The following is a 57,671-nucleotide window of genomic DNA, read 5'->3' on the forward strand; positions in this document are numbered from 1 at the left end:
CCGCCGAGGCGGCGATGTTCATCTCCAGGTGCACCTGGTCGCGCGTGCTGGGGACCGGCACGATGTGCTCCTCGCGCGACAGCAGCCAGGCCAGCGCCAGCCGTCCCGAGCCCAGGTCGAGCCGCGCCGCCACGGCTTCGAGCCGCTGCAGCGGCCCGGCGTGCGACCGGAGCCGCTCGGGCCGGAACCTGGGGTCGGCGCGCCGCCAGTCGCCCGGGTCCAGGCGGTCGTCGGACCTGATGCGGCCGGTGAGGAAGCCGCGGCCGAGCGGGCGGGCGGCCACGACGGACACGCCCAGCTCGCGCGCCGTGGCGAGCAGCGCGGAGTCGACGCAGGTGCCCCAGAGGGAGTACTCGATGGCGAGCGCCGTGACCGGATGCACGGCGTGCGCCCGCCGGAGCTGGTCGGGAGTGCCGTTGGACAGCCCGATGTAGCGGATCTTGCCGGCCCGCACCAGGGCGGCCAGGCGGGTCATGCTGTGCTCGATCGGGACGCGGGAGTCCTGGCAGTAGAGGTAGTAGATCCCGACGTGGTCGGCGCCGAGGCGCTTGAGCGAGGACTCGCAGGCCTGTTCGAGATAGTCGGGCCTGCCGTCGAACTCCACCGGCTCCTCCGGCCCGCGCACGCGGGCCCCGCCGCGGGTGGCCACCACGACGTCGTCGGACCGCCCGGCGACGGCCCGGCCGATCAGGCGCTCCACCTCGCCGGCGGCGTAGAAGTCGGCCGTGTCGAGGAGGGTCACACCGGCGTCGAGCGCCCGGCGGACCACCCGTTCGGCCTCGGCGGGGTCGACGCTGCCGTAGGCGCCGCTCAGAGCCAGCGAGCCGAGCCCGATGTTCGAGATGAGAGGCCCCATCCGGCCTAGCCTCGTGTAACGCACCGAATTCCCTTCATGCGTCCATTATCGGGAACAGTTCCCGGTGAATCGCCGGTATTTTACGACCACTCGGGTGGAGCAGGTGCCGTGATTTGCCCGAGATGTGTTAAGCCACAGACTCCCCCTGCGGCAGTAGGGGTTTCAAGGGCGGGCCCGGCAGAGACCCCCCTATCAGCCCCCTAATTCTGGTGACAGAGGCGGAGGTCCTTCTTTCGGGGCCGCAGGAAATCGTGGTATTTCGTTACTGTGCGGGGGTTTCCCGCGGCGACGGGCGCGAGGAGGGAGATGCGGGTGATCGAAGCGATTCTGCCCGCGACGATCCACTCCTACGACGCCTTCGGCGACCCGCCCGACGCCGTGCTCCTGCCCGCCGAGGAAGAACTCGTCCGTCAGGTGGCCGACAAACGGCGCCAGGAGTTCACCACGGCCCGCCACTGCGTGCGCAAGGCCATGGAACGACTGAACCTGCCGCCGGTGCCCGTCCTCACCGGCACCTACGGCGAGCCCCGCTGGCCGGCCGGCCTCATCGGCAGCATCACCCACTGCGACGGCTACCGTGCCGCGGCCGTCGGCGCCGTCGGCGGGACCGTCGGCATCGACGCCGAGCCCGACGCCCCGCTGCCGTCCGGCGTGGAGGAGGCGGTGACCCTGCCCAGGGAACGCGAGATGCTGCGCCGCCTGGCCGCCGAGCACCCGGGCCTCAACTGGGACCGCCTGCTGTTCAGCACCAAGGAGTCGGTCTACAAGGCGTGGTTCCCGCTGGCCAGGCGCTGGCTGGACTTCCAGGACGCGGCGATCGTGCTGGACCCGGAGCGCGGCACGTTCCACGCGCGCCTGATGGTGCCGGGGCCGCGCTGGCAGGGCCGGCCGCTGACCGGTTTCCACGGCCGGTGGACGGCCGGGCGCGGTCTCCTCCTCACCGCCATCGCCATGATCGAGCCCCGGGCCGCCGCCGTGCCCCGGCAGGCCCGCCGCTCCGAAGGAGCCGCCCGATGACCCCTCTGCGGTTCGGCGTCGTCCTGATCACCGAGGACTGCTCGGGGGCCGGATGGGCGGCCAAGTGCCGGCGCGCCGAGGCGCTGGGCTACGACGTCATCGCGGTGCCCGACCACCTGAACCTGCTCTCGCCCTTCCCCAGCGCGACGCTGGCCGCCGAGGCCACCGAACGGGCGGTCATCGGGACGTACGTGCTCAACGCCGCGTTCCACCACCCCGTCCTGCTGGCCAGGGACGTCACCACCACCGACCGGCTCATCGGCGGACGGCTGGAGCTGGGGGTCGGCACCGGCTACGTCAGGTCCGAGTTCGCGGCCCTGGGCCTGCCCGACGACCCGGCCTCGCGCGTCCGCCGCCTGGAAGAGCTGGTCGGCACGCTCGACACGCTGCTGCGGCACAAGGGGCCGCCGCTGATGATCGGCGGCCACGGCGACCGGGTGCTGCGGCTGGCCGCCCGCAGGGCCGAGATCGTCAGCTTCACCGGCGCCCCCTACCGGGCGGAGTACGGCAGGACGGCGCTGGTCGACGCGGAGACGCTGCTGCGGCGGGTCGAGTTCGTCCTGGCCGAGGCGGGGGCGCGCGCTCCGCGGATCGAGCTGAACGTGCTGTCCAAGGCCACGGTGCTGACCCGCGACCGGCGGGCCGGCGCGGAGACCGTCCGCCGCTACGCCCCGGACCTGCCGCCCGAGCGGCTGCTGGAGCTGCCGACGCTGTTCGTGGGGACGCCCGCGCAGATCGCGGAGCAGGTGCGCGAGCACCGGGAGAGGTTCCGCCTGTCCTACTTCACCGTGATGGAGCCGGCCATGGAGGACTTCGGCAAGGTCATCGAGCTGCTGCGGTGAGCCGCTCGTCGCGCGTCAGGCCGTGCAGGCAGGCGACGAGGGTGCGGGCCTCCACGTTGAGGTAGTAGCTGTGCCGCAGCAGCTCGTCCAGCTGGTGCAGGGCCAGCCAGCGGAAGTCCGGGTGGCCGGGCAGCGGGTCCTCGTCGGTCTCCACCACGAGGTAGCGGTTGCGCGCCCGGTAGAAGCGGCCGCCCTCCTCCGACAGCACCGTGTCGAAGCGCACGCTGTCCGGCCGGGCCGCCAGCACCTCCGTCAGCAGCGGCGGCCGGGCGCGCGGCGGCAGGTGGTCGTAGTTGCCGGGGGTGCACTGCACGGTCGGGGCCAGTTCCACCACGTCGGTGTAGCCGGGGTCGGCGCGCGCGTGCGCGAGAGCGTGCAGCACCCCGCCGATCCGCATGACCAGGAACGCGACGACCCCGGTGCCGACGGGCGCGATCATCGGCTGGTCCCAGCCGCCGACCTCGCGCCCGTGCGCCCGCACGCGCACCCCGATGACCTCGAAGAACCTGCCGGTGTCGTGCGCGATGCGGCCGCCGGCCCGCCGCCACCCGCGCAGCCGCCCGAGCGCCAGCGGCCTGGCCTGGATGTCGGTCGTGGAACGCAGGCCGCTCAGCCAGCTCAGGATCTCGCCCATGCCGTGCGCGGCCCGCCGCCCCGGCACGCGGGAGCGCGCCACGAGCGCGCCGAAGCCCTCGTCCCCGTCCCGCGCGCCGCCCTGGGGCGGCAGGCAGGCCAGGACCGTACGGGCGTCCATGTTCACCAGGTCGGGCACGGCCAGCAGCTCGTGCACGTGCCGCAGCGGCATCCAGCGGAAGCCCTCGGCCGCCGGCACGTCCGCGGCGACCTCGACCACCATGTTGCGGTTGCGCTTGCGGTAGAACCACGCGCCCTGTTCGGACTGGCGCACGTCGACGAGCACCCGGCCGCGCGGCTCGCGGAAGAAGCCGAGGTACGGCACCCGCCGCCCCTCGTGCACCCGCGTGTAGTTGCTCCTGGTGGCCTGCACGGTGGGCGAGAGCTGCGGTCCGCCGACGTTCCCCGGCTCGTTCTTGGCCTGCATCAGCAGGTGCGGCACCCCGTCCACGCGCTTGAGCAGGATGCCGAGTATGCCCGCCTCGGGCTGGTTGATGATCGGCTGCGTCCAGGAGGTCACCGGCCCCGCGGGATGCCGGACGTCGAGGCCCTCCACGGTGAAGAACCGCCCGCTCCGGTGGCGGATGTCGCCCGTCTCCGGGTCCTCCCGCCAGCCGGTCAGCTCGTCCAGGGGCACCCGCGTCGCCTGCATGAAGGTGTGACCGGCGATCTCCGCCAGCCAGCCGCGAACGTCGATGATGGCAGCCTCCTCACCCCTGGCCCCCGTCACGGCCGAACCTGTCACGGCGCGGCGACGCCGCTCAACCCCTACCGGCCCGGCCTCGGTCCCCTGTCGGGTCGGCCTCGGGGAAATAGGGGTTATGCGCCGGTGAGACCCTTCATAGCCTTCTAGGGTGGACGCCATGACCGAGCAGCCGGACATGCGAGCAAGCGACCAGGATCGTGAGAGAGTGGCCGAGATGCTCCGCGTCGCGGTCGGCGAGGGACGCATCACCCTCGAAGAGCTCAACGAGCGGGTCGACCGCGCCTACACCGCCATCACCCGTGGACAGCTGGAAGCGCTGGTGGCGGACCTGCCGCAGATCGGCCTGCCGGTCCCGGTCAGTCCCACGATGCCGCTGTCCGTCCCCACCACCGGCGGGCTGGAGTTGCACACCCGCAGCGGCAAGGTCGTGCGCCATGGACGCTGGTCGGTGCCCCCGTACATCAGCGCCAAGGCGGGCCGCTTCGGCACCGTGAAGATCGACTTCACCATGGCCGACTGCCCGCACCGGGAGATCGTGCTCGACGTGGAGATCACCTCCTGGTTCGGCGACGTGGTCGTCATCCTGCCGCGCGGCTGGCTGGTCCGTGAGGAAGGAGTCGTACGGCGCTGGATGGGCGCGGTCTTCAACCGCCCGCCCGTGCCGCTCGCCCACGACGGTGTCCTGATCCGGCTCACCGGATACGTGCAGACCGGGGACGTGTGGGTGCGCTACCGCCATCCCGAGGGCTGAACGATCATGGAGGAGCGCATGGAGTGCCGCGTCTGTTCAGGAAAGCTGCACGGGTTCGCCGACTTCGGGAGGCAGCCGCTCTCCGACCACTTCGTCCTCCCCGGCGACCCGGCGCCCGAGTTCTTCTTCCACCTGGCCGTCGGGGTCTGTGAGGACTGCTCGATGGCCCAGCTCCTCGAAGAGGTGCCGAGGGAACGGATGTTCCACGAGAGCTATCCGTACCTCTCCTCGGGGTCGGCGGTGATGCGCGAGCACTTCGAGGGCGTGGCGAAGCGGCTGCTCGCCACCGAGCTGACCGGTCCTGACCCGTTCGTGGTCGAGCTGGGCTGCAACGACGGGACCATGCTCAAGACCGTCGCCGACGCCGGGGTCCGGCATCTCGGCGTCGAGCCGTCCGGCGGGGTGGCCGACCTGGCGGCGGCCCGGGGCGTGCGCGTGCGCAAGGACTTCTTCGAGGCCGGCGTCGCCGCCGCCGTCCGCGCCGCGGACGGGCCCGCCGACGTGATCTACGCGGCCAACACGCTCTGCCACATCCCGTACGTGGACTCCATTCTGAGCGGGGCCGACGCGCTGCTGCCCCCCGGGGGCGTGCTGGTCTTCGAGGACCCCTACCTCGGCGACATCGTGACGCGCCGCTCCTTCGACCAGATCTACGACGAGCACTTCTACTTCTTCTGCGCCGCCTCCGTCCGCGCCATGGCCCGCCGCCACGGGTTCGAGCTGGTGGACGTGGAACGGCTGCCGGTGCACGGCGGCGAGGTCCGGTACACGCTGGCCAGACGCGGCGCGCGGACCCCCACCCCGGCGGTGGCCGCCCTGCTGGCGGAGGAGGAGGCCCGGGGGCTGACCGAACCGGCGACGCTGCGCGACTTCGCGGCCCGGGTCGCCGCCAACCGCGACGACCTGGTCGCGCTGCTGACGGGCCTGCGCGATCAGGGCGCCCGCGTCTACGGGTACGGCGCGACCGCCAAGAGCGCCACCGTGCTCAACTACTGCGGCATCGGCCCGGACCTGGTGTCGTTCGTCTGCGACACGACGCCCGCGAAGCAGGGCAGGCTCACGCCCGGCTCCCACATCCCGGTGCGCGGGCCCGAGGCGTTCGCCGACCCGTACCCCGACTACGCGCTGCTGCTCGCCTGGAACCACGCGGAGGAGATCATGGCGAAGGAGACCGCCTTCCGGGAGGCGGGCGGCCGCTGGATCCTGTACGTCCCCGAGGTCCACCTCGTGGGGGCCTGACCGTGGGTCCCGGCCGTGCGCGGCGGGCCGGAGGGCGCCCGTGAGGCACCGTGAGCTCGCCGTGACCGGCGCGTACGCGTTCGATCCGGACGTCTTCCGCGACGAGCGGGGCGACTTCGCCTCGCCTTACCAGGAGAGGGCGTTCGTGGCCGCGGTCGGGCGGCCGCTTTTCCCCGTCGCGCAGGCCAGCAGGAACGTCTCCCGGCGCGGCGTGGTGCGCGGCATCCACTACACGCTCACGCCGCCCGGCACCGCCAAGTACGTCTACTGCGCGGGAGGGCGGGTCCTCGACCTGGTGGTGGACCTGCGGGTCGGGTCGCCGACCTTCGCCCGGTGGGACCAGGTGGAACTGACCGCCGGCAACGGCCGCGCCGTCTACTTCCCGCCCGGCGTCGGCCACGCCTTCGTCGCGCTGGAGGACGACACCGTGGTGAGCTACCTGCTCTCGGCGGAGTACCGCGCGCAGAACGAGCTGACCCTCTCGGTGTTCGACGAGGAGATCGGGCTGCGGCTGCCCGCCGGCCCGCCGCCGATCCTCTCGGAACGCGACAGGACCGCGCGCACCCTGGGCGAGGCCGCGGCGGCCGGCCTGCTGCCGGAGTACACCTCCTGAGCTGTCACAGGACGTCGCGGAGCGCGGAGATGACCTTCTCCTGGAGGCCGGGCGGCAGCGACGGGTACATCGGCAGCGAGAAGATCTCCCCGGCCAGCGCCTCGGTGACCGGGAGGCTGCCCGGCGCGTGACCCAGGTGCGCGAAGCCCTTCATGGTGTGGACCGGCCACGGGTAGCTGATGTTGAGGTGGATGTCGTACCCGCGCAGCGCCTCGATGATCTCGTCGCGCCGCGGATGGCGCACCACGTACAGGTAGTAGGCGTGCTCGTTGCCCTCGGCGGTCTCGGGCAGCACCAGGCCGGTGCCGGCCAGGCCGTCGGCGTAGCGGGCGGCCACCGCTCTCCGGCCGGCGACGTAGCGGTCGAGCCGGGTCAGCTTGCGGCGCAGGATCTCCGCCTGCACCTCGTCCAGGCGGGCGTTGTGGCCGGGCGTCTCGACGACGTAGTAGGTCTCCTCCATGCCGTAGTAGCGCAGCCGCCGCAGCGCGCGGTCGATCTCGCCGTCGGAGGTGATCGTCGCGCCGCCGTCGCCGTAGGCGCCCAACACCTTGGTCGGGTAGAAGGAGAACGCCGCCGCGTGGCCGATCGACCCCGCCGGCCGGCCGTGGTGGCGGGCGCCGTGGGCCTGCGCGCAGTCTTCGAGTATCACCAGGTCGTGGCGGGCCGCCAGCCGCTCCAGCGGCGCCATGTCGACGCACTGGCCGTAGAGGTGGACGGGCAGCAGGCACCGCGTCCGCGGCGTGAGGGCCGCCTCCACCTGGCCGACGTCCATCAGGTACGTCCGAGGGTCGACGTCGACGAAGACCGGGACCGCCCCCACCGCGTCGACGGCGACCACGGTCGGCGCGGCGGTGTTGGCCACGGTGACGACCTCGTCGCCCCTGCCCACGCCCAGCGCCTGCAGGGCCAGCTTGATGGCGTTGGTGCCGTTGTCGACGCTCACGCAGTGGCGCACCCCGTGGTAGGCGGCGAACTCCGCCTCGAAGGAGCGCACGCTCTCGCCCAGAACGAGCTGACCGGAGCGGAACACGGTCTCGACGGCGTCGATGATGTCGGCTCGCTCGGATTCGTATTCCGGTAGATAGTCCCAGACCCGCGTGGGCATCGTCGTCCTCCTCGCAATTGCGGCCAGGGTAAACAGCGCCGCGGGCCGCGCGGAACCCCTAGGAATGGGGGTGGAATCAGGGGGAGGCGAACCGCGGTGAGGGGGAGTTTAGGGGTGCTGCCTTCCGGCGGCCGATCATTAGCTTGAGTGAGCGACCGATACGCTGAACCAGCGGGAGAGTTGACATGACGCGGCACTTTCTTTTCATGTGTCAGCCCGATCACGGTCATGTGATTCCCCACCTTGCCGTGGTCGCCGAATTGGTCCGCCGGGGAAACCGGGTCACTTATTTGACCGCGCGCGCGATGGCGCCTCAGATCGAGGGCGCGGGCGCCACGGTGCTCTGTTACGACTCGGCCTACCAGTCGGTGGATCTGCGCAAGCTGGAGGACGACCCGCTGGGCCTGCTCTCCCTTTTCCTGGACGAGAGCGCGGCGATGCTGCGGGCGGCCGAACGGCTGCGCGACCGGCCCGACCTGATCGTCTACGACATCTCGATCCTGCACGCCGGCCGCATCCTGGCAAGGAAGTGGAAGCTCCCGGCCACGCAGCTGATCCCGGTGTTCGCGTCGAACGCCCACTTCTCCTACCTCTCGTCCATCTACGGCGGGCAGGAAGCGGAGCGGGAGCTGCCCGGCTGGGTCGACGACATGCTCGGCAGGACGCGGGACCTGGCGCTCGCGCACGGCGTCGAGGCGGACCCGGCCGAGCTGTGGTGGGAGGTCCAGGACTCCAACCTGGTCACCCTGCCGCGCTCGTTCCAGTTCGCCGGCGAGACCTTCGACGAGCGGTTCGCGTTCGTCGGACCGTGCCTCGGAGAGCGCGCCTTCCTGTCCGGATGGGAGCCGCCGGGCGACGGGCTGCCGGTCGCGCTGCTGTCCTTCGGCACCGTCGCCAGCGGGCGCCCCGACCTGGTGCGCACCTGCGTGCGCGCCTTCGCCGAGCTGCCCTGGCACGGCGTGGTGACGCTGGGCGACGGCATGGACCCGGCCGAGCTCGGCCCGCTGCCGCCCACGATCGAGGTGCGCCGGTGGGTGTCCCACCTGCGCGTGCTCGAACACGCCTCGGTGGCGGTCACCCACGGCGGCATGGGCACGGCCATGGAGGCCCTCTACTGGGGCTGCCCGATGGTCGTGGTGCCGGCCACGGCCGTCGACCGGCCGGCCGCGCGGCGGATCGGCGAGCTGGGGCTCGGCCGGGTCGTCGAGCCGGCCGAGCTGACCCCGGAGAGCCTGGTCGACGCGGTCCTCGCGGTGGCGGCTGACCCGGAGTCGCGGCGCAACGCCGAGGCGATGCGCCGCGACATCAGGGCCGCCGGCGGCACCTCACGGGCCGCCGACGTGCTCCGGCGCCGCGCGGCCGGGGCCGCCTGATGGGCGCGCCGCTGTCCGGGCCCGCGCCGGGGCCCGCCTTCGAGTTCCGCGTGCTGGGGCCGCTCAGGGTGTTCAAGGACGGCGACGAGCTGCCGATGAGCGCCAACAGGGAGCTGGCCATCCTCGCCTGCCTGCTCCTGAACGCCAACCGGGTGATCAGCGTGGACCGGCTGGTCGAGGCGGTGTGGGCCGGCTCCGCGCCGCGCAGCGCCTGGCGGCAGGTCGCGATCTGCGTGTCACGGCTGCGCCGCAGGCTCGGCGCGGGCGTGATCGAGACCTCCAGCCCCGGCTATCTCCTGCGGGCGCCCGACGACAGCATCGACTGGCTCAGGTTCACCGCCATGGTGGCGCGGGCGCGCGAGCAGGCCGCCCGCGACCAGCAGGGCGCCGTCACGCTGCTGCGCGAGGCGCTCGCGCTGTGGAGCGGCAGCCCGTTCGAGGACCTCAGAGGGCTGCGGTACGACGTCGCGCGGATGGCCGAGTGGCGGCTGGAGGCGCTGGAGACCTGCCTGGAGCTGGAGATCGAGCTGGGCAGGCACCATCAGGTGATCCCCGAGCTGCTCGCCCTGGTCGCCGAGTCGCCGTTCCGCGAGCGGGTGCGCGCCCAGCTGATGCTGGCCCAGTACCGCGCCGGGCGCCGGGCCGAGGCGCTGCGCACGTACCAGGAGACACGGCGCTTCCTGCTGGAGCAGATCGGCCTGGAGCCGGGGCCCGCGCTGCGGCGGCTGCACGAGCAGATCCTGCGCGACGAGACCGCGCTGATGCGCCCGCCCGCGCAGCGGCCCGCCCCGGTCGTGCCCAGCCAGCTGCCGCCGCAGGTGCTGCCGTTCGTGGGCAGGGACGGGGAGCTGGCCGGGCTCGACGCCGCCCTGCGGCCCGGGCGGGAGGCGCCCGGCGCTCTTGTGGTCACGGGTCCGCCGGGGGTCGGCAAGACCACGCTGGTGCTGCGGTGGGCGCACGCCAGGATCGACTGGTTCCCCGACGGCCAGCTCTTCGCCGACCTCGCGGGCATCGAGGGCCACGCCGTGCTGGACCGGTTCCTGCGGGCGCTCGGCGAGCGTGACCTTCCCGCCGACCATGCCGAGAAGGTGGCCCTGTACCGCAGCCGGACCGCCCGCCGAAGGATGCTGGTGGTGCTGGACAACGCCGGCGACGGCGACGAGGTGGCGTCCCTGTTGCCGGGCGGCGCGGGCTGCCGGGTCGTGGTGACCAGCGCCGACCCGCTGGACGACCTGGTCGCCAGGCAGGGCGCGCACCGCGTGTTCCTCGCGCCGCTGGGGGAGGAGGCGGCGCGTGAGCTGGCGGACATGCTCGTGGGGGCGGCGGGCACGGCGCTCGGCCCCGAGGCGGTGACCGACCTCGTCGCCACCTCCTGCGGCAACCCGCTCTCCCTCCGCCTCGGCGCCGCCCGCCTCCGCACCCGCGTCGCCCGCGTCTGACCCGCGCGGCGCTCCCTGCGTCCGCGTCGCCCGCGTGCGCCGCGCCCATGCTCAGCGCGCCCGCGTTCGGGGCGGCGCTGATCTGCGCGCCCGCGTCCGAGGAGCGCCTGATCTGCGCGCCCGCCTGCGCCGTGCCCGCGTTCGGGTGCCTTTGACCTGCGCGCTTGCGGTCGGGGCGGGTGTCAGTTTCGGGCGAGGATGGCCGAGAGCGCTGTGGACAGCTCTTGCGCCGCGTCGTGCGGAGGGGACGTGGTTCGCCAGGCGACGTGGCCGTCCGGGCGGATGAGGACCGCGCCGGTCTCGCCGACGCCGTACTCCTCTGTCCAGGTCGCCGAGTCGTACGCGCCGGTGGGGGAGATTTGGACCGTGGCCAGGTCGGCGCCGGTCTGGGCGGAGGCGCGCGCCCACGCGGGGTCCGCCGTCATCAGGGTGAAGCGGGGGCCGAGCAGGTCCAGGGTCGAGACCTGCCCGCCGGGGCCGGTCAGCCACACGTGGGGGGCGCGGTGGCCGGGCCGGGCCGAGGGGACGTAGGTGCGGTAGGGGTCGGCGGGCGCGGGCGCGGGGGTGCCGTCCGGGACCACGGCCGCGGACTCGTACGCGAAGCCGAGCACCAGCCCTTCGCAGCTGCGCCGGCCCGCCTGCTGGTCGACGGCCTCCCGCATGGACAGCCGCCCCTCCATCATGTTGAAGGTGATCAGGGCGTTGTTCAGGCTCTCGTCCACGGTCCACACGGCGACCGGACGCCGTTCGGCCGTGTAGGTGTCCAGCAGCGCCGGGCCCGCCGCGCCGCGCAGCACGGCGGCCAGCTTCCAGGCCAGGTTGTGGGCGTCCTGGATGCCGCAGTTCATGCCGAACCCGCCCTGGGGCGTCGCCACGTGCGCGGCGTCCCCGGCCAGGAAGACCCGGCCGGACTGGAAGCCGTCGGCGACCTTGGCCTGCTGCAGCCAGGGCATCACGCCGAGGATGGTGACCGGCAGGCCGGGCACCCCGACGGCGGCGCGCACGGCGGCCAGGCAAGCCTCCTCGGTGAAGTCGGCCGGGCTGCCGCCCTCCTCGGGCTCGTACCCGGTCTGCACCATCCACCGCCGCCCGCTGTCGACCGCCTCCACGGCGCACGGCGGGTCGCGCAGGAAGGACAGCGCGGCCCGCCGGTCGCGGGGCAGGAAGCCCAGGTCGGCCTCGAACATGATGCTGATCATGTGGCCGAGCACCGGCGGCCCTTCGGCCTTGATGCCGAGCGAGTCGCGCACCCCGCTGCGGCTGCCGTCGGCGGCGACCACGTACCGGCAGCGCACCAGGGTCTCCTCGCCGCCGCCCGAGACGACCGCCTCGACGCCGCCCGCGACCTCGCGCATCGACGTCATGGTGGTGCCGAACCTGACCTCCGTCGCCGGCCCCGACTCGGCGGTGCGGCGCAGGATGACCTCCAGCAGGTCCTGGGAGCAGAGGAAGGTGTAGGTGGGGCTGTGCGGGGCGTCGCGCCGCAGCGCCGCCGCCGACCGTACGAAGTCGTCCGCGGTCAGCGAGCTGCCGACGCCCACGGCGAGGAACTCTTCGCGCGGCATTCCCGCGGCTTCCACCTCGTCCTGAATTCCCCACGAACGGAAAATCTCCATCGTGCGGGTGGTGATGAGCCGGGCCTTGGGGAAGTGCGACGTCCCCTCGTGTTTTTCGACCAGCAAGGTGGATATTCCGTGGCGGGAAAGCTCGATGGCCGCGGACAATCCGACGGGCCCGCCCCCGACCACCAATACATCGGCCTCGCGCTGATCCATGGCGTCAGCATCGAATATGTCGATTACCTCAGTCAATGCGGGGATATCCGCATGATACAGGCGTGATATCCCCAGTTAGTAGCTTACATGGGGTAGATCCAGACAAGTCATTCTGCGATTGCCGAATTCCTGGAGACGCCGATGCTGTTCACCCAAGGCTCCGTGGCCCTGGTCACAGGGGGGTCGCGCGGGATCGGCCGGGCCGTCGCGCTCGACCTGGCCAGGGAGGGCGCCCACGTCATCGTCAACTACGCCAGGTCGGAACAGGACGCCAAGGAGGTCGTCGCCCTCATCGAGGAGGAAGGCGGCAGCGCGACGAGCGCGCGGGCGGACGTCACCGACGAGGAGTCGGTACGTCGCGTGTTCCGGGAGATCCGGGCCGACCACGGCCGCCTCGACGTGCTGGTGACCAGCGCCGGCATCACCCAGGACCGCTTCCTCATCGCCATGAGCCTGGAGCAGTTCCGCGGCCCGGTGGACACCAACCTCATCGGCACCTTCCTGACCTGCCGGGAGGCGCTGAAGCTGATGCAGCACCAGCGCAGCGGCTCCATCGTGACCCTGTCCTCCTCCAGCGGGCTGGACGGCGGCTTCCCCGGCCAGACGAACTACGTGGCCTCCAAGGGCGCCATCATCGCCTTCACGCACGCGCTGTCCAACGAAGCGGCCCCGCACGGCGTGCGGGCCAACGTCGTCGCGCCCGGGTTCGTCGCCACGGACATGACCCGCAAGGTCCCCGTCGCCATCAGGAAGCAGTACGAGTCGCGCATCCGCCTCGGCCGGATGGGCCGGCCCGAGGAGATCGCCTCGATCGTCAGCTTCCTGGCCTCCGACAAGGCGTCGTACATGTCCGGCTCGGTGGTCGTCGCCCACGGCGGCGGCCTCGGGTGAGCCGGCCCTCCCGACCCAAGGCACTAGGCCGTGTTCTTAGGAGAAATCATGACCATCGACGAACTGCGCGCGAAGGCCGCCGAACGCCAGCAGACCTGCGACCAGATCAAGAAGATGATCGTCTCGCGGCTCGACCTGGAGATCGAGCCGGGCTGGATCACCGACGACCAGCCGCTGTTCGGCCGGGGCCTGGAGCTGGACAGCCTCGACGTGCTCGAACTCTACGTCGCCATCGAGGCGGAGTTCGGGGTCGCGCTCTACGACAGCGAGATGGCCGTCTTCGGCTCGGTGTCGCGGCTGGCCGACGAGATCAACCCGGCGCTGCGGGCCCGGGGATGACGGTTACCGAGGCGAAGCCCGCCGGCCTGCGGCCGGTGAACGGGCTGACCCACGACCAGATCCGCGCGGTGCTGCCGCACCGCTGGCCGATGCTGCTGCTGGACCGGGTCGGCAAGGTGGAGCCGGGGGTCAAGGGCACGGCCACCAAGAACGTCGCCGGCACGGAGCTGTGGTTCCAGGGCCACTTCCCGAACGAGGCGGTGCTGCCCGGGATCGTGATCGTCGAGGCGCTGGCCCAGCTCGCCGGCGTGGTCTTCGCCCTGGCCGGAGCCAGCGAGATCAGCTACCTGGCGGGCGTCAGGTCGATGCGCTTCCGGCGCCCGGTCGTCCCCGGCGACCAGCTCGCCCTGACGGCCGAGCGGACCGGAGGCGGCGGCGGATTCGCGGAGTTCCGCGTGTCGGCCCGGGTGGCGGGCCAGGTGGCCGCCGAAGGAATTCTCACGATCGCCGATCCGGCGGGTCAACGTTCTGTGCGAAAGGTGTGAACCATGACCAACGTCCTCGCGGCCACGCATCCTGAGGGCACCGTCTACGGCGAGATCGGCGACGCGACCGTGCCGCTGCGTTTCTCGGCCTCGCCCGAGGCGCTGTCGGAGGAGTACACGGCGCTGAGGGAACGCGCCGCGGTCATCGACCTCGGCGGGCACCGGCTCATCGAGATCACCGGCCCCGCCGCGGTCGAGTTCGCCCAGCGGGTGCTGGCCCGCGACGTGGAGTACCTCACCTCCGACCGCTGCATGATGAGCCTCGTCCTCGACGAGGACGGGCGGATCGTGGACCAGGTGATCGCCTTCGGCCGGGAGGACGGGATCCTCCTGGAGAGCTCCTGCGGCGCGGGCGCCCGCCTGCTGGAGCACCTGCGGGCGCGGAACGACGAGGGCGCCGAGATCGCCGACCGCTCGGAGGAACTGGCGATCGTCGGGCTGGAGGGCCCGTACGCCTGGGGCGTCGTCGGCCGGTTGATCGACGCCGAGCTGGCCTCGCTGCCGTTCGAGTCCGTGGCGGAGGCCACCTGGGACGGCGTGGACGTCGTCTTCGCCAGGACGGGCTTCACCGGCGAGTACGGATACCAGATGATCGTGCCCCGGGAGTCGGCCCCGGGCCTGTGGAGCCTGTCGGTCGAGCACGCCCGCCCCGCAGGGCAGGAGGCCCTGGAGCTGGCGATGCTCGAGGTCCGCCAGCCGATGCCGCGCCACGAGGCCACCCCGGGCGCCTCGGTGATCGAGATCGGCGCCAACTGGCTGGTCGACATCACCAAGGAGTCGTTCGTGGGCCGCGAGGCCGTGCTGGAGGCCTTCGAGTCGGGCGCCGGGCGCTCCACCGTCGGCTTCACCTGCGCGGTCGGCGTGCCCGCACCGGGCACCCGGCTCATGGCGGGCGACCAGGTCATCGGCGAGGTCGTGCACGCCGTGCACAGCGTCGGGCTGAACGCCACGCTCGGCCTGGCCCGCGTGGACCGCGACCTGGCCGCGGCCGGGCTCGAACTGTCGGCCGGCGGCGTCGGCGTCACCACGCTCACCAGTCCCTACATCGTCCCCAAGAGCTGGAGCGTGCCGATCATCTGATCGGCCGGCCCGCTTCTCGTGAAGGAGACATCCATGGCGCTGCGGCCCGTCGTCGTCACCGGCCTGGGCATCATCTGCGCGGCCGGTCGCGACCCCGCGGACTTCTGGCTCCGGCTGACCAGCGGCAGCGGCGGCCTCACCCCCGTGCGGGACGAGGCGTACGCGGTGTTCGAGGCCAGGCACGCGGGTCAGGTGCCCGACGAGTGGATCACGTCGCAACTGCCGGACGCCGACGCCTCTCTCGACCGTACCGCCCAGCTGGCGCTCGTCGCCGCGCGCCAGGCGATGGCGGGCCTGACGGCCGCCGACCCCGGGCGGTTCGGGATCATCCTCGGCAAGTGCCAGGCGACACCGGACCAGGCGGGGCGCTACCAGCCGATGCACCGCACCGGCGACGTGGTCGCCGAACGGCTGGGCCTGCGCGGGCCCCGCATCCTGGTCTCGACCGCCTGCGCGGCCGGCGGGAACGCGGTCGGCCTCGCCAAGGACAAGATCCTGGCCGGCGAGGCGGACGCCGTCCTGGCCGGCGGCGTGGACCCGCTGCTGTTCGGCACGTACGCGGGCTTCGCGGGGCTGCAGGCGCTCAGCACCGGCCCGTGCCGCCCCTACAGCCGCTCCGACGGGCTCAACCTGGGCGAGGGGGCGGCCTTCCTGCTGCTGGAGCCGCTGGACCTGGCCCTGGCCCGGGGGGCGGTCCCGCTGGCCGAGGTCGCGGGCTACGGCCTGTCGGCCGACGCCTACCACGCGACGGCGCCCGACCCGACCGGCAGGGGAGGGGCCGCGGCCATGCGCCGCGCGCTCGCCGACGCGGGCCTGTCGCCCGGCGACGTGCACTACGTCAGCGGTCACGGCACCGGCACCCCGGCCAACGACGCCATGGAGGCCAAGGTGATGCGCCTGGTGTTCGGCGAGCGCGCCGGGCAGGTGCCCACCAGCAGCATCAAGTCCTTCCTCGGTCACACGCTCGGCGCGGCGGGCGCGGTCGAGGCGGTCGCCGCGGTGCTGGCGCTGCGCCACGGCGTGGCCCCGCCCACGATCGGCTTCGACGGGGAGCCCGCGGCCACCGACCTGGACTTCGTGCCGAACGTGGCCCGGCCCATGGACATCGAGACGGTCGTGTCCAACAACTACGCGTTCGGCGGCAACAACGTCTCCCTCGTGCTGACGCGGCCACGCGGGCCGCGCGCGTACGAGGACCCGCCCCGCAGGGAGGCGGTGATCACCGGGCTGGGGCCGGTCACCGGCGCGGGCACGGGCATCGCCGAGGTGAGCGCCGCCATCTCGGCCGGGCTCCGCGCGGCGGGCCGCCCGCCGTCGCTGGACGGGCGGACGTACGCGCCGCGCTCGCTGTGGCGGCACATGAACCGGCTGTCCCGGATGGCGATCGCGGCCTCGCGCCTGGCGTGGGAGGACGCGGGGCTGAAGCTGCCCAGGAAGGCGCTGGACGACGTCGGGCTCATCTTCGCCACCGGCGCGGGGTCGGCCGAGAGCACCGGCGGCTTCGACGAGAGCATCGCGCTCAACCCGAACAAGCCGGCGGTCCTGAGCTTCTCCAACGTCGTGCTGAACGCCACCGGCGGAGCCGTCTGCCAGACACTGGGCCTGCGCGGGCCGACCACCACCATCTGCAACGGCGGCGCGTCGGCCTCGATCGCGCTCGACTGCGCCCTTGAGCTGATCAGCGCGGGCAAGGCCGAGGTGGTCCTGGTGGTCGCGGCCGACGAGCGGCCCGGCGAGGCGTTCGGTGACCCCTCCGACCCGCCGACCCCGTACGAGACAGGCGCTGCGGAGCCGGTGCCGGGATCGGCGGCGGTGGCCTTCGTCGTCGAGTCCGCCGACCACTGCGCGGGCCGCGGCGGCCGGGCCTACGCCCGAGTGCTCGCCACCACCCACGCCACCCACAACCCCACAGACGCCCATGTCCCGGCGGGCGCGCGAACCGCTGAATCTCTCAGTTCGCCTACAGAAGCGGTCGGTGCGGGAGGGGCGACGTCCGTGGCCACGGCGGAACTCGCGGTCTCCGCGAAGTCGCCGGACTCCGGGACCTCCCCCATCTCCTCGACCTCCGCAATGGGCGGGGTGGCGCGAGGGCTGGGGTTGCGGGCGGGGGTGGTGGTCGGGGTGGGTGCTGGTTCGTCGCGGGACGGCGAGGAGGCGGCGGCGGTGCTGGGGACGGCGGGCGGGGTGCTGACCTCGTCGGCCGCACTGATCGGCGACTGCCAGGCGGCGAGCGGGGCGATGAACATCGCCATGGCCGCGCTGGCCGTCCGCGACGGGATCGCGCCCGCGCTCACCGGGCTCGCCCGGCCGGTCGCCGGGGACCTCGGCCGGTATCTGACCGATCCCGTGCTGCCGGGGCCGGTGGAGCAGGCGCTCGCGCTCACCGCCGCCCCCGGGTCGGTGTCGGGCGCCGTTCTGCTGGGGGCGGTATGAGCACACCGCCCTTCGACGTGGCCGAGACCGACCGGCTGCTGACGACGACGCGGTCCGTGCGCCGCCGGCTGGACCTGGACCGGCCGGTACCGCCCGAGATCGTACGGGAGGCGCTGGAGGTCGCGGTGCAGGCGCCGACGGCCAACAACCACCAGAACTGGCGCTGGCTGGTGATCACCGAACCGGCGGTGAAGGCGAAGCTGGCGGAGATGATCCGCTCGTCCTGGACCTTCCACCGCAACGACATCTGGACCAACGCCGGCCGCCGCCGCAACGACGCCCGCGCCAAGCGCAACTACGCCTCCGCGCTCGCGCTCACCGAGACGCTCGAAGCGGTGCCGGTCCTCGTCATCCCGTGCGTGCTCGGCCGACCGCCGGACATCGCGGCCATCAACGAGGCGTGGCGGGTGCGGATGGCGGACAAGGTCGCGGAGGACCCCGGCCACCTGGTGCGGCACGGCGAGACCAGGGCCAGCATCTTCTACGGCTCCATCTTCCCGGCCATCTGGTCCTTCCAGCTCGCGCTGCGCAGCAGGGGCCTCGGCAGCACCATCACCTGCCTGCACGTCCCCCACGAACGGGAGGTCGGGCGCCTGCTCGGCATCCCGTCGGGGGTCACTCAGGTGTGCATGATCCCGGTCGCCTACACCCTGGGAACCGACTTTCGCCCGGCTGAGCGCTACAGCGCGGAGGAACGCACCTACTGGGAGAGGTGGGGGAGTTGACACACGTGTCCGAGCAGCCCGACGTCGTCATCGTGGGCGGCGGCATCGCCGGAGCGTCCGCGGCCTGCAAGCTGGCGGCGGGCGGCCTGTCCGTGGTGGTGCTGGAGAAGCAGGAGGCCTACAAGGACCTGGTGCGCGGCGAGTGGCTGGCGCCGTGGGGCATCAGGGAGGCCCGCCGCCTGGGCGTGGAGGACTGCTTCTGGGACGGCGGCGGCTGGGAGATCCGCGAGTGGATGACCTGGGACGAGGCGGTCGCCGACGACGAGGTCGAGGCCGTGGACATGACCGGTTTCATCCCCGGCTTCGGCGGCCCGATGGCCTTCCCGCACCACGCCGTGTGCGAGCTGATGTCGGAGCAGGCCGTGGCCGCCGGCGCCCGGCTGGAGATGGCGGCCGCCAAGATCACGGTCACGCCGGGGCCGCGCCCGGTCGTCTCGTACGGCACGCCGCTGGGCCCGCGCGAGCTGCGCCCCCGGATCGTGCTCGGCGCGACCGGCCGGGGCTGCACGGTCGGCCGCCAGGTGGGCATCACGATGCGCAACTCCATGCACCACTGGGGCGGCGGCATGATGGTCGAGGGCATGGACGGCTGGCCGCCCGACGTGCAGGCCATGGGCACCGAGGGCGACGTCATGTTCATGGTCTTCCCGCAGGGCTACGGCCGGGCCCGCCTCTATCTCAACTTCCCCACCGTGAACAAGCACCGCTACCGGGGGCCCGGCGGCGTGGACCGGTTCCTGGCCGCGTACGAGCTCAAGTGCCTGCCCGACCACGGCAAGGCGGTGACCGCGGCCACGCCCGCCGGGCCGCTGTCGGTGTGGCCGTCGGTGTCCAGCGTCCCCGAGGGGCCGCCGCTGACCGAGGGCGTGGTGCTGATCGGCGACGAGGCCGGCAACGCCGACACCGTGCTCGGCACCGGCCTGTCCTGCGCGCTGCGCGACTCCAGGACCGTCTGCGACATCCTGCTCGGCTCGGCCGACTGGTCGCCTGCCGCCTTCGCGCCGTACGTCGAGGAGCGGGAGTTCCGCCTGGAGCGGCTGGACTTCGGCGCCTCCATCATCAGCAGGCTGCACGTCGAGTTCGGGCCCGCCGCCGTCGAGCGCAGGCGCCGGGTGCGCCGGCTGATGGCCAGGAACTTCGCCGCGCAGGTGACGGGACTGCTCAACATGGTCGCCCCCGAAGAGGTGCCCGAGTTCGGCTTCAGCGAGTTCTTCGCTGAGCGGTTGTTCAGGGAGACGGCATGATGGAGAAGAAGACGGTCCACGTCAACGGCGTCGACCTCGCCTACGTCGACGAGGGCGAGGGCCCTCCTGTCGTGCTGCTGCACGGCTTCCCCGATTCATCCTACCTGTGGCGCAACCAGATCCCCGCGCTGGTCGAAGGCGGCTTCCGGGTCATCGCGCCCGACCTGCGCGGCTTCGGCGACTCCGGCAAGCCGCAGGAGGTCGAGGCGTACGGGATGCAGACCATCGTCAACGACGTCGTGGCGCTGACGATGGAGCTCGGCGTGAGACGGCCGCACCTCGTCGGCCACGACTGGGGCGCGGCCATCGCCTGGATGTACGCCTTCCTCATGCCGCGCAGGATCGACCACCTGGTGGCCCTGTCGGTCGGTCACCCCGGCGTCTTCGCCACGCCGTCGATCGAGCAGCGGGCGGCCTCCTGGTACATGCTCTTCTACCAGTTCCCCGGCGTGAGCGAGGAGCTGCTGCGCCGCAACGGCTGGCGGCTGTTCAAGGAGATCATGGGCAGGGACGGCGACCACGACCGCTACCTGCGCGACCTGGCCAGGCCGGGCGCGCTGACCGCCGGGCTCAACTGGTACCGCGCCAACCGCTCGCCCGCCTCCGAGCTGCGGATCACCCGCCGCTTCCCGCCGGTGCTCGCGCCGGCCCTGGGCATCTGGGGCGCGGGCGACAAGGCGCTGCTGGAGGAGGGCATGGCCGCCTCCGGCAAGTTCGTCAAGGGGCCCTGGCGCTACGAACGGATCGAGGACGCCGGGCACTGGCTGCCCCTCGACGCCCCCGACCAGGTCAACAAGCTGCTGCTCGGCTTCCTCGGTACCGAGCGGCCGGCCCACGAGGAGCGCCGGCCGCGCCGCCGCCTGTGAATGGAGCTCACTTCATGTTCGGCTATCTCTTCCCCGGCCAGGGCACCGTACGGGTCGGCATGGGGGCGTGGCTGCGCCGCAGGCCGGTGGCCCGCGACCGGCTGGACGAGGTCGACGCGCTGCTGTCGCGGCCGATCTCGCCGCTGTGCGCGCGCGGCCCGCTCGACCGGCTGGTGTCGACCGAGCACGCCCAGGTGGCGGTGACCGCCTGCAACCTCGCCGCCCTGGCCGTGCTGACGGAGGAGGGGTACGAGCCCGCGGTCGTGGCCGGGCACAGCGTGGGCGAGCTGACCGCCCTGCACGCGGCGGGCGTGCTCGACCTGGCCGGGACCGTACGCCTGGTGGAGACGCGCGCCCGGCTCATGGCCGGCGCCGGGCAGGCCGCGGGCGGTATGCGCGCGGTGATGGGGCTGTCCGCCGAGAGGGTGGAGGAGCTGGCGTCGGCGGCCGCGGCGCCGGGGGAGCCCGTCGTGGTGGGGCTGGAGAACGCGCCCGGTCATGTGGTCGTCTCCGGTGCGGTCCCGGCTCTGGACCGGCTGGAGAAGCTCGCCACGGACGCCACCAAGATCGTGCCGCTCAAGGTGGGGGGCGCGTACCACTCCCCGCTCATGGCCGGCGCGGTGCCGGGCTGGGCGGCGGCGGTGGACGCGGCCCCGATGCGGGAGCCCCGCGTCCCCGTCGTGCCGAACGTCACCGGCGAGCCCACCACGGACCTCGGCGCGCTCCGGCGGGCGCTGGTGGCGCAGCTCACCGGCAGGGTCTTGTGGACCCGTACGGTCGGCGCGGTCGACGCGGTCGCGCCCGGGGTGGAGGTCGGCGACAGCAAGGTCCTGGCCGGGCTGTCCCGCCGGGCCGGGGCGCGCTGCCTGAGCATGGCCGATCCCGGCACCCTGCGCCGCCTGGCCAGGGAGGTGGCGGCGTGAAGCGCTGGGGCGGCGCGGCGGTCGGCTACGCCGGGCTCACGCGGCCGGTGGAGCTGCTCGACGGGATGCGGGTCGAGGACGTCTTCACCTCCGCCGAGCGGGTGCGGTCGTCGGGGCGCACCCTGGACCACTGGGCCGGGCGGCTGGCCGGCAAGCGGGCGGTGCTGCGGCTCCTCGGCCTGCCGCCGACCGCGACCCACCTCGGCCAGGTCGAGATCCTGCCCCTGCCCACCCCGGCCTGCCAGGCCGACGCGACCTGCCTGGACGGCCACCCACCGGCCGTCCACCTGCACTCTGACCTGGCCGCGCGGACCGACCCCCGCGGCATCCGCGTCTCCATCAGCCACACCGGCAGCCACGCCCTGGCCGTCGCCCTCTCCTCCCCCCACCTCCCGGAGGACGACCGCCGGGGCCGGGTGGTGGAGGGCGTCGTGCCTTTCTCCTCTCGTCTTCTGGAGTGGGGAGGGGCGCGTGGGTGACGTGGAGGTGCGGAAGGTCGTGGAGGCGCAGCTGGCGGCCTGGAGCGCGGGGGATCCGGCGGCGGTGGCGGCCACGGCGGCGTCCTATGCCGATCCCGACTCGGGAGGCGTGCTGAGCGGTGAGGGGCTGGCCGGGTACGCGGCGCGGGTGCTGGGGCGGTTCGCCGGTCAGCGGTTTCTCGTGGAGCGGATGGTGGGCGGGGAGGACGAGGTCGCCGTCTTCTGGACGTTGCGGGCCGGTCATCGCGGCGCGTACCTGGGGATGCCGGCGACGAACGGGACCGTCACGGTGTCCGGCACCGACCTGGTGACGCTCGACCAGGACGGCGCGCACGTCCGCAGGAGCTACGACAGGCTCGCGCTCGCCGAGGCGCTCGGTTACGCGGCGCGATTCGTACCGGCCGCTGACGAGACCCGCCAGTACGGCATGAGCGCCAGGGTTCCCACGGGCCGCACCGAGCGCCCCGGCGCGCTGGTGCTGACCTGGCTGGAGATCCGCGACGACGCGGAGGCCGCCGACGTGGACCTGCTCAGCGTGGAGATCGTCAAGTCGCTGCGGGCGTCGCGCGGCTTCCTCGGGGCGGCCACCTTCGACGCCGGCGACCGCAAGTTCACGCTGAGCGCCTTCGACCGGCCGGAGTCGCTGCGCGCGGTGCACGCCCGGCCGCACCAGCGGGCCATGCGCCGCTTCTTCAGGAGCGGCCTGTGCACCCGCGTGCACACCAGCGTCTGGTACCCCGCCTCCGCGCGGGACTACGCCCGCTGCCCAAGCTGCGCCGCCGTCGTCGCGACCGGTGACGGCGCGGCGTGCGCGTGCGGGTGGACCCCGGAGGACGCCGCCACGCTGTGATGCCCGAGCCCCCTGCGAACCATGTGGAGACGGAAGTGACCGGAGCCTCGATGATGGACTTCACCGCCGAGCACCGGCTCGGCGACAGCCCCAGGCCCGCCGTGGTGTTCATGTCCGCGCTGTTCGCGGGAGGCTGGATCTGGGAGCACCCCTACCGCCACCTGGAGCGGGCCGGCCTGCCGGTGCTGCGTACGAACGAGGCCATCTGCGCGCTCGACCGCCGGGTCGCCGGCTCGATCGAGCGGCTCGGCGACGCGCTGCTGCGCGCCTGCGACGAGGCGGGGGCCGGCGAGATCATCCTGTGCGCCAACTCGCTGGGCGGCCTGGTCGCCATCGACCTGGCGGGCCGCCGCCCCGACCGGGTGCTCGGCATCGTGGTCAGCGGCGCGCCCGGCCTCACCGCCGACCCCGACGTCGGGCTCAGCTTCGACCGGCGGGGGAGCGTGCGGCCGTTCGGCGACGAGTTCGGGGAGCGCATGGTGGCCGCGCTGTTCCACGGCGGGCGCAGCCTGTTCTCCGACGACCGCATGGCGGAGGTCGGCGACATGCTGCGGCGGCCCGAGTCCATGGTGAGCATGGCCCGCAGCCTCAAGGCCACCCGCGGGTACCGGGTGCGGGCGGCGCTGGACCGCGTGTCCTGCCCGGCCATGTACCTCTGGGGCAGGCACGACAGGATGACGCCCGTCGATCCGTGGCTGGAGGTGCTGGCCGGCTACCCGGGCAACGAGATCCTGCTCGTGGAGGACTGCGGGCACATCCCGATGGTCGAGCGCGCCGACGAGTACACCGCCGCGCTGATGCCCTTCGCGGACCGCTGTTCGGGGGCGTTGGCGTGAGCGCCGGCGCCGCCCTCATGGGCGTGGACATCGTGGAGGTCGACCGGATCGCCCGCGCGGCCCGCCGGGGCGGGGACGTGTTCGCCCGCCGGCTCACCACCGCCGCCGAGCGCGCGCTGGGGCCCGGACCGGCCGCGTTCTCCGTCAAGGAGAGCCTCATCAAGGCCGTGGGCAGCCGGCCTCCCGGGTTCACCTGGCACGACTTCGAGGCCGAGGCCCGCCCGCCGTCCGGCTGGAGCGCCTCCCTGCTGGAGGAGGCTGCCGGCGAACTGGCCGCCTCGACCGGGCTGCGGCTGACCGGCGGCGCGGCGTACACGGTCCGGGGCGCGAGCGGCCGGGCCGCCCTGGCGCGGCTGCGCCCAGCCCCGGACGGCGCGGGCCGAACCCTCGCCGGGACCGCGGCGGGTGCGGCCCGACGGCGGAGCGGCGACGGCGGGATCGTGGCCGGGGCCGCCCGCTGGGGGAGCGGCGACGGCCTGTTCGTATCGCTGGCGATCGTGTTCGTGGACGGGAGCGTGGGATGACGCGGACGATGACGGTACGGCCCGGAGAGTCGATCCAGCGGGCGCTGGACGAGGCGGGCCCGGGGGCGCGGATCTCGCTGGCGGAGGGCGTCCACCGGCAGCACGTGTGGATCAGGCACCCGGGGGTGACCCTGACCGGGGCCGGGGCCGGCCGGACCGTGCTGGCGCCTGGCGAGGGCGGGCCGGTCGGCGTGCCCAGGTTGCACGACGCGGGCGACGACGTGGTCAGCGGCGTGACCGTGCACGGCGAGGGCGTCGCCGACGTGCGGGTGGAGAAGCTGTCCGTGCGCGGCTTCTCCGGGGCGGGGATCTACGCCCACACCGTCTCCGGCGTGACCGTCCACGAGGTGACCGCCGAGGACAACGCCGTGTGGGGCGTCTACCTGCGCGAGTCGAGCGGCTGCGCGGTCACCGGCTGCCGGGCCTCGGGCAGCCAGTACGGCGGCGTCGCCCTCAGCTTCTGCCCCCGCTCCGGCGCGCTGCTCGACGGCAACGAGACCTTCGCCAACGCCTTCGGCGTCTTCGTCGACAACTCCTCCGGCGCGCGGGTGGTGCGCAACTCCTGCCACGGCAACGCGATCGGCGTGCTGCTGCTCAACCAGGTCTACGAGGGCGAGCCGGAGGGCGGCGTGCGTGACTGCCTGGTCGCCGGCAACGACCTGTACGGCAACGACCTGGCCGCCGGCGTGGAGCCGGACGGCCTCGGCGCGGCGGGGCCGCCGATCTCCGGCGTCGGCCTGGCGCTGATCGGCACCCACCGGGTGAGCGTCGTCGACAACCACATCCACGACAACCACCCCAGCGGGGAGTCCGTGATGGGGGCGGGTTTCGTGATGGGCTCCTCCAGGGAGTGGGGCGGCGACGACGCCCTGGACAACCACGTGCTGTGGAACCGGATCACCGGCAACAGCCCGCTCGATTTCCAGCTCGGCACCGACCTGGCGCGGCAGGTGTTCGCCGGGAACGTCGCCGACAAGGGCGAGCCGCCCGGGCTGACCGCCGCCGAGGGCTGGGGCCCGCGGTGACGGCCACGCTGGCCTGCGAGGGCCTGCGCAAGAGGTACGGGGACGTGACGGCGGTCGAGGACGTCGGCTTCTCGATAGCGCCGGGCCAGGCCTACGGCCTGCTCGGCCCGAACGGCGCCGGCAAGACCACGACGATCTCCATGCTCGTCGGCCTGCTGCGCCCCGACGCCGGCACCGTCCTGGTCGGCGGCACGGACCTGGCGGCCGACCCGAGGCGCGCCAAGGCGAGGATCGGCTACGTCCCGCAGGAGATCGCCCTGTATCCGGAGCTGACCGGCCGCGAGAACCTGCGCTTCTTCGGCAGGCTGTTCGGCCTGACCCGGCGCGGGCTCGCCGCCCGGATCGAGGAGGTGCTCGACCTGATCGGGCTGTCCGACCGGGCCGACGGCAGGCTGGACACCTACTCCGGCGGGATGCGGCGGCGGATCAACATCGGCGCCGCCCTCCTGCACCGCCCCGACGTGCTGATCCTGGACGAGCCGACCGTGGGGGTGGACCCGCAGAGCCGCAAGGCGATCCTCGACGGCCTGGAACTCCTGGTCGGCGACGGCATGTCGCTGCTCTACACCTCCCACTACATGGAGGAGGTCGAGCGGGTCTGCGACCGGGTGGCGATCATCGACCACGGCCGGATCATCGCCGAGGGCACCAGGCGCGAGCTGATCGCCATGGTCGGCAGCGCCGACAAGATCGAGCTGGTGCTCGACGGGGACGTGGAGGCGGCCTACGCCAAGCTCCGCACCGTCGAAGGCGTCATCGAGGCGGCCAGGACCGGCGCCGAGTCCGTACGGCTGATCGCCGAGGGCGGCAGATACCTGCTGCCCGCGCTGATCTCCGCCGTGGAGGGCAGCGCCACCGTCACCGCCACCCAGGTCATCGAGCCCGACCTCGAGGCGACCTTCCTGCACCTCACCGGCACCTCCTTACGGGACTGACCATGTGGCGGGCGATGCTCACGGTGAGCGCACTCGAACTGCGCACCCGGCTGCGTGACGGCACCGCGATCGTCATCGCGGTGATCGTGCCGGTGACGCTGGCCACCCTGTTCGGCCTGGCGCTCGGCGGCGACGATCCGCCGCTGCGCGCCACCGTCGGCTTCGTGGACCTGGACCGCGGCGAGTTCCCCGCCTCCGTGCGCCGCGAGGTGCTGGCCTCGGAGGAGCTGAAGGGGGCGGTGACCCTGCGCGACCTGCCCGGCGAGGAGCAGGCGCGGCGGGCGCTGGACGCCGGGGAGATCGGCTCGGCCATCGTGTTCCCCGCCGGGTTCAGCCAGAGCGTGGGGGCCGGGCGCGGCGGCGACGTCGCGGTGCTCACCTCGCCGGAGTCGCCGCTGGCCGGGGTGGTCGCGGGCGCCGTCGTGGACCGGATCTCGGCGGTGGTGGACGCCAGGACCCTCGCCGTGCACGCGGTCCTGCTCGCCGGAGTGCCCGGCGAGCGGGTCAAGGAGCTGGTGGAGCGGAACGGGGCCGCGGGTCCCGCGCTCACCCTGGCCGAGGACCCGCTCTCCGGCGGCAAGGTGGACCTGTCGGTCTACTACGGCTCCGGCATGGCGGCGCTGTTCGCCTTCTTCGTGGTGGGCGCCTCGTTCCGCGGCCTGCTCACCGAGCGCAAGCTCGGCACCCTGGACCGGATACGGGCCGGTCCGGTCGCGGCGTGGGTGCCGGTCGCCGGCAAGGGGGTCGTCGGGTTCGGGCTGGGCGTGGTCAGCGTCTGCGTCTGCTGGGCCTCCTCCACGCTCATCTTCGGCACCACCTGGGGGGATCCGGTCGCGGTGTTCGCGGTGCTGGTCGCGCACGTGCTGGCCGCCGCCGCGATCACCATGCTGGTGGCCAGCCGGGTGCGGACCGACGCGCAGGCCGACGGAGTGATCATGGTGGTCTCGTTCGTGGCGGCGTTCTTCGGCGGCAGCCTGGTCCCGCTCTACGACCTTCCCGAGCCGTTGCGCGCGGTGGCGCTGCTCACCCCGAACGGCTGGACCTCCACGGCGCTGACCGAGCTGGCGGGCGCGGGCGCGGCGGGTTCCGTCGGCGCGGTGGCCGGCCCGATCGGCGTGCTGTGCGCCATCGCGCTGGCGGCGGGCGGGACGGCCGTCGCCGGCTTCAGGAAGGGACTGCTGCTATGAGCGGACGCCCGCGGCCGGTGGCGGCGCTCGTGGCCGCCAACCTGCGACGCCTCACGCGCGACCGGGTCGGCCTGTTCTTCATGGTGATCATGCCGTTCGTGTCCATCGCGTTCGTCGGGATGGCGCTCGGCGGCGGCACCGCCGGCTCCGACCGGCTGCCCGTCGGCGTCGTCGCCGAGGGCTCGGACCCGGTCACCACCGCCGTGCTGGCCGAGCTGCGCCGCCATCCGGACCTGACGGTGATCCCCATGGACGACGCCGCCGACCTGCGCTCCGGCGTACGGGAGGGATCGCTGGCGGCGGGCCTGGTCGTCCCCTCCGGCTCGACCCGGCTGGAGCTGGTCATGACCGGGACCAACGGCAGCGGGATGGCCGCCCGCGGCGCGGTGGACGTCTCGGTGAGCCGGGTGGCCGCCGTGCTGGAGGCCACCCGGGCGGCGACCGTCGCGGGCGCCACCGAGACCGAGGCCGCCGAGTACGTGCGGCAGGCCCAGGCCGAGGCCGGCCGGGTCTCGGTGAACGACTCCGCCACGACCGGCGGCGACCCGCGCGGCTTCGCCTACACCGCCCCGGCCAACCTGCTGCTGTTCACCTTCATCAACTCCATGGCGGTCGCCGCGGCGCTGGTGGAGAGCCGCAGGCTGGGCATGCTGCAGCGGGCGCTCACCGCCCCCGTGCGGCAGCGGTCGGTGCTGTTCGGCGAGGCGGTGAGCAGGTTCCTGGTGGCCGCCGCCCAGGCCGTGCTGATCATGGTGGTGAGCTCGCTGGCGTTCGGCGTCTCGTGGGGCGACCCGCTCGCCGTGGCCGTGGTCGTGGGCGTGTTCTCACTGGTCGCCACCGGCGCCGCGATCCTGGTGGGCACGCTGCTGCGCTCGCCCGACCAGGCGCCCGCGATCGGCCCGCCGCTCGGCGTCGTGCTGGGCATGCTGGGCGGCTGCCTGTGGCCGCGCGAGGCCTCGGGCGAGGTCATCAACGCCATCGGCCACGCCTTCCCGCACGCCTGGGGCATGGACGCGCTGCTCACACTCACCCGGCCGGGCACCGGGCTCGGCGCGGTCCTGACCGAGGTGGCCGTGCTCGCCGGGATGGCCGTCCTGCTGCTGGGCGGCTCCCTGGTCCTGTTCGACCGGCGCACCCGGGTCACCTGAACGCCGGGAGGGGATGGTTCGCATGAAGGGGATACTGCTCGCCGGGGGGCGCGGCACGCGGCTGCTGCCCGCGACGCTGGCGGTCTCCAAGCAGCTCCTGCCCGTCAACGACAAGCCGCTCATCTACTTCCCGCTGTCGGTGCTGATGCTGGCCGGGATCCGCGACATCCTGCTGATCTCCACGCCGCAGGACCTGCCGCAGGTCCGCCGGCTCCTCGGCGACGGCTCCCGGCTCGGCCTCCGCCTCACCTACGCCGAGCAGGCGGAGCCCAACGGGATCGCCGAGGCGCTCGTGCTCGGCGCCGACCACCTGGGCGGCGAGCCGGTCGCGCTCATCCTGGGCGACAACGTCTTCCACGGCTACAACTTCCAGGAGCTGCTGCGCGAGGAGTGCCGCGCCGTCGACGGCTGCGTGCTGTTCGGCTACCCGGTGCACGACCCGCACAGGTACGGGATCGCCGAGACCGACGCCGGCGGCCGGCTGCTGTCCATCGAGGAGAAGCCGGAGCGGCCCAGGTCCAACCGGGCGATCGTCGGCCTCTACCTCTACGACGGCGATGTCGTGGACATCGCCAAGAACCTCACCCCGTCGGCGCGCGGCGAGCTGGAGATCACCGACGTCAACCGCGCCTACCTGGAACAGGGGAGGGCGAAGCTGGTCGACCTCGGCCGCGGCTTCGCCTGGCTCGACGCCGGGACCCCCGACTCGCTGCTGCAGGCGGGCCAGTACGTCCAGCTACTGGAACGCCGGCAGGGCGTGCGCATCGCGTGCCTGGAGGAGATCGCTCTCCGTATGGGCTACATCGACGCCGAGGCCTGTCATCGGCTCGGCGTCGAACTCGAGAAGTCCACCTACGGCCAGTACGTCATCTCGGTGGCCGAGCAGTTCATGAACAGGTGAGAGGAAGACCGATCGATGAGTGTGACGACATTGTTCCCGGGCAGATCGCCCGCCTTCGGCGATCTGGTGACCGACGTGTACCGCTACGCCTCCCGCAAGGGCGTGATCGAGGCCGTCGAGGTGGCCGCGGAAGATCTCGGCTTGACCGTCCGCGACGTGCGCGAGGCGGTGGCGAACCTGGTGGAGAGCCGGCTGCTCAGGGTCGACGACAGCGAGGGCGTACGGTTCGTGCCGGTGGACCCCGAGCTGGCCGCCGCCTCCCTGGTTTCCTCGGTGGAGCGGGAGATCTACCAGCGCCGCGAGCTGATCGACCAGATCCGCGAGCGGATGGGGGCGTTGCAGTCGGAGTACGCCGGCGCCGGCCGAGGTTCGGCGGCCGGCGCGGTGGAGTATCTCGTGGGAGCCATGGAGGTGCGCGGCTTCCTGAAGACGGCCGGCGACGCCTGCCGCGACGAGGTGCTGGCGATGCAGGCCGGTGGCGGCGACGTCGAGGACCTGTCACAGATGTATCTGACGCTGCTGGCCAGAGGGGTGACGGTGCGCCTCATCTGCCAGCACCGCAACCGGGCCGACGTGTCCACCCGGATGCTGCTGAAGCGGCTGACGGACGCCGGCGCGGCGGTCTTCACCGTCAGTCACGTGCCCAGGTCGGCGGTCGTCTTCGACCGGGCGCTGGTCGTCATGTTCGGCGTGGAGGACGACGGGGAGGCGAGCGTCGCCCGGGTGCACAACCACGGCATCGCGCAGTTCCTGCTGGACCTCTTCAACCACCTGTGGGAGACCGCCACCCCGCTGGAGGGCGTCGAGGTCGGCTACGCCAACGTGGCCGACGACCTGCAGCAGGCCATCGCCGCGCTGATGGCCAAGGGCTACACCGACGAGGTCGTGGCCAGGAAGCTCGGCATGTCGGTGCGCAGCTGCCGCAGGCACATCGCCTCGCTGATGCGCGACCTGGACGCGACCAGCAGGTTCCAGGCCGGGGTGCAGGCCGCCAGGAGATACCTCGGGGCCGCCGGTTGACGTCCCGTCCGCCGCGTTCCCGGGAACGCGGCGGACGGACGGCCTCTTCCTACCTGCGGGGCCCATCCAGTGCCACGACCACGTCGGCGAGCGCGCGGGCCCGCTCCAGGACCAGTTCGAGGCCCCGTACGAGGTCCTCGGCGGGCAGCCGGGAATCCAGGCAGATCCGCACGGAGCTGTTGGCGTCCTCCGCGTCCAGGCCGATGGCCGTCAGGACGTGGGACGGCTCCTGGGAGCCGGAGTTGCACGCCGAACCGGTCGACAGCGCCACCGAGCGCAGGCTCGACACCAGGCTCTCGCCGCGCACGCCGGGCAGCACGACGTTCAGCACGTGGGGGACGCCGCCGTCCGGGTCGCCGTTCACGCGGACGCCGGGGAAGCCGGTCGTGAGCATCTCCAGCGCCGTCGCGCGCAGCTCGCGCACCCGCCGCGTCCCGGCGGCCATCCCGGCCGACGCCAGCTCGCACGCCTTGCCCATGCCCACCACGAGGTGGGTCGGGATCGTGCCGCTGCGCAGCGCGTACTGGCCGCCGCCGAACAGCACGGGCCGCAGCCGGTGCCGGATCTCCGGGCGCACGTACAGCGCGCCGACGCCCTTGGGCCCGCGGATCTTGTGCCCCGACATCGACATGGTGTCGATCCCGGCCTCCCGGACGTCGACCGGGATCCGGCCCGCCGCCTGGGCGCCGTCCACGTGCAGCATGGCGCCGGCCTCGTGGCAGAGCGCGGCCATCGAACGGACGGGCTGGACGGTGCCGATCTCGCTGTTGACCCAGGAGGCGGTGGCCACCCGGGAGAACGGGTCGAGCAGGCCCGCCAGGTGGCCGAGGTCGACCCGGCCGTCCGGGCGCACCCGCATCGTCCTGACGTCCAGGCCGCGCCCGGCCAGCGCGCGGCCGATCGACAGCGAGGACTTGTGGTCGGTGGGGCAGACGGCGGCGTTGACCGGGGCGCGGTCCTCGTGGCCGAACATGCCGAGCAGCGCGAGGTTGTTGCTCTCGGTCGCGCCGGAGGTGAACACGAGGTCCGCGGGGTCCGCGCCGATGAGCCGGGCCACCGACTCGGTGGCGCCGTCCACGGCCCGGCGGGCGCGCTTGCCCAGCAGGTGCGGGGACGACGGGTTGCCGAAGTCCTCCCGCAGGAAGGGCAGCATCGCGTCGACCACCTCGTCGTCGACACGGGTCGTGGCGCAGTTGTCCAGGTAGATGACCTTCATGATGATCAGCTCCTGAAGGTGCTGACCGAGACGAGGTTGCCGTAGATCTCGTCCTCGGACATCTCACCGCTGCCGCCGGGGTCGGCGATGACCACCCGCATGCCGCGCAGGCCGTACAGGCTCAGCGCGATCTCCACGCCGGTCTGCACCGGCATCAGGCACTCGCCCGGCGCGAAGATCAGGATCGTGCGGTGTCCGGCCCGGTGCACCTCGGCGATCATCTCGGTGATCTCGCCGGCGCAGCCGGTCACGCCGCAGCTGATCAGCGTGCGGTAGTTGCCGTCGGCGTCGACGAACGCCACCTCGGTGTCCCGGACGCCCTCCTCCGGCTCGTCGGCGCCGAGGAACCGCTTCTCCAGCAGGCCCTGCTTGACGAACTTGTCGGCCGCCTTCTGGAAGCGGTACTTCAGCCAGGTCTCGGGGAAGGCGAGCGGGTGCTTGCGGCTGGGCAGGACGAGGTCCTCGGACAGGCCCGCGGCGGCCAGGTCGTCGCGGTATCCGGCGGGCAGCCCGGTGAACCCCTCGAAGAACTCCGCGCGCAGCTCGGAGGCCGGACGGCCCGTCCTGGGCACGTACTGCCAGTCGTTGATCAGCAGCAGCAGCCGGGCTCCGACGCCGGACTCGACGTAGGGCCTGGCCAGGTCCGCCGCGAGGCGCCAGGTGTAGCCGGGGAAGATCCCCACGCGGCCGGCGACGCGGCGGCGCATGGTCTCGTCGTGCTGCTCCTCGATGACGCCGGGGACGAGGCGGCCGGTGGCGTCGTCCTCGAAGAGCATGAAGTGGCCGCCCATGATGACCGGCTCGCCGAGGTCCTGGCCGGCCAGTTCGTGGCCGATCGCCTCGCGGAGCTCCTGTTCTGATGCCACGAGCCGGTGAGTCTTGGTCACCCGGTCGCTGAGAACGTTACCCATGATCTTTACACTCCGAGTTTCTGGTGGGTCGGGAGTAAGGGCTCGGCGGGGCGTACCGGGGCCAGCAGGCCGGCCAGAGTCGCCAGGGGCGTGGGCTCGGCCAGCGCGCGCGGCGTCAGGCCCGCCCAGCCGTGTTCGCGGAGGCGGGCCAGCACCTCGGGCGCTCGCAGGACTCGGCCCCCGGCGAGGACGTAGCTGTCCGACGGGTCGACGCGGCCGAGCCCGTGCACCTCGGACACCGCCCGCACCAGCTCCGCCACTGCCTCAGGAGAGACCTCGGTGGCCGGCCCGGTCGCGTACGGTGACGCGCTGGGCGGGGTGAAGCCGGCCAGCGCGGCCACCTCGCTGACGCGCAGGTCGGTGGACGGGTCGTCGTGGGCGAGCACCAGGGCCTCGTGGCCGCGCAGGAACGCCTCCACGGCGGCCGCGTCCATGATCGAGGATGCCGCCTGGAGCGCGAGCACGACCGCGTCGCGCCACTCGTCGATCCGCATGTACGTGTCCGCGCCGTAGTGCGACCACGCCTCCGGCGCCCGGTTCCAGGTGAACGTGGTGCGCCTGCCCTTGTAGACCAGGGTGCGCTGGTTGAGGAAGTTGACCTCCGAGCCCAGCCGTACCGGCACGCCGCGCCTGGAGCCCTCGCGGGACACCAGCTCGACGACCTCGTCATAGGGCACGTACGCGTGACGGGCGGCCTGCTCGCTCTCGGCGGCCACCCGCCGCACCAGCTCGCTGAACGGCGGGTCGTCGGAGCAGTCCACCCGCATCAGCATCGGGGAGAACATGCAGGTCAGCACGTCCTGGTAGGCGTGCGACCCGCGGTTGCCCGCGAAGGCGAGCTGCCCGACCGCGCCCTGGCCGGTGTAGGCGGCCAGCAGGGCGGTGTGAGCGGCCAGGTGCACCGCCGACGGCCACACCTTGTGCCGGATGGCGATCCGCCGCCCGGCCTCCAACAGCGACGGCGACGTCAACGTCGCGTGCCGAGCCTCCTGCGGCGCGTGCCGGGCGGCCGAAGGCGAAGTCGGCGTCGCGTAGCGGGCCTCTTCTGGCGGCTCCGGCGTGCGGCGGGTGGCGAACGGGTCGGCGGGGAGCAGCGCTACCTGCTTCTCCCAGTACGCCAGCGCCTCGGCGGCCAGGGCGGCGGCCTCGGCCGACGCCTCCCAGCGGGCCAGATCCGCGGGCTGGTGCCGCACCGGCGGCAGGGAGGCGGGGCGGCGGGAGGCGATGCCCTGCGCCTGCGCCCACAGCTCCTGCTCGATCCTCTCCAGCGTCCACATGTCGACGGCCAGGTGGTTGAAGACCACGACGACCTGCTTGGGAGCACCCCCGGAGGTGATGACGCAGGCGCGGATCGGCCACTCGGCGGCCAGGTCGAACGGCCTGCCCGTCAGGTCCTCGACCACCTCGGCCGGGCTGGGCGTGCCGTCCCGCTCCACGCTCGCCTGGACGATGGGCCAGGGGCCGGGGGCGTGCACCCGCTGCCGCGGGCCGCCGTCGGCGTGGAAGGTCGTGCGCAGCGCCTCGTGCCGGCGGGTCAGGGAGGTGAGCATCGCCCGGCAGTGGGCCACCGTGAGGCTCGGCGGTATGGAGAAGCGCAGCAGGATGTGCGACTCGGGCTGGTGCCGGGGCGGCAGCTGGTGAATCCTCAGCCACATGTAGCGATGCCCCCAGCAGAGGTTCGCGGACTTGACAGCGGACAATTGGGACCTCCACCGCCGCGCATGTGAGGGACAGGCCGACATGATTGAGAATTCGCCGCCGGGACGCGTATGACAACCCGTCGCCACTGGCCGGAACAGACCGCCACTACCTGCCAGTGGCGGGCCGGCCCGCCGCCTTGACCGGTGCCGCGTGAGACGTCGAGAATCGATACGAGCAGACTTTATTGGTGAGGTCCCGATGGCGATTTTTGAAATACCTCACGATTTCCAGAATATTCTGCGGTCGCATTTGCCCTTCGCCGACTCGGGGGCGCTGTCGGGCTTCGACGACCTGGCCGGCCTCGGTCTCGACTCGATGGGCGTGGTGCGGCTGATCGTGGACATCGAGGACGCCTACGGCGTCCAGGTGCCCGACGAGATCCTGGACGAGAGGACGTTCGCCACCGTGGGCTCGCTGTGGGAGGCCCTGTCGCCGCTGGTGACCCGCGGCCCGTGAGGCCTCCCTTCAGCCGCGCAGGGCGCCCGCCACCGCACGCCGATCCACCTTGCCGTTCGCGTTGAGCGGGAGTTCCCCCAGTACGGTGACCGAGCGCGGCACCATGTACCCGGGCAGCACCCCGGCGACCCCCTTGGCCAGGGCCACCGCGTCCAGCCCGTGACCGGTGCAGGCCGCCTCCAGTTCGAGCTCCCCGTCCGCCCCCGGCAACGCGACGACGACGGCCTCGTGCACGCCCGGCAGGCCGCGCAGCGTCGCCTCGATCTCGCCCAGCTCCACCCGGTGGCCGGAGATCTTCACCTGCTGGTCCAGCCGGCCGAGGTGCACCAGCAGGCCGTCCCGCCAGGCGACCCGGTCGCCGGTCCGGTACCAGGACTCCCCGGTCACCGGCTCGCCGTCGCGGGCGCGTACCCCGTCGAACGAGGTGAACCGGCCGGCGTCGTCGGCCGGGTCGGCGTAGCCGGGGAAGCGCTGCACCCCGCGCAGGCACAGCTCGCCCTCCGCCGCGGGCCGCCCGTCGCCGTCGAGCACCACGTGCTCGACCCCCGGGTACGGCAGGCCGATGGGCACGGTGCCGTTGGCCGTGCGCGGCCAGCCGGCCGGGTCGGCGGGCAGCCGGTACTGGGTGCAGCTGATGGTCAGCTCCGTCGGGCCGTACAGGTTCTCCAGCACGCTCTCCGGCGCCGCCGCCTGCCACGCGGCGGCCTGCCGCAGCGACAGCGGCTCCCCGCAGAACAGGCTCCAGCGCAGCGACGGCATGGCGCCCGGCGTCAGGCGGCGCAGCCGCATGGCCAGCGACACCACCGAGGGCACCGAGAACCAGTGGGTCAGCCGTTCCCTGTTCACAAACGCGACCGGTTTGAGCAGGTCGTACCTGCCGGGGACGACCAGCGTCGCGCCGCCGCCCCAGGTGGCGAACATGTCGAAGACGGACAGGTCGAAGGTCAGGTCGAAGGTCTGGGAGACCCGGCAACCGGGACCCAGCCCGTACCGCGGGACGACGTGCGAGAGATAGGCGTCGACGCTCCGGTGCCGCACCGGCACGCCTTTGGGCGTGCCGGTCGATCCCGAGGTGAACAGCACGTACGCGAGACCGTCCGGATCGGCCGCACCCGCGGCCGTCAGGGGAGCGGCCAGGTCGTCGGTGTCCAGCGACAGCACGGGGGCGGGCAGCTCCGGCGGCGGGTGCGCCGTCGCGTCGGCCAGCACCACGTCGAGCCCGGCGGTGGCGGCCACGGTGCGGTTGCGCGCGCCGGGCACGGCCGGGTTCAGCGGCACCGCGGTGGCGCCGAGCCGCTGGATCGCCAGGTAGCCGGCGAAGGCGAGCGGGGTGCGCGCCGCGTACAGGCCGGCCCTGGCAGGAGGGCCGTCGCAGGCGCGGACCAGCTCCGCCGCCAGGCGCGCGGACAGCGCGTCCAGCTCGGCGTAGGTGAGACGGACGCCGCCGGTCTCCAGCGCGATCCGGTCGCCGTACCGCGCCGCGGAACCGGCGAACCACTGGTACAGGGTGCGTGCCACGGGTGTCTCCGATCGTCGGTCAGCTCGCGCGCGCCGCCCGCTCGGGCAGCTCGCGGGGGAACAGCGCCTCCGGGAGGTCCCAGCCGTGCCCGCTCCACAGGTCCTTCAGCACCCGGCCGGGGTCGGTCACCGCGAGCTGCAGGCCGAGCGCCAGCGTCCGCATGATGTCGACCATCGCCTCCGGGGGCAGGACGTCGGGGTCGGCCAGCATCAGCACCCGGGTCTCGCCGTCGTCCACCTCGACGCGGACCCGGAACGCCTGCCCGTAGCTCTGGGCCAGCGGCGTCCACCGCAGCGTCGCGGGCGTCTGGTCGGCGGGGTCGGCGGGGCGCCGGTCCACCTGGACGTAGTTGAACCAGGCACGGAACAGGTGGTTGACCCAGCAGTCGTGACCCGGGTCCTCCCCGGCCCGCGCGGCCATCGCCGTGACCTGGTCGAAGTCGTAGCAGGAGTGGCGGTAGGCCTTGGCGCCGGCCCAGTGCAGGCGCTTGATGTGCTCGGCGAGCGTGGCGCCGCGGTCCACGGCGGTGACGAAGGGGATGAGCTGGTTCATCGTGCCGATGTTGTGCTGGTCCTCCTGGGCGAACCGGTTGGACGACATCAGGCTCATCGTGACCCGGTCGGTGTCGAGATGGCGGGCCAGGCCCGCGGCCACGAAGGCCATGATCACGGCCGGCGGGGTGACGCCGTGCGTCCTGCCCGCCTGCGCGGCCAGCCCGCCCAGGCGGCGGGAGGTCAGCGTCAGCTCCAGCCGCTCCTTCTCGGTACGCGCCGGCAGCGTCGGCAGCCGGTCCGTGAGGCCGCCGGCCAGCACGTCGCGCCAGTAGCGCTCGGAGGCGGCCTGCCTGGGCCGCCACGACTCCTCCCGCTGCCTGCGCGCCAGCTCGCGCGGGGTGAAGCCGGTCTCGACGGCGGCGCCGGAGCCCGCCACCAGGGCCTTGAACTGGTCCTGAAGGTGATGGATCGACCACACGTCGACGATCAGGTGCGAGAAGGTCAGGCTGAGGTACATCGGCGCGCCCCGGTAGGTGACCATCAGCGCGCGCCAGTTCAGGTCGCCGGTCATCGGGAACGGGATCGCCAGCCGCTCCAGCTTGACTCGCTCGTGCTCGGTGGGGTCGGCGACCTGGCGGTCCACCCGCTCGACGGGCAGCCGCACCTCCTCGTGGACGCGCTGCACCGGCAGGCCGTCGCGCAGGTGGTAGGTGGTGCGCAGCGTCTCGTGCCGCCGGACGAGACGTTCCAGCGCCCGGTCCACCAGCGCGGGGGACAGGCCGCGCAGGTCCCACGTCGACGGCAGGTTCGCCTCGTGCCCCCAGCCCGGCGGGTAGCGCTCGATCTCGCGCCAGCTGAAGAGCTGGCCGTGACTCAGGGGTGCCTCGACCGACATGTGCTCTCCTCGAACCGGCTTTCTCCGCTCGTTATTCATCGCGGACGGGAAGCGCCCCGGTCAAGGCCTCGCGCGATGGCAAGTAATGGCGGCAACAATGTGCCAGCAGCGGGCCATGGGCCGGACGAGAAGTCGCCCCGTAAAGTCGCAATAACTAAGCGAAAGCCCGCGACCGGATCAATTGACGGGCGGTTCCGCACAGTCGTTCCTGATTAAGCGGCGGCGTCGAGAAGCCAGAGGCTTGGGGTGGCGAATTGATGGGTGACGAGTCGATTCGGCCGGTGGTCACCGGCGGTCCGGACGCGATCGCCGTCGTCGGCATGGCCTGCCGCCTGCCCGGAGCCGCCGATCCCGGGGCGTTCTGGAAGCTGCTCCGCGAAGGCGTGGACGCGGTCACCGAGGCGCCGGAGGACCGGTGGCCGGAGGCGACGGAGTACCGCCGCGGCGGCTTCCTCCAGGACGTCCACGGCTTCGACGCGGCGTTCTTCGGCATCTCCCCGAACGAGGCCGCGGCGATGGACCCGCACCAGCGGCTGGTGCTCGAACTCGCCTGGGAGTCCCTGGAAAGCTCCCGCACCGCCCCCGGCGGACTGCGCGGCAGCGCGGCCGGGGTGTTCCTGGGCGCCATCTCGAACGACCACGCCGCGTTGCTGGCGCGGGCCGGCGCCCAGCCGGGCAGGCACGCCTACACCGGGGCGAACCGCGCCATGATCGCCAACCGGGTCTCCTACTTCCTCGGCCTGCGCGGCCCCAGCCTCACCCTCGACGCGGGGCAGTCGTCCTCGCTGGTCGCGGTGCACCTGGCGTGCGAGAGCCTGCGCCGCGGCGAGACCGCGCTCGCCCTGGCCGGCGGCGTCAACCTCAACCTGAGCGGCGAGACCACCGACGCCATCGGCAGCTTCGGCGCGCTGTCGCCGGACGGCCGCTGCCACGTCTTCGACAGCCGCGCCAACGGGTACGTGCGCGGCGAGGGCGGGGCCGTGGTCGTGCTGAAGCGGCTGGCCGACGCGCTGGCCGAAGGCGACACCGTACACGCCGTGATCCTCGGCGGGGCGGTCAACAACGACGGCGGCGGCGAGGGGCTGACCGTGCCCAGCCGGCGGGCGCAGGAGGAGGCCATCAGGCTGGCCTGCGCGCACGCCGGCGTGGCGCCGGTCGACGTGGGCTACGTCGAGCTGCACGGCACCGGCACCAGGGTGGGCGACCCGGTGGAGGCCGCGGCTCTCGGGGCGGCGTACGGGTCGGCCCGGCAGGACGGTGACCCGCTGCCCGTCGGCTCGGTCAAGACCAACATCGGCCACCTGGAGGGCGCGGCGGGCATCGCCGGGCTGCTCAAGGTGGTGCTCGCCATCAAGCACCGCGAGCTGCCCGCCAGCCTGCACTTCGCGTCGCCGCCGCCGGAGATCCCGCTGACGGATCTGCGCCTGCGCGTGGTACGCGAGACCGTCTACTGGGCCGCGGGCGGGCGGCTGGTGGCGGGCGTCAGCTCCTTCGGCATGGGCGGCACCAACTGCCACCTCCTGCTCGCCGAACCACCCCCACGCTCCCCCGAACCGGAGGACCTCGCCCGGACCCGCCCCGAAGATCTTGACCTGCGGCGGTCCGGGGACTCCCATGCCCCCGGAGCCCGCGCGGGCGGGGACGCCGGGTGGCCGTGGGTGGTCTCCGCGCGGTCACCGGAGGCGTTGCGTGCGGCGGCGGGCCGGCTCGCGGAGGTCGCGGCGGAGCCCGGCGCCGAGCCGGACGGGATCGCGGCCGGCCTGCTGAGGAGCCGCACCGCCTTCGAGCACCGCGCGGTGGTGCTGGGCGCGGACCGGGAGGCCAGGCTGTCCGGGCTGCGGGCGCTGGCCGGCGGCCTGCCGCACGACGACGTCGTGCTCGGCGCGGCGACGGGCGGGCGGCGCGTCTTCGTCTTCCCCGGCCAGGGGTCGCAGTGGCCTGGCATGGCCCGCGAACTGCTGGCCGCGTCGCCGGTGTTCGCCGCCCGCGTCGCCGAGTGCGCGGACGCGCTGGCGCCGCACACGGACTTCTCCCTGGTCGACGTGCTCGGCGAGCGGCCCGGCGCCCCCGGACTCGACCGGGTGGACGTGGTCCAGCCCGCGCTGTGGGCCGTCATGGTCGCGCTCGCCGAGGTGTGGCGCTCCCACGGCGTCGAGCCGGACCTGGTCGTCGGCCACTCCCAGGGCGAGATCGCCGCCGCCACCGTCATCGGCGCGCTCAGCCTGCCCGACGCGGCGCGGGTCGTGGCGCTGCGCAGCCGCGCCATCGCCGGCATCGCGGGCCGGGGCGGCATGCTGTCGGTCGCGGCGCCCCTCGACGTGGTCGAGCGGGCGATCGGCCCGCTGGCCGTATCCGTGGCGGCGGTCAACGGGCCGCGCGCGGTGGTCGTCGCCGGGCCGCGCGAGCTGCTCGACGAGCTGGCCGGGCGGCTCACCGACCACCGCACCAAGGCCATCCCGGTCGACTACGCCTCCCACACCGCCGAGGTGGAGCAGGTACGCGACGAGGTGCTGGCCGCGCTGGCCCCGATCCGCCCGGTGAGCGCCGCGACGGCGTTCGTCTCCACGCTCACCGGCGAGCCGATGGACACCTCGGGGCTCGACGCCGGCTACTGGTACCGCAGCCTGCGCAACCCGGTCCGGTTCGCCCAGGCCGTGCGGGTGGCGATCGGGGAACGCTGCGACCTCTTCGTGGAGTGCAGCCCGCACCCGGTCCTCGCCACGGCGGTGGAGGAGACGGCGGAGGACGCCGGGGGCGAGGCCGTGGTGATCGGCACACTGCGCCGCGGCGAGGGCGGGGCCGGCCGCGTGCTGCGCTCGCTCGCCCGGGCGTACGCGGCGGGCGCCCCGGTCGAGTGGCCCGCCGTGCGCGAGACGCCGCGCTCCTGCCTCGCGGACCTTCCCACGTACCCCTTCCAGCGCCGGTCGTACGGGCCCGCCACCCCGGACGCTCACCGACCGTCACACCTCCCCGGCGATCGCGTGCCCGGCCGAGAGCCGGACGTGGTGCGTGATGGCGACGGCGGGACGCCGGACGCGGTGTCGCGCGAGGAGCGGGAGGTGCGGTCCGCGCGGAGTTCGGCTGAGGTGCGGGAGCTGGTTCTGGAGACCGCTGCCCGGCTGCTCGGCCATGATGACGCGGCCGCGCTGGAGCCTGCCCGGACGTTCAAGGACCTGGGCTTCGAGTCGGCGACCTCGCTCGAACTGCGCGACCGGCTGCGCGCCGCGACCGGGTTGAAGCTCCCGACCGGGCTGCTGTTCGACCATCCGACGCCCGCCCGCCTCGCCGACCACCTGTACGCCCTGCTCACCGCCTCGGCGCCGGACACGCCGGTCGTACGGCCGCGACCGAGGCAGGCGGAAGCCGACGACCCGATCGCGGTGATCGGGATGGGCTGCCGCTACCCCGGCGGGGTGGCCTCGCCGGAGGACCTGTGGCGGCTCGCCGGCACCGGCCAGGACGCGATCGGCGAGTTCCCCGCCAACCGTGGCTGGGACCTGGACGCGCTCTTCGCCACCGGCCCCGACCGCTCGGGCACCAGCGACACCAGGTACGGCGGATTCCTGTACGACGCCGACCGGTTCGACGCGGCCTTCTTCGGCATCAGCCCGCGCGAGGCGGCGGCCATGGACCCGCAGCAGCGGCTGCTGCTGGAGATCTGCTGGGAGAGCATCGAGCGGGCCGGGATCGACCCCGCCGACCTCCGCGGCTCGGCCACCGCCGTGTTCATGGGCGCGATGGCCCCCGAGTACGGCCCCCGCCTGCACCGGACCGCCGGCCTCGCCGACGGCCACCTGCTGACCGGCACCGCGCTCAGCGTCGTCTCCGGCCGCATCGCCTACACCTTCGGCCTGGAGGGCCCGGCCCTCACCACCGACACCGCCTGCTCGTCCTCACTGGTCTCCGTCGTCCTGGCCGTGCAGGCGCTGCGGCGGGGTGAGTGCGCGATGGCGCTGGCGGGCGGCGCGACCGTGATGTCCAGCCCCGGGATGTTCGTGGAGTTCAGCAGGCAGGGCGGGCTGGCCGCCGACGGGCGCTGCAAGGCGTTCTCGGCCGCGGCCGACGGCACCGGATGGGCCGAGGGCGCGGGCGTGCTCCTGCTGGAGCGCCTCTCCGACGCGCGCCGCCTGGGCCACCCGGTCCGCGCCCTGATCCGCGGCGGCGCCGTGAACCAGGACGGCGCCTCCAACGGGTTGACCGCGCCGAGTGGCCCGGCCCAGGAGCGGGTGATCCGTCAGGCGCTGGCCGACGCGATGCTCGACGCCCGCGATGTGGATGTGGTGGAGGCGCACGGCACCGGCACGACGTTGGGCGACCCGATCGAGGCGCAGGCGTTGCTGGCCACCTACGGGCGTGGTCGTGCGGCTGAACGGCCGGTGTGGCTGGGGTCGCTGAAGTCGAACATCGGGCACACCCAGGCTGCCGCCGGGGTGGCCGGTGTGATCAAGATGGTGAAAGCGCTGGAGCACCGTACGCTCCCGCCGACCCTGCACGCTGACGAGCCGACGCCGCACGTGGACTGGGAGTCCGGCGGCGTGCGGTTGCTGACCGAAGCGGTGGAACTGCCCGGCGAGCGTCCGTTGCGGGCCGGGGTCTCCTCGTTCGGGGTCAGCGGTACGAACGCGCACGTGATCCTGGAGGGCGCGCCGGCTCCGTCATCCGGCGGTCCGCTGGCACGGGTGCCGGAAGTCGGTGACGGTCCGCCGGAGCCCGTGTCGGCGGCCGGTGACGGTCCGCTGGCGCAGGCGTTCGCGGCCGGTGACGGTCCGCTGGTGTGGCCGGTGTCCGCGAGGTCGGCGGAGTCGTTGCGGGCGCAGGCTGCGCGGTTGCTCGCGTACGGGGAAGGCGTCGCTGATCGGGACCTGGCCGGTGCGGGGCGGGCGCTGGCCCGGCGCGCGAGCTTCGAGCACCGCGCCGTGATCGTGGCGGGGGACCGGCGGGAGTTGCTGGCGGGGCTGGCCGCGCTGGCGGAAGGCGGGTCCGACGCCGCGGTGGTGAGCGGGGCGGCGGCGCCCGGGGTCCGGCCGGTGTTCGTGTTCCCTGGCCAGGGTTCGCAGTGGGCGGGCATGGCCGTGGACCTCCTGGATGACGACGAGACGTTCCGGGCCGCCCTGCTCCGCTGCGAGGAGGCGCTGCGCCCGCACATCGGCTGGTCGGTCGAGGACGTGCTGCGTGGTTCTCCCGGCGCGCCCGCGCTGGAGGGGTCGGACGTGATCCAGCCGGTGCTGTTCGCGGTCATGGTCTCCCTGGCGGAGGTCTGGCGCTCGCTCGGCGTGCGGCCGTCCGCCGTGCTCGGCCACTCCCAGGGCGAGATCACCGCCGCGTGCGTGGCGGGCGCGCTCTCGCTGGAGGACGCCGCCAAGATCGTGGCCCTGCGCAGCCGGGCGCTGACGAGGCTGGGCGATCGTGGCGGCATGCTCGCCGTGCCCGTCGACGCGGAGCGGGCCGCCCGGATGCTGGAGCCGTGGGCCGGCAGGCTCTGGCTCGCCATCCACAGCGGACCGGACAGCTCGGTGGTGGCGGGCGACGCCGACGCGCTGGAGGAGTTCACCGCCGCCCACGGCGACACCGTACGGATCCGCCGGGTCGCGATCGGCTACGCCGCCCACACCCCGCACATCGACGCCCTGCGCGACGAACTGCTGGAGACGCTCGGCGGCGTCCATCCTCGCCCGGCCGAGGTCGCGTTCTGCTCGTCGCTGGAAGGCGGCACGATCGACACGGACAGGCTGACCGCCGACTACTGGTTCACCAGCCTGCGGCGACCGGTGCTGTTCCGCCAGGCGGTGGAGTCGCTCGCCGGCTCGGGCACCCCCGTGTTCGTGGAGTGCAGCCCGCACCCGGTGCTCACCGGGCACGTCGAGGACACGCTCGCGGACGCGTCCGGCGGCGCCACAGGAACGCTGAGGCGCGGCGACGGCGGCGCGGCCCGCCTGTTCAAGTCCGCCGCCCAGGCCTGGGTGCTCGGCGTGGACGTGGACTGGCCCGCGGCGCTCGGCCCGGCGACGAGCCACGACGACGGGCTCCCGACCTACCCCTTCGAGGCCGCGAGGCACTGGCTGGACGCGGAGCCGGTCGCCGCCGGCGGCGGGCTGGCCCCGTCCCGGCACCCGCTGCTCGGAGCCGGTGTCCCGCTCGCCGCCGAGGACGGGTTCCTGCTGGCCGGGCAGCTGTCCCTGGCCACCGCGCCGTGGCTCGGCGACCACGCCGTGGAGGGTGCGGTGCTGCTGCCCGGCACCGCCTTCGTCGAGCTCGCACTGGAGGCCGCGGCCAAGGTCGGATGCGACGAGGTCGAGGACCTGACGCTGGAGGCCCCGCTGTTCCTGCCGGAGACGGGAGCCGTACAACTGCAGCTCGCGGTCGGCGGGCCGGACGAGCAGGGCCGCCGCACCGTCACCGTCCACGGCCGCACGGGCGGCGACGCCGAGGAGGGCTGGATCCGGCACGCGACCGGCCTGCTCGGCTCGGCCACCGCCCCGGCCGCCGGTCCGCTCGCCGGCACGGCCCAGGCTGCCGGTCGGCTCTCCGGCACCGCCCCGGCCGCGCCGATCTCGTGGCCGCCGCAGGCCGAGCCCGTGGACCTGGACGACCTGTACGGCAGGCTCGCCGAGCGCGGTTACGAGTACGGCCCCGCGTTCCAGGGGCTGCGGGCCGCCTGGCGCGCGGGCGATCACGCCTATGCCGAGGTGACCCTGCCCGAGCCGGTGAGCGGCGAGGCCGGGCGCTTCACGCTGCACCCCGCGCTGCTGGACGCCGCGCTGCACCTGGTGGTGCTGGAGTCGGCGGACGATTCCGGCCTGTTGCTGCCGTTCTCCTGGAACGGGGTCCGGGTGGTCGCGACCGGCGCGCGGACGCTGCGGGTGCGGATCGACGGGTCGGGCGACGACCGCGTCTCGCTGACGATCTTCGATGGCGCCGGGCAGTGGATCGGCGGCGTGGACACGCTGGTCCTGCGCCGGATGCCCAGGAACGCCGCCCCCGTCAGCTCCACGGGCTCCGCGGCGCACGTCGTCGAGTGGGTCGAGCCGGTCGTGGCCGGGGCGTCCGAGCTGCGCTGGGCGCTGGCCGGTTCCGACGAGCTGACCGACGAGATCGGCGCCGAGCTGGCGGCGGTCGGGATCGAGCCGCCCCGCTACTACGACCTCGCGTCACTGGCCGAGATGAGCGCGGCCGGCGTCCCCGACCTGGTCCTGGCCCCCTGCCAGGCCGACCCCGGCGACCTGCCGTACTCCGCGCACGACGCGGTGGGCCAGGCGCTCGACCTCGTCCAGGGCTGGCTCGGCGACGAGCGGTTCGCCGGGTCGCGGCTGGTCTGCCTCACCCGGGGCGACGACCCGGCGAGCGCGGCGGTGCGAGGGCTGGTGCGGGCGGCGCAGAGCGAGCAGCCGGGCCGGTTCGTGCTGGCCGACGTGCCCGAGAAGTTCTCCGCCTGGGGGCTGCTGGCCGCCGCCGTGGCCGCGGGCGAGACCGAGATCGCCGGCCGCGACGACACCGTCCTCGTCCCCCGCCTGGTGCGCCGCCCGGCAGCCACCGCTCCCGCTGAGGTCTCTTCCGCGATGGCTGGTGCGGTGCTGGTGACCGGGGGGACCGGTGGGCTTGGTGCTCTGGTGGCGCGTCGGCTGGTGGCGCGGCACGGGGTGCGGGACCTGGTTCTCCTGTCGCGGCGTGGGCTTGAGGCCGCGGGCGCGGCCGGGCTGGTGGCGGAACTGGAGGAAGCCGGTGCCCGGGTGCGGGTGGCCGCTTGCGACGTGTCCGATCACGCGCAACTGGCGGACGTGGTGGCGTCGGCTGGTCCGCTGGCCGGGGTGGTGCACGTCGCCGGGGTGCTGGACGACGGCTTGGTGGAAGGGCTGACCCCGGAGCGGGTGGCCGGGGTGCTGGGACCGAAGGCGGACGCCGCCTGGTTCCTGCACGAGCTGACCGGGTCCTCCGAGCCGGGCTTCTTCGTGCTGTTCTCGTCGCTGGCCGGGGTGGTCGGCAACGCGGGTCAGGGCAATTACGCGGCGGCGAACGCGTTCCTGGACGGGCTGGCGGTCGCCAGGCGTGCGGCGGGGCTGCCTGCGGTGTCGGTGGCGTGGGGGCTCTGGGATGTCGAGTCCGGCATGAGCGGCGCCATGGGCGAGGCCGATCGGGCGCGGCTGGCCCGCGCGGGGATCGCGCCGCTGCCGGTGGAAGAAGGGCTGGCGCTGTTCGACGCCGCCCTGGCCGGTGACGCCGATCCGGTGGTGGTGGCGGCCCGCTGGGACATGGCGGGACTGAGGGCACGCGCGGAGAACGAGGAGCTGCCGAGTGTGCTGCGCGGCCTGGTCCGCATGCCCCGACGGGCGGCGGCCGGGGCCGAGGCCCAGCCCTCGGCGGGACCGGCCGAGCTGACCGAGCGTCTCGCCGCGCTGGGCGAGGCCGGCGCGCTGACCCACCTCACCGAGCTGGTCCGCTCGCACGTCGCCGCCGTCCTCGCGTACGGCGGCGCGGACTCGATCGACGTGGACCGGGCCTTCAACGAGCTCGGCTTCGACTCCCTGACCGCCGTCGAACTCCGCAACCGCCTCACCACGGGCACCGGGCTGCGGCTGCCGTCCACGCTGGTCTTCGACCACCCCACGGTCCGCTCGCTCGCCGAGTACCTGTTCCGCACGCTGGCCCCCGAGACGCCCTCCGCCGAGGACGCCCTGCGGACGGCGGTGGACCAGGCCGAATCCGTGATGCTCGCCGCCAACGGCGAGGCGGACGCCGTACGCGACCGGCTCGTCGCCATTCTGCAGAGCGCTCTCACCAGGATCGGCGCGACCCCGGCGGACACGCTGGTTGCCGCGCCCACCAGGTCCAACGGCGCCGCGGAGGAGATCGTGTCCGCCTCCGACGAGGAGATCTTCGCCTTGATCGACAACCGAACGATGACATCTCCTCTGAGATCGCCACAGGAAGGGCTGGACCATGGCGAATGAGGACAAGCTTCGCGCCTATCTGAAGAAGGTCACCGTCGAGCTGGCGGAGACGCGTCAGCGGCTGGCTGAGGATCAGGGGCGCAGGCATGAGCCGGTGGCGATCGTGGGGATGGCGTGTCGTTTTCCGGGTGGGGTGGGTGGTCCGGAGGAGTTGTGGGATCTGGTGGCGTCCGGGGGGGATGCGATCGGGGAGTTTCCGGTGGATCGGGGGTGGGATCTGGAGGGGTTGTTCGATCCGGATCCGGAGGTGGTGGGGAAGTCGTATACGCGTCATGGGGGGTTCGTGTATGACGCGGGTGAGTTCGATGCGGCGTTCTTCGGGATGAGTCCGCGTAGTGCGTTGGCGACGGATCCGCAGCATCGGTTGTTCCTGGAGTCGTGCTGGGAGGCGTTGGAGCGGGCGGGGATCGATCCGGTGACGCTGCGGGGCAGCCGTACCGGCGTCTACGCCGGCAACATGTTCAACGACTACTCCTCCCGTTACGTGCACGGCGCGGTTCCTCCGGCGCTGGAGGGGGTGCTGCTGTCGGCGAGCACGCCCAGCGTGCTGTCCGGGCGGGTCTCCTACACCCTCGGGCTCGAAGGCCCCTCGCTCACCGTCGACACCGCCTGCTCCTCCTCCCTGGTCACCCTGCACCTGGCCGTGCGGGCCCTGCGGCAGGAGGAGTGCACGCTGGCCCTCGCGGGCGGCGTCACCCTGCTGGCCTCACCTGACGCCTTCGTGGAGTTCTCGCGCCAGCGCGCGCTCTCTCCTGACGGCCGCTGCAAGCCGTTCTCCTCGACCGCCGATGGTGCGGCGTGGGCGGAGGGGGTGGGGGTGCTGGTGCTGGAGCGGTTGTCGGAGGCGCGGCGCAACGGCCGGCGGATCCTGGCGGTGGTGCGTGGTTCGGCGGTGAACCAGGACGGCGCCTCCAACGGGATGACCGCGCCGAGCGGTCCGGCCCAGGAGCGGGTGATCCGTCAGGCGCTGGCCGACGCGTTGCTGGACACGCGGGACATCGACGTCGTGGAGGCGCACGGCACCGGTACGACGTTGGGCGACCCGATCGAGGCGCAGGCGTTGCTGGCCACGTACGGGCGTGGTCGTCCGGCTGAGCGGCCGGTGTGGCTGGGCTCGTTGAAGTCGAACATCGGGCACACCCAGGCAGCAGCCGGGGTGGCCGGTGTGATCAAGATGGTGCAGGCCATGCGGCACGGGACCCTTCCCCGTACCCTCCACGTCGAGGAGCCGACGCCGCACGCCGACTGGTCCGCGGGCGGCGTACGGCTGCTCACCGAGGCCCGCGAGTGGCCGCGCGGCGAGCACCCCCGCCGGGCGGGCGTCTCCTCCTTCGGCATCAGCGGCACCAACGCGCACGCCATCATCGAGGAGTACGTCCCCGAGGCCGCGCCCCTGCCCGAAGCCCGCCCCGAGCGCGTCTTCACCGGCCCGCTCGCCTGGGCCGTCAGCGGCCACACCGCCCAGGGCGTGCGCGCGCAGGCCGAGCGGCTGCACCGCCACGTCACGGCGCAGGACCGCCCCGACCCCGCCGACGTGGCACACTCCCTGGTCACCACCCGGACGGCGCACCCGCACCGCGCGGTCGTGCTCGGCCGCGACCACGAGACCCTGGTCGCCCATCTCGGCGACCACCTGCACGGGCGTCCCGTGGCCGAGGTGGTCACCGGCGTGGCGGCCGAGCACACCCGCACGGCCTTCCTGTTCACCGGGCAGGGCGGGCAGCGGCCCGGCATGGGCCGGGAGCTGGCCGCCGCCTCGCCGGTGTTCGCCGCGGCCCTGGACGAGGCGTGCGCCGCCCTCGACCCCCACCTGGACCGGCCGCTGCGCGAGGTCATGTGGGCCGGGCCAGGCACCCCGGAAGCCGCCCTGCTCGACGAGACCCTCTACACCCAGCCGGCCCTGTTCGCCTTCGAGGTCGCCGCCTTCCGGCTGCTGGAGTCACTCGGGCTCGCCCCCGCGTACGTCGCCGGGCACTCCGTCGGCGAGTTCGCCGCCGCGCACGTCGCCGGGATCTGGTCGCTGCCGGACGCCGCCCGCCTGATCGCCACCCGCGCCCGGCTGATGCACGGGCTGCGCGAGCCCGGCGCCATGATCGCGATCGCCGCCACGCCGGACGAGGTCCGGCTCACCCTGGCCGGGCTCGACGACAAGGCCGGCATCGCCGCCGTCAACGGGCCGGACAGCGTGGTGATCTCCGGCGACGAGGAGACGTGTCTCGCGGTCGCCGCCCACTGGCGCGAGCGCGGCCGGCGCACCCGGCGGCTGACCGTCAGCCACGCCTTCCACTCCCCGCTGATGGAACCGATGGTCGGCGAGTTCGCCGCCGAGCTGGACACGGTGACGTTCGGCAAGCCCCGGATCGCGTCCGTGACCGGCCTCCTCGACACCCCGTGGACCAGCCCCGAATACTGGCTGAGCCAGATCAGGCTGCCCGTCTTGTTCCACCCGATGATCGCCCGGCTGGAGGAGCAGGGGGTCAACCTCTTCCTGGAGGTCGGGCCGCAGGCCGTGCTCGCCGGCATGGCGCACGACTGCGTCACCGGCGAGGACGCCTCGATCCTCGCCCTGCACCGCCGCGACCGCGCCGAGCCCGACGCGCTGGCCGCGTGCCTGGCCGGCGCCTGGGCCGCCGGAGCGTCCGTCGACTGGCCCGCGCTGCTCCCCGGCGGGAACCGGGTGGACCTGCCGACCTACGCCTTCGAGCGCGAGCGTTACTGGCTCGGCCCGCCCGCCCGCGCCGCGAACCTGTCCGCCGTCGGCCTGCGCGAGGTCGCCCACCCCCTGCTGGGAGCCGAGCTCGACCTCGCCGGGGACGGGCCGGTCGTGCTCACCGGCAGCCTGTCGATCAACGGCGCGCCCTGGCTCGCCGACCACGCGGTGGCGGGCGCCGTGGTGCTGCCCGGCACCGCGCTGGCCGACCTGGTCCTGGAAGCCGCCACGAGGACCGGGTCCGACCTGGTCGAGGAGCTGATGTTCGAGGCTCCGCTGGTGCTGCCGCGGCACGGCCCGATCACGGTCCAGGTCGTCGTGGACCCTCCTGACTCCTCGGGCGCCCGGCCGGTGCGCGTGCACTCGCGGCCGGTCGACGATCCCGAGACCGGCTGGACCCGGCACGCGTCCGGCTCGCTGGCCGAGGGTGCCGTGGGTTCGGGTGTGTGCGAGTGGGCCGGGGTGTGGCCGCCGGTGGACGCGGTGGTGGTGGAGGTCGAGGGGGGTTATGAGCGGCTGGGGGAGCGGGGTTACGAGTACGGTGCGGCGTTCCAGGGGTTGCGGGCGTTGTGGCGTCGTGGTGAGGAGTTGTTCGCGGAGGTGGTGGCGCCGGAGGGCGTGGACGTGACCGGCTTCGGCATCCACCCCGCCCTGTTCGACGCCGTGTTCCACCCGCTGCTCGTCGCCGACCCCGCCGACGAGCTGCGCCTGCCCTTCGAGCTGCGCGGCCTGCGGCTGTACGAGGCGGGGGCGGGCACGCTGCGGGTCCGCCTGACCAGGACCGGCCCTGACGGGTGCGCCATCGAGGCGGCCGGTCCCTCGGGGCGTCCGGTGTTCTCGCTGGACTCCCTGCGAGCGCGCCCGGTGCCGGCCGAGTCGCTCGCCACGGCCGGTCTGCCGCTGTACGGGGTGGAGTGGGCCGAGGTGGCTCCCTCCGCGCCTGGCTCGGTGGAGCCGGAGGTGGTGTGGTGTGTGGGCGGGTCGGCGGACGTTCCGGTGGCGGTGCGTGAGCTGACCTCGCGTGTGCTTGCGGCGGTGAAGCAGGCTGGGGCGTCGCCGGTGGTGTTCGCGACGCGGCCGGGGGATGTGGCCGGTGCGGCGGTGTGGGGGCTGGTGCGGTCGGCGCAGAGTGAGCAGCCGGGCCGGTTCGTGCTGGCGGAGGCGCCGGAAGGGTTCTCTGGCTGGGACGCGGTCCTGGCTTCTGGCGAGCCGCAGGTACGGGTGATCGACGGACAGATCCTGGCCCCTCGCCTGACCCGCCGCCCGGCAACCACTCCTTCCGCCGCCTCCAGGTCTGGTGCGGTGCTGGTGACCGGCGGGACCGGGGGACTTGGTGCTCTGGTGGCGCTGCGGCTGGTGGAACTGCACGGGGTGCGGGATCTGGTGCTGGTGTCTCGGCGTGGACCTCGGGCCGAGGGCGCGGCGGAGCTGGTGGCCAAGCTGGAGGACGCCGGTGCCCGAGTGCGGGTGGCGGCGTGTGACGTGTCCGACCGTGCGCAACTCGCGGACGTGGTGGCGTCGGCCGGGCCGCTGGCCGGTGTGGTCCATGTCGCCGGGGTGCTGGACGACGGGCTGGTCGAGGGGCTGACTCCGGAGCGGATCAGCGGGGTGCTGGGGCCGAAGGCGGACGCCGCCTGGTTCCTGCACGAGCTGACCCGGGATCTGGGGTTCTTCGTGCTGTTCTCCTCCCTCGCAGGAGTGCTGGGCAACGCGGGCCAGGGCAATTACGCGGCGGCGAACGCGTTCCTGGACGGGCTGGCGGTCGCCAGGCGTGCGGCCGGGCTGCCGGCGGTCTCCGTGGCCTGGGGGCTCTGGGACGTGGAGTCCGGGATGACCGGTGTTCTGGCGGAGGCGGACAAGGCGCGGCTGGCCCGCGCGGGGATCGCGCCGCTCGCGGTGGAGGAAGGGCTGGCGTTGTTCGACGCGGCCCTGGCCGGCGATGTCGATCCGGTGGTGGTGGCGGCCCGCTGGGACATGGCGGGGCTGCGGGCGCGGGCGGAGAACGACACGCTGCCGGGAATGCTGCGCGGCCTCGTCCGCGTGCCACGCCGCGCCGCCGGACGGGCCGAGGGCGCGGGGTCGCTGGTGTCCCGGCTGTCGGAGCTGAACCGGGACGAGGCGCTGCGGCTGCTCACCGACACCGTACGCGACCACGTCGCAGCAGTGCTCGCCCACGGCAGCGCGGACAAGGTCGGCATCGACCGGGCCTTCAACCAGCTCGGCTTCGACTCCCTGACCGCCGTCGAACTCCGCAACCGGCTCAACACCGACACCGGGCTGCGGCTGCCCGCGACCCTCGTCTTCGACCACCCGACCGTGCGGGTGCTGGCGCAGCACCTGTTCGACGCGCTGGCTCCCACGCAGCCGTCGCCCGAGGACATGCTGCGCGGCGCCCTGGAGCACGTGGGGTCGATGCTCACCACCGCCAAGGACGACAGCGAGATCATCCGCGGCAAGCTCGTCGCCGTGCTGAAGAGCGGCCTGGCCCGCTTCGGCACCGAACCGGACGGCGGCCGCCCCGACACGGTGGTGGACAAGATCGACGACGCCTCTGATGAGGAGATCTTCGCCCTCATCGACAACGACCTGTGACTGGAAGGGCCGGAGCGATGGAGAACGAGCAGAAGCTTCGCGATTACCTGAGGCGCGCGACCGTCGAGCTGGCGGAGACGCGTCAGCGGCTGGTTGAGGATCAGGGGCGCAGGCATGAGCCGGTGGCGATCGTGGGGATGGCGTGTCGTTTTCCGGGTGGGGTGGGTGGTCCGGAGGAGTTGTGGGATCTGGTGGCGTCCGGGGGGGATGCGATCGGGGAGTTTCCGGTGGATCGGGGGTGGGATCTGGAGGGGTTGTTCGATCCGGATCCGGAGGTGGTGGGGAAGTCGTATACGCGTCATGGGGGGTTCGTGTATGACGCGGGTGAGTTCGATGCGGCGTTCTTCGGGATGAGTCCGCGTAGTGCGTTGGCGACGGATCCGCAGCATCGGTTGTTCTTGGAGTCGTGCTGGGAGGCGTTGGAGCGGGCGGGGATCGATCCGGTGACGCTGCGGGGCAGCCGTACCGGCGTCTACGCCGGCAGCATGTACGAGCACTACTCCACCCGATTCCTGCACAAGGCGCCGGAGTCGGTCGAAGGCACCCTGTTCACCTCCAGCGCGTCCAGCGTCCTGGCGGGCCGCGTCTCCTACACCCTCGGCCTGGAGGGCCCGGCCCTCACCACCGACACCGCCTGCTCCTCCTCCCTGGTCGCGCTGCACCTGGCGGTGCAGGCCCTGCGACGCGGCGAGTGCTCGATGGCCCTGGCGGGCGGCGTGTCGGTGATGGCGACGCCCGCGCCGTTCGTGGAGTTCTCGCGCCAGCGCGCGCTGGCCCCCGACGGCCGCTGCAAGTCCTTCTCCTCGACCGCCGATGGCGCGGCGTGGGCGGAGGGTGTCGGGGTGCTGGTGCTGGAGCGGTTGTCTGAGGCGCGGCGCAACGGCCGGCGGATCCTGGCGGTGGTGCGCGGTTCGGCGGTGAACCAGGACGGCGCCTCCAACGGGATGACCGCGCCGAGCGGCCCGGCCCAGGAGCGGGTGATCCGTCAGGCGCTGGCCGACGCGTTGCTGGACACGCGGGACATCGACGTCGTGGAAGCGCACGGCACCGGCACCACACTGGGCGACCCGATCGAGGCGCAGGCGTTGCTGGCCACGTACGGGCGTGGTCGTCCGGCGGAGCGGCCGGTGTGGCTGGGCTCGTTGAAGTCGAACATCGGGCACACCCAGGCTGCCGCCGGGGTGGCCGGTGTGATCAAGATGGTCAAGGCGCTGGAGCACCGGACGATGCCGCCGACGCTGCACGTCAAGGAGCCGACCCCGCACGTGGACTGGGAGTCCGGTGGGGTGCGGCTGCTGACCCAGGCGGTGGAGGTGCCGGGCGAGCGTCCGTTGCGGGCCGGGGTCTCCTCGTTCGGGGTCAGCGGTACGAACGCGCACGTGATCCTGGAGGGCGCGCCGGCCGAGCCGGAGGTGCCGGCCGGTGACGGTCCGCTGGTGTGGCCGGTGTCCGCCAGGTCGGCGGAGTCGTTGCGGGCACAGGCGGCGCGGCTGGTCGCGTACGCGGAAAACGCCTCTGACCGGGACCTGCCAGGCGCGGGCCGGGCGCTGGCCCGGCGCGCGAGCTTCGAACACCGAGCCGTGATCGTGGCCGGGGACCGGCGGGAGCTGCTGGCGGGGCTGGCCGCGCTGGCGGAAGGCGGGTCCGACGCCGCGGTGGTGAGCGGGGTCGCGGCTCCCAACGTCCAGCCGGTGTTCGTGTTCCCCGGTCAGGGCTCGCAGTGGGCGGGCATGGCCGTGGACCTCCTGGACGAGGACGAGACGTTCCGGGCCGCCCTCCGCCGCTGCGAGGAGGCGCTGCGCCCGCACACCGGCTGGTCGGTCGAGGACGTGCTGCGCGGCGCGCCCGGCGCGCGGTCCCTGGACGGCACCGACGTGATCCAGCCCGTCCTGTTCGCGGTCATGGTCGCGCTGGCCGAGCTGTGGCGCTCCCTCGGCGTGCGGCCGTCCGCGGTGCTCGGCCACTCCCAGGGCGAGATCGCCGCCGCGTACGTCGCGGGCGCGCTCTCGCTGGAGGACGCCGCCAAGGTCGTGGCCCTGCGCAGCCAGGTGCTGACCCGGCTCGGCGGCACCGGCGGCATGCTCGCCGTGGCGCTGCCCGCGGCCAGGGCCCAGGAGCGGATCGAACCGTGGGCGGACCGGCTGTGGGTGGCCGTGCACAGCAGCCCCACCGGCTCGGTGGTGGCAGGAGAGGTCGCCGCCCTGGAGGAGTTCGCCGCCACGTGCGAGAACACCGTGCGGGTGCGCCGCATCGCGGTCGACTACGCCTCCCACACCCCGCACGTCGAGGCGCTGCGCGACGAGCTGATGGCCGCGCTGCGCGACGTGCGGCCGCGCGCCGCCGACGTCCGCTTCTGCTCCGCCCTCGCCGGCGCGTTCATCGACCCGGCCGAGCTGACCACCCGCTACTGGTACGACAACCTGCGCAACCCGGTACGGTTCGAGCAGGCCGTCAGTGCCGTCGCCGGAGCGGGCACCCCGCTGTTCGTCGAGGTCAGCCCGCATCCGGTGCTGGGCCCCGACACCGAGGCCATCTGCGAGGCCGCCGGCGTGCCCGCGGGCGTCTGCCACACGCTGCGGCGCGACACGGGCGACCGTCGCCGCTTCCTCACGGCGCTGGCCCACGCCTGGGTGCTCGGCGCCAAGGTCTCCTGGAGCGACGCGCTGCCCTCCGCGCCGCGTCCCCGCCACGAGCCGCCGACCTACGCCTTCGCCCGGCGCAGGTTCTGGCTCACCGGCGACCAGACCGGCCCCGTGTCCGGCGCGGGCATCGACGGCTCCCGCCACCCGCTGCTCGACGCCGTCGTGCCGGTGGCCGGGGACGGCTACGTGCTCACCGGCCGGATCTCCCTGCGCGGCGCTCCCTGGCTGGCGGGCCACGCGGTCGCGGGCCGCGTACTGCTTCCCGGCGCCGCCTTCGCCGACCTGGCCCTGGAAGCCGGCGCCCAGGCGGGCTGCGCCCGGCTCGACGAACTGGTCATCGAGGCTCCGCTGTTCCTTCCCGAGCAGGGCGCGGTCACCGTACAGATCACCGTCGACCCCCCGGACGCGGGACGGCGCCAGATCGCCGTCTACTCCCGCACCGGCGACGAGGACGACGCCTGGACCCGCCACGCCTCCGGTGTGCTCGCCGGGGACGTCCCGGGCCGTGGTGCGTGCGAGTGGGCCGGGGTGTGGCCACCCGTCGACGCGGTGGTGGTGGAGGTCGAGGGGGGTTACGAGCGGCTGGGGGAGCGGGGTTACGAGTACGGTGCGGCGTTCCAGGGGTTGCGGGCGTTGTGGCGTCGTGGTGAGGAGCTGTTCGCGGAGGTGGTGGCGCCGGAGGGCGTGGACGTGACCGGCTTCGGCGTCCATCCCGCCCTGCTGGACGCGTCCTTCCACCCCCTCGTGCTGGCCGTGGAGGACGACGAGTTGCGGCTGCCGTTCGCGTTCGGTGACGTCCGCCTGCACGCCTCGGAGTCCGCCGCGCTGCGCGTACGCCTCACGACCACCGGCGAGGACGCCGTCGTCGAGGTGGCCGACACCGACGGCGCGCCGGTCCTGTCCATCGGCGCACTGCGCGCACGACCCGCCGACGTCCGCCCGTCCGCCTCGACCGGTCTGCCGCTGTACGGGGTGGAGTGGGCCGAGGCGGCTCCCGCCGCGCCTGGCTCGGTGGAGCCGGAGGTGGTGTGGTGTGTGAGCGGGTCGGCGGACGTTCCGGTGGCGGTTCGGGAGCTGACCTCGCGCGTGCTTGCGGCGGTGAAGGGTGCCGGGGCGTCGCCGGTCGTGTTCGCGACGCAGCCGGGGGATGTGGCCGGTGCGGCGGTGTGGGGGCTGGTGCGGTCGGCGCAGAGTGAGCAGCCGGGCCGGTTCGTGCTGGCAGAGGCGCCGGAAGGGTTCTCCGGCTGGGACGCGGTCCTGGCTTCGGGCGAGCCCCAGGTACGGGTGATCGACGGACAGATCCTGGCCCCCCGCCTGACCCGCCGCCCGGCAACCACCACTTCCGCCACCCCCAATCAGACCTCTGCCCCAGCTTCCGACCAGACCTCTGCGTCGGCCTCCGGCCGGCTGCTCGCTGTGGCGTCCGCTGGGGTTTCTTCCGGGATGGCTGGTGCGGCGTCGGGCGGGGCTTCTTCCGCCCGGCCGGGTGCGGTGCTGGTGACCGGGGGGACCGGTGGGCTGGGGGCGCTGGTGGCGCTGCGGCTGGTGGAGCTGCACGGGGTGCGGGATCTGGTGCTGGTATCTCGGCGCGGGCCTCGGGCCGAGGGTGCGGCGGAGCTGGTGGCCAAGCTGGAAGGGGCAGGTGCCCGGGTGCGGGTGGTGGCCTGCGACGTGTCCGACCGTGCGCAACTCGCGGACGTGGTGGCGTCGGCCGGGCCGCTGGCCGGTGTGGTGCACGCCGCCGGGGTGCTGGACGACGGGCTGGTGGAAGGGCTGACCCCGGAGCGGATCAGCGGAGTGCTGGGGCCGAAGGCGGATGCCGCGTGGTTCCTGCACGAGCTGACCCGGGACTCCGAGCTGGACTTCTTCGTGCTGTTCTCCTCGCTGGCCGGGGTGCTGGGCAACGCGGGCCAAGGTAGCTACGCGGCGGCGAACGCGTTCCTGGACGGATTGGCCGCCGCCCGGCGCGCGGCCGGGCTGCCGGCGGTCTCCGTGGCCTGGGGGCTCTGGGACGTGGAGTCCGGCATGACCGGCGCCATGGGCGCGGCGGACAAGGCGCGGCTGGCCCGCGCGGGGGTCGCGCCGCTCGCGGTGGAGGAAGGGCTGGCGCTGTTCGACGCCGCCCTCGCGGACGCGGAATCCGGAGTGGTGGCCGCCCGCTGGGATCCCGCCGGTCTGCGGGCGCGGGCGGAGAACGGTGAACTGCCCGGAATGCTGCGCGGCCTCGTACGCGTGCCGCGCCGTGCGGCGGGAGCCGGGGCCGGGAACGCGGGCCCGCTGGCGGCCCGGCTGCCGGCGCTGGGCAGGGACGAGGCGCTGCGACTGCTCACCGACACCGTACGAGACCACGTCGCGGCCGTGCTCGCCCACGGCGACCCCGCCCAGGTGGACGTGGACCAGGCGTTCAACCAGCTCGGCTTCGACTCACTGACGGCCGTCGAACTCCGCAACCGGCTCAACACCGACACCGGGCTGCGGCTGCCCGCGACCCTGGTCTTCGACCAGCCCACGGTCCGCTCGCTCTCGGCGTACCTGGCCGGAGTGCTCGTCCCGGCGCCGCCCTCGGCCGAGGACACCCTGCGCACCGCCCTGGAACGGGTCGACGACCTGCTGGCCGCGGCCAACGGCGAGGCGGAGAGCATGCGCGACCGGCTCGCCACCATCCTCCAGGGCGCGCTCACCAAGCTCGGCGGCGGCGGACAGCACGATGTCGGCGGCGTCATGGAGAAGATCGACTCCGCTTCCGACGAGGAGATCTTCGCCCTGATCGACAACGACCTGTGACCCATGACCACCTCGACCGGAAAGGCACGAAAGATGGGGACAGAGGACAAGCTCCGCGCCTACCTCAAGCGCGCCACGGTCGAGCTGGCCCAGGCGCGCGGCCGGCTCGCCGAGGCGGAGGAGCGCGCCCACGAGCCCATCGCGATCGTCGGCATGGCCTGCCGCTATCCCGGCGGCGGCGACACGGCCGAGGGCCTCTGGGAGCTGCTCAGCGAGGGCCGCAGCGCGGTGCGCGAGGTGCCGGCGAGCCGCTGGGACATCGACGACTACTACCACCCCGACCCGCGCACCCCCGGCGGCGTCTACACCAGGTACGGCACCTTCCTGGACGACATCACCGGCTGGGACGCCGAGTTCTTCGGCCTCTCGCCGCGCGAGGCGCTGCGCATGGACCCCCACCAGCGCCTGCTGCTGGAGCTGGTGTGGGAGGGCCTGGAGAACGCGGGCCTGTCGCCCGCGCGGCTGGCCGGCAGCCGCACCGGCGTGATGATCGGGCTCATGGACACCCTGCAGTACGGCCGGCTGCAGATCGAGAGGCAGGGCGGCGCCGCGCTCGCCGACCCCTA

41 protein-coding genes (2 of these 41 running past the window's edge) are annotated in these 57,671 nt (G+C 73.6%); 32 read left to right on the plus strand and 9 right to left on the minus strand.

The genetic code is table 11. From position 1 onward, the window contains the following. A protein-coding gene (locus tag ACZ6YG_RS00270; protein WP_148030011.1) for an aldo/keto reductase crosses the window boundary here: on the minus strand, window positions 1–856 show its 5' portion. Its footprint begins 98 nt before the window's first position; only the first 856 of its 954 coding nucleotides appear in the window; its start codon is at window positions 854–856; its stop codon lies beyond the left edge, outside the window. 312 nt (window positions 857–1,168) lie between these two features. On the opposite strand from ACZ6YG_RS00270, the gene ACZ6YG_RS00275 reads away from it, so the two are divergent. Both ACZ6YG_RS00275 and ACZ6YG_RS00280 read left to right on the plus strand, forming a co-directional pair. After that, window positions 1,169–1,873 carry a 4'-phosphopantetheinyl transferase family protein gene (locus ACZ6YG_RS00275; protein WP_148030012.1) on the plus strand — a complete coding sequence of 235 codons (705 nt, stop codon included), beginning with the start codon at window positions 1,169–1,171 and terminating at the stop codon, window positions 1,871–1,873. Then, the gene (locus ACZ6YG_RS00280; protein ID WP_148030013.1) at window positions 1,870–2,715 is read left to right on the plus strand and encodes a TIGR03621 family F420-dependent LLM class oxidoreductase; all 846 of its coding nucleotides are present in this window, start codon (window positions 1,870–1,872) and stop codon (window positions 2,713–2,715) included. Before ACZ6YG_RS00275 ends, ACZ6YG_RS00280 begins: the two co-directional genes overlap by 4 nt. On the opposite strand, the gene ACZ6YG_RS00285 is transcribed toward ACZ6YG_RS00280, so the two are convergent. Then, entirely contained in the window at window positions 2,696–4,078 is a 1,383-nt protein-coding gene (locus tag ACZ6YG_RS00285; RefSeq protein ID WP_466016780.1) for an NDP-hexose 2,3-dehydratase family protein, read from the minus strand. The genes ACZ6YG_RS00280 and ACZ6YG_RS00285 overlap by 20 nt on opposite strands. Before the next feature lie 133 nt (window positions 4,079–4,211). Between ACZ6YG_RS00285 and ACZ6YG_RS00290 the strand changes: the two genes are divergently transcribed. Genes ACZ6YG_RS00290 through ACZ6YG_RS00300 form a run of 3 tightly spaced genes read left to right on the plus strand, consistent with a single transcriptional unit; the run spans window position 4,212 to window position 6,657 of the window. Then, window positions 4,212–4,805, plus strand: coding sequence for a DUF1707 SHOCT-like domain-containing protein (locus tag ACZ6YG_RS00290; protein WP_148030015.1), 594 nt, complete (start codon window positions 4,212–4,214; stop codon window positions 4,803–4,805). A gap of 18 nt (window positions 4,806–4,823) precedes the next feature. After that, entirely contained in the window at window positions 4,824–6,044 is a 1,221-nt protein-coding gene (locus tag ACZ6YG_RS00295) for a methyltransferase domain-containing protein (protein WP_466016781.1), read from the plus strand. Between the two features lie 40 nt (window positions 6,045–6,084). Next, complete coding sequence (locus tag ACZ6YG_RS00300) at window positions 6,085–6,657, plus strand: dTDP-4-dehydrorhamnose 3,5-epimerase family protein (protein ID WP_466016782.1); 573 nt, start codon at window positions 6,085–6,087, stop codon at window positions 6,655–6,657. A gap of 4 nt (window positions 6,658–6,661) precedes the next feature. On the opposite strand, the gene ACZ6YG_RS00305 is transcribed toward ACZ6YG_RS00300, so the two are convergent. Further along, window positions 6,662–7,762, minus strand: a complete 1,101-nt coding sequence (locus ACZ6YG_RS00305) for a DegT/DnrJ/EryC1/StrS family aminotransferase (RefSeq protein WP_466016783.1) — start codon at window positions 7,760–7,762, stop codon at window positions 6,662–6,664. 206 nt (window positions 7,763–7,968) lie between these two features. On the opposite strand from ACZ6YG_RS00305, the gene ACZ6YG_RS00310 reads away from it, so the two are divergent. Next, window positions 7,969–9,135, plus strand: coding sequence for a macrolide family glycosyltransferase (locus ACZ6YG_RS00310; protein WP_466016784.1), 1,167 nt, complete (start codon window positions 7,969–7,971; stop codon window positions 9,133–9,135). Beyond that, entirely contained in the window at window positions 9,135–10,574 is a 1,440-nt protein-coding gene (locus ACZ6YG_RS00315; RefSeq protein WP_148030020.1) for an AfsR/SARP family transcriptional regulator, read from the plus strand. Before ACZ6YG_RS00310 ends, ACZ6YG_RS00315 begins: the two co-directional genes overlap by 1 nt. 182 nt (window positions 10,575–10,756) lie before the next feature. Here the strand turns inward: ACZ6YG_RS00315 and ACZ6YG_RS00320 are convergent, their stop codons facing one another. After that, complete coding sequence (locus tag ACZ6YG_RS00320; protein WP_466017165.1) at window positions 10,757–12,322, minus strand: FAD-dependent monooxygenase; 1,566 nt, start codon at window positions 12,320–12,322, stop codon at window positions 10,757–10,759. Here ACZ6YG_RS00320 and ACZ6YG_RS00325 point away from each other — a divergent pair. From ACZ6YG_RS00325 to ACZ6YG_RS00420, 20 genes are all read left to right on the plus strand, one after another. After that, window positions 12,269–12,415: a hypothetical protein gene (locus ACZ6YG_RS00325; protein ID WP_261808894.1), complete on the plus strand. Its 147-nt coding sequence runs from the start codon at window positions 12,269–12,271 to the stop codon at window positions 12,413–12,415. The genes ACZ6YG_RS00320 and ACZ6YG_RS00325 overlap by 54 nt on opposite strands. A gap of 75 nt (window positions 12,416–12,490) precedes the next feature. Beyond that, complete coding sequence (fabG, locus tag ACZ6YG_RS00330; protein WP_187281015.1) at window positions 12,491–13,240, plus strand: 3-oxoacyl-ACP reductase FabG; 750 nt, start codon at window positions 12,491–12,493, stop codon at window positions 13,238–13,240. 48 nt (window positions 13,241–13,288) lie between these two features. Continuing rightward, window positions 13,289–13,579 carry an acyl carrier protein gene (locus tag ACZ6YG_RS00335; RefSeq protein ID WP_148030022.1) on the plus strand — a complete coding sequence of 97 codons (291 nt, stop codon included), beginning with the start codon at window positions 13,289–13,291 and terminating at the stop codon, window positions 13,577–13,579. Beyond that, on the plus strand, window positions 13,576–14,064 hold the full coding sequence (gene fabZ / locus ACZ6YG_RS00340; protein WP_148030023.1) for a 3-hydroxyacyl-ACP dehydratase FabZ: 489 nt from the start codon (window positions 13,576–13,578) through the stop codon (window positions 14,062–14,064). The genes ACZ6YG_RS00335 and fabZ overlap by 4 nt, the downstream gene beginning before the upstream one ends. A 3-nt stretch (window positions 14,065–14,067) precedes the next feature. After that, window positions 14,068–15,144, plus strand: coding sequence for an aminomethyl transferase family protein (locus tag ACZ6YG_RS00345; RefSeq protein ID WP_466016785.1), 1,077 nt, complete (start codon window positions 14,068–14,070; stop codon window positions 15,142–15,144). Window positions 15,145–15,177: 33 nt separating this feature from the next. Next, a complete protein-coding gene (locus ACZ6YG_RS00350; protein ID WP_466016786.1) occupies window positions 15,178–17,577 on the plus strand; it encodes a beta-ketoacyl synthase N-terminal-like domain-containing protein in 2,400 nt (799 codons plus the stop codon). Beyond that, window positions 17,574–18,302 (plus strand): nitroreductase family protein, encoded by a 729-nt coding sequence (locus tag ACZ6YG_RS00355; RefSeq protein ID WP_219548594.1) that lies wholly within the window; start codon window positions 17,574–17,576, stop codon window positions 18,300–18,302. Before ACZ6YG_RS00350 ends, ACZ6YG_RS00355 begins: the two co-directional genes overlap by 4 nt. A gap of 5 nt (window positions 18,303–18,307) precedes the next feature. After that, complete coding sequence (locus ACZ6YG_RS00360; RefSeq protein ID WP_148030027.1) at window positions 18,308–19,546, plus strand: NAD(P)/FAD-dependent oxidoreductase; 1,239 nt, start codon at window positions 18,308–18,310, stop codon at window positions 19,544–19,546. Beyond that, on the plus strand, window positions 19,543–20,412 hold the full coding sequence (locus ACZ6YG_RS00365; RefSeq protein WP_148030028.1) for an alpha/beta fold hydrolase: 870 nt from the start codon (window positions 19,543–19,545) through the stop codon (window positions 20,410–20,412). Before ACZ6YG_RS00360 ends, ACZ6YG_RS00365 begins: the two co-directional genes overlap by 4 nt. Window positions 20,413–20,426: 14 nt before the next feature. Then, window positions 20,427–21,335 (plus strand): ACP S-malonyltransferase, encoded by a 909-nt coding sequence (locus ACZ6YG_RS00370; protein WP_466016787.1) that lies wholly within the window; start codon window positions 20,427–20,429, stop codon window positions 21,333–21,335. Continuing rightward, window positions 21,332–21,814, plus strand: a complete 483-nt coding sequence (locus tag ACZ6YG_RS00375) for a holo-ACP synthase (protein ID WP_466016788.1) — start codon at window positions 21,332–21,334, stop codon at window positions 21,812–21,814. The genes ACZ6YG_RS00370 and ACZ6YG_RS00375 overlap by 4 nt, the downstream gene beginning before the upstream one ends. Beyond that, window positions 21,807–22,664, plus strand: a complete 858-nt coding sequence (locus ACZ6YG_RS00380) for an ester cyclase (RefSeq protein ID WP_466016789.1) — start codon at window positions 21,807–21,809, stop codon at window positions 22,662–22,664. Before ACZ6YG_RS00375 ends, ACZ6YG_RS00380 begins: the two co-directional genes overlap by 8 nt. A gap of 35 nt (window positions 22,665–22,699) precedes the next feature. After that, window positions 22,700–23,500 (plus strand): alpha/beta fold hydrolase, encoded by an 801-nt coding sequence (locus tag ACZ6YG_RS00385; protein WP_261808376.1) that lies wholly within the window; start codon window positions 22,700–22,702, stop codon window positions 23,498–23,500. Further along, window positions 23,497–24,024 carry a 4'-phosphopantetheinyl transferase superfamily protein gene (locus ACZ6YG_RS00390; protein ID WP_345483254.1) on the plus strand — a complete coding sequence of 176 codons (528 nt, stop codon included), beginning with the start codon at window positions 23,497–23,499 and terminating at the stop codon, window positions 24,022–24,024. The genes ACZ6YG_RS00385 and ACZ6YG_RS00390 overlap by 4 nt, the downstream gene beginning before the upstream one ends. Next, window positions 24,021–25,049, plus strand: a complete 1,029-nt coding sequence (locus tag ACZ6YG_RS00395) for a right-handed parallel beta-helix repeat-containing protein (protein ID WP_466016790.1) — start codon at window positions 24,021–24,023, stop codon at window positions 25,047–25,049. The genes ACZ6YG_RS00390 and ACZ6YG_RS00395 overlap by 4 nt, the downstream gene beginning before the upstream one ends. Beyond that, the gene (locus ACZ6YG_RS00400) at window positions 25,046–25,984 is read left to right on the plus strand and encodes an ABC transporter ATP-binding protein (RefSeq protein WP_466016791.1); all 939 of its coding nucleotides are present in this window, start codon (window positions 25,046–25,048) and stop codon (window positions 25,982–25,984) included. Before ACZ6YG_RS00395 ends, ACZ6YG_RS00400 begins: the two co-directional genes overlap by 4 nt. Window positions 25,985–25,998: 14 nt before the next feature. After that, on the plus strand, window positions 25,999–27,171 hold the full coding sequence (locus ACZ6YG_RS00405; protein WP_271280389.1) for an ABC transporter permease: 1,173 nt from the start codon (window positions 25,999–26,001) through the stop codon (window positions 27,169–27,171). Further along, the gene (locus ACZ6YG_RS00410) at window positions 27,168–28,319 is read left to right on the plus strand and encodes an ABC transporter permease (protein ID WP_148030034.1); all 1,152 of its coding nucleotides are present in this window, start codon (window positions 27,168–27,170) and stop codon (window positions 28,317–28,319) included. Before ACZ6YG_RS00405 ends, ACZ6YG_RS00410 begins: the two co-directional genes overlap by 4 nt. A 22-nt stretch (window positions 28,320–28,341) precedes the next feature. Continuing rightward, window positions 28,342–29,220 (plus strand): glucose-1-phosphate thymidylyltransferase RfbA, encoded by an 879-nt coding sequence (gene rfbA, locus ACZ6YG_RS00415; protein ID WP_364236620.1) that lies wholly within the window; start codon window positions 28,342–28,344, stop codon window positions 29,218–29,220. A 15-nt stretch (window positions 29,221–29,235) separates the two neighbouring features. After that, on the plus strand, window positions 29,236–30,240 hold the full coding sequence (locus ACZ6YG_RS00420) for a hypothetical protein (RefSeq protein WP_148030036.1): 1,005 nt from the start codon (window positions 29,236–29,238) through the stop codon (window positions 30,238–30,240). A gap of 49 nt (window positions 30,241–30,289) precedes the next feature. Here the strand turns inward: ACZ6YG_RS00420 and ACZ6YG_RS00425 are convergent, their stop codons facing one another. Genes ACZ6YG_RS00425 through ACZ6YG_RS00435 form a run of 3 tightly spaced genes read right to left on the minus strand, consistent with a single transcriptional unit; the run spans window position 30,290 to window position 34,022 of the window. Further along, entirely contained in the window at window positions 30,290–31,456 is a 1,167-nt protein-coding gene (locus tag ACZ6YG_RS00425; RefSeq protein ID WP_466016792.1) for a cysteine desulfurase family protein, read from the minus strand. 5 nt (window positions 31,457–31,461) lie between these two features. Further along, complete coding sequence (locus ACZ6YG_RS00430; RefSeq protein ID WP_271279646.1) at window positions 31,462–32,367, minus strand: LPD16 domain-containing protein; 906 nt, start codon at window positions 32,365–32,367, stop codon at window positions 31,462–31,464. Window positions 32,368–32,372: 5 nt separating this feature from the next. Then, a complete protein-coding gene (locus ACZ6YG_RS00435; RefSeq protein WP_397197766.1) occupies window positions 32,373–34,022 on the minus strand; it encodes a condensation domain-containing protein in 1,650 nt (549 codons plus the stop codon). A 295-nt stretch (window positions 34,023–34,317) separates the two neighbouring features. Between ACZ6YG_RS00435 and ACZ6YG_RS00440 the strand changes: the two genes are divergently transcribed. After that, window positions 34,318–34,524 (plus strand): phosphopantetheine-binding protein, encoded by a 207-nt coding sequence (locus tag ACZ6YG_RS00440; protein WP_222708855.1) that lies wholly within the window; start codon window positions 34,318–34,320, stop codon window positions 34,522–34,524. A gap of 9 nt (window positions 34,525–34,533) precedes the next feature. On the opposite strand, the gene ACZ6YG_RS00445 is transcribed toward ACZ6YG_RS00440, so the two are convergent. Both ACZ6YG_RS00445 and ACZ6YG_RS00450 read right to left on the minus strand, forming a co-directional pair. Beyond that, entirely contained in the window at window positions 34,534–36,042 is a 1,509-nt protein-coding gene (locus ACZ6YG_RS00445; RefSeq protein ID WP_466016793.1) for an amino acid adenylation domain-containing protein, read from the minus strand. A 19-nt stretch (window positions 36,043–36,061) separates the two neighbouring features. Continuing rightward, on the minus strand, window positions 36,062–37,432 hold the full coding sequence (locus ACZ6YG_RS00450; protein ID WP_364236636.1) for a condensation domain-containing protein: 1,371 nt from the start codon (window positions 37,430–37,432) through the stop codon (window positions 36,062–36,064). 257 nt (window positions 37,433–37,689) lie between these two features. Here ACZ6YG_RS00450 and ACZ6YG_RS00455 point away from each other — a divergent pair, with 257 nt between their 5' ends. The 4 genes in view from ACZ6YG_RS00455 to ACZ6YG_RS00470 are tightly spaced (at most 33 nt apart) and all read left to right on the plus strand, a layout consistent with a single transcriptional unit that may run on beyond the window. After that, a complete protein-coding gene (locus ACZ6YG_RS00455; RefSeq protein ID WP_466016794.1) occupies window positions 37,690–46,377 on the plus strand; it encodes a type I polyketide synthase in 8,688 nt (2,895 codons plus the stop codon). Further along, entirely contained in the window at window positions 46,367–51,679 is a 5,313-nt protein-coding gene (locus ACZ6YG_RS00460) for an SDR family NAD(P)-dependent oxidoreductase (RefSeq protein WP_466016795.1), read from the plus strand. The genes ACZ6YG_RS00455 and ACZ6YG_RS00460 overlap by 11 nt, the downstream gene beginning before the upstream one ends. A 17-nt stretch (window positions 51,680–51,696) precedes the next feature. Further along, the gene (locus tag ACZ6YG_RS00465) at window positions 51,697–57,105 is read left to right on the plus strand and encodes an SDR family NAD(P)-dependent oxidoreductase (RefSeq protein ID WP_466016796.1); all 5,409 of its coding nucleotides are present in this window, start codon (window positions 51,697–51,699) and stop codon (window positions 57,103–57,105) included. A gap of 33 nt (window positions 57,106–57,138) precedes the next feature. Next, window positions 57,139–57,671, plus strand: the start of a protein-coding gene (locus tag ACZ6YG_RS00470; RefSeq protein WP_466016797.1) for a type I polyketide synthase. The gene runs 4,312 nt beyond the window's last position; the window shows 533 of its 4,845 coding nt (coding positions 1–533); it begins with the start codon at window positions 57,139–57,141; the stop codon falls past the right edge of the window.

Source organism: Nonomuraea sp. NPDC054003 (assembly GCF_055585125.1).

What these genes read in the sequence shown, in the direction of transcription:
- ACZ6YG_RS00280 (WP_148030013.1), top strand. Translation starts at nt 1,870, where the DNA reads ATGACCCCTCTGCGGTTCGGCGTCGTCCTGATCACCGAGGACTGCTCG.
- ACZ6YG_RS00290 (WP_148030015.1), top strand. Translation starts at nt 4,212, where the DNA reads ATGACCGAGCAGCCGGACATGCGAGCAAGCGACCAGGATCGTGAGAGA.
- ACZ6YG_RS00295 (WP_466016781.1), top strand. Translation starts at nt 4,824, where the DNA reads ATGGAGTGCCGCGTCTGTTCAGGAAAGCTGCACGGGTTCGCCGACTTC.
- ACZ6YG_RS00305 (WP_466016783.1), bottom strand. Translation starts at nt 7,762, where the DNA reads ATGCCCACGCGGGTCTGGGACTATCTACCGGAATACGAATCCGAGCGA.
- ACZ6YG_RS00310 (WP_466016784.1), top strand. Translation starts at nt 7,969, where the DNA reads ATGTGTCAGCCCGATCACGGTCATGTGATTCCCCACCTTGCCGTGGTC.
- ACZ6YG_RS00315 (WP_148030020.1), top strand. Translation starts at nt 9,135, where the DNA reads ATGGGCGCGCCGCTGTCCGGGCCCGCGCCGGGGCCCGCCTTCGAGTTC.
- fabG (WP_187281015.1), top strand. Translation starts at nt 12,491, where the DNA reads ATGCTGTTCACCCAAGGCTCCGTGGCCCTGGTCACAGGGGGGTCGCGC.
- ACZ6YG_RS00335 (WP_148030022.1), top strand. Translation starts at nt 13,289, where the DNA reads ATGACCATCGACGAACTGCGCGCGAAGGCCGCCGAACGCCAGCAGACC.
- fabZ (WP_148030023.1), top strand. Translation starts at nt 13,576, where the DNA reads ATGACGGTTACCGAGGCGAAGCCCGCCGGCCTGCGGCCGGTGAACGGG.
- ACZ6YG_RS00345 (WP_466016785.1), top strand. Translation starts at nt 14,068, where the DNA reads ATGACCAACGTCCTCGCGGCCACGCATCCTGAGGGCACCGTCTACGGC.
- ACZ6YG_RS00350 (WP_466016786.1), top strand. Translation starts at nt 15,178, where the DNA reads ATGGCGCTGCGGCCCGTCGTCGTCACCGGCCTGGGCATCATCTGCGCG.
- ACZ6YG_RS00355 (WP_219548594.1), top strand. Translation starts at nt 17,574, where the DNA reads ATGAGCACACCGCCCTTCGACGTGGCCGAGACCGACCGGCTGCTGACG.
- ACZ6YG_RS00365 (WP_148030028.1), top strand. Translation starts at nt 19,543, where the DNA reads ATGATGGAGAAGAAGACGGTCCACGTCAACGGCGTCGACCTCGCCTAC.
- ACZ6YG_RS00370 (WP_466016787.1), top strand. Translation starts at nt 20,427, where the DNA reads ATGTTCGGCTATCTCTTCCCCGGCCAGGGCACCGTACGGGTCGGCATG.
- ACZ6YG_RS00395 (WP_466016790.1), top strand. Translation starts at nt 24,021, where the DNA reads ATGACGCGGACGATGACGGTACGGCCCGGAGAGTCGATCCAGCGGGCG.
- ACZ6YG_RS00405 (WP_271280389.1), top strand. Translation starts at nt 25,999, where the DNA reads ATGCTCACGGTGAGCGCACTCGAACTGCGCACCCGGCTGCGTGACGGC.
- ACZ6YG_RS00410 (WP_148030034.1), top strand. Translation starts at nt 27,168, where the DNA reads ATGAGCGGACGCCCGCGGCCGGTGGCGGCGCTCGTGGCCGCCAACCTG.
- rfbA (WP_364236620.1), top strand. Translation starts at nt 28,342, where the DNA reads ATGAAGGGGATACTGCTCGCCGGGGGGCGCGGCACGCGGCTGCTGCCC.
- ACZ6YG_RS00420 (WP_148030036.1), top strand. Translation starts at nt 29,236, where the DNA reads ATGAGTGTGACGACATTGTTCCCGGGCAGATCGCCCGCCTTCGGCGAT.
- ACZ6YG_RS00425 (WP_466016792.1), bottom strand. Translation starts at nt 31,456, where the DNA reads ATGAAGGTCATCTACCTGGACAACTGCGCCACGACCCGTGTCGACGAC.
- ACZ6YG_RS00430 (WP_271279646.1), bottom strand. Translation starts at nt 32,367, where the DNA reads ATGGGTAACGTTCTCAGCGACCGGGTGACCAAGACTCACCGGCTCGTG.
- ACZ6YG_RS00435 (WP_397197766.1), bottom strand. Translation starts at nt 34,022, where the DNA reads ATGTGGCTGAGGATTCACCAGCTGCCGCCCCGGCACCAGCCCGAGTCG.
- ACZ6YG_RS00450 (WP_364236636.1), bottom strand. Translation starts at nt 37,432, where the DNA reads ATGTCGGTCGAGGCACCCCTGAGTCACGGCCAGCTCTTCAGCTGGCGC.
- ACZ6YG_RS00455 (WP_466016794.1), top strand. Translation starts at nt 37,690, where the DNA reads ATGGGTGACGAGTCGATTCGGCCGGTGGTCACCGGCGGTCCGGACGCG.
- ACZ6YG_RS00460 (WP_466016795.1), top strand. Translation starts at nt 46,367, where the DNA reads ATGGCGAATGAGGACAAGCTTCGCGCCTATCTGAAGAAGGTCACCGTC.
- ACZ6YG_RS00465 (WP_466016796.1), top strand. Translation starts at nt 51,697, where the DNA reads ATGGAGAACGAGCAGAAGCTTCGCGATTACCTGAGGCGCGCGACCGTC.